Origin of the sequence: Amycolatopsis sp. NPDC089917, assembly GCF_040684635.1 — a bacterium.
Classification (GTDB): domain Bacteria; phylum Actinomycetota; class Actinomycetes; order Mycobacteriales; family Pseudonocardiaceae; genus Amycolatopsis.
The window spans coordinates 1-55,596 of record NZ_JBFBGL010000053.1 but is presented as its reverse complement, the minus strand read 5'-3'; the positions used below and the strand labels follow the sequence as shown (position 1 = coordinate 55,596).

Sequence of the window (55,596 nt, the reverse complement as noted above, 5' to 3'; positions counted from 1 at the left end):
CCCGAACTGTTCGACGATCGTCACGAGGACGACGGACGGCGGGGGGAGGAACTCTTTACGGACCAGGCCGGCCTGGACGATCACTTCCCACAGGAGGAAGAAACCGGCCAGACCGGCCAGGGCACGGAGAAGTCGTGGCACCTTGACCTTTATCCAGCTTGAGGGGCGAGCATCGGGGCGGCGTCGAGCTTGGCCGTCAGCACACCGGTCTGCTGCAACAGGTCCGGCACGCGCTGCAGACGACGCGGGTCCAGGGTGGACCCGAACGTCGGCAGCGTGAGCAGCGACGCGGTTTCGGCGTCGACCTTGGCGTACTTGACGATCAGCGGCTCGATCTTGGAGCGGTCGGCCGAATCACGCACGGCCTTGCCCAGCGCGCGTTGGAACGCGGCCAGGGTCTTGGGGTTCTTGTCCACGAAGGACCCGAGCGCGCCGAAGCCCGCCAGGGGGAAGTCCTGCGTGGCGCCGGTCGCGATGTCGACGACCGGGGTCGCGCCGACGACCTTGGAGGCCTGGGTCAGGAACGGCTCGGGCAGGTAGCCCGCGTCGACCTGGCCCGAAGACAGCGCGGCGGCGATGTTCGGCAGCGCCATCGGCACCCACTGGACCTTGCTGGTGTCGACGCCGTGGTCCTTCATCACCGAGACGGTCAGCAGGTGGGACGCGGTGTTCTTGTCGGTGATCGCGATCTTCTTGCCCGCGAGGTCGTTGATCGTCTTGACCGACGAGGTCGGCACCGTGACCACCGCGTTGCTCTTGGGGCTCGCCGAGACGGCGTCGGCGACGAGCCGGATGTCGGCCGCGCCCTTGCTCTTCGCGACGAAGAACGGCATGTAGGTGGAGAAGGCGATGTCGACCTCGCCACCGATCATCTTGGTCATCGACTGCTGGCCACTGGGCGCGTCGACCGCTTCGACCTCCAGGCCTTCGGCCTTGAAGTACCCGCCTTCCTGCGCCAGCCGCAGCGGCGCGAGGTCGACGACCGGCAGCACGGCCACCTTGATCTTCGGCTTCTCCAGCGCGCCGTCACCGCCGGACGCCTTGGACGTGTCCTCACCGCCGAGGGCGCCGCAGGCGCCCAACGTGGCCAGCATGAGCGCGCTCAGGGCGACGCCGATGGCACCCCGGCCTCTACGTGCACCACTCCTGCTCATGGCGTTTCGAAACAAAGCCAGCTCCTCGGAAACAATGAATCACCGTTGGGGTTTTTTCATCCGTGTCGTGGCTTCATTTCGCCAGGCACGCGGTCACCTTAGAGATTTGCCCACCTGCTCACAATGGGTGTCGTGAGCGGGTGATCATTTTAGGCCATTCGCCCGATCTCATGATCACCCGCTTGGACAACATTACTTTCAGTGATCGAATTCCGCGTGCAACGGCTATTCGGAGTAACCGCGGTTCGTCAGCTCGTGGCCTGGGCCGCGATCATCGGGCCGACGTCGATCTTGGTCGGGATGGCGCCCATCTGCAGGAGCAGGTCCGGCACCCGCTGGATGCGGCGGGGGTCCAAGGTGGACTGGAACGTCAGCAGCGTGGTCAGCGCGGCGGTGTCCTGGTCGATCTTGGCGTACTTGACCAGCAGCGGCTCGATCTTGGAGCGGTCCGCCGCGTCGCGGGTGGCCTTCTGCATGGCGCGCTGGAAGGCGGCCACGGTCTTCGGGTTCTCCGAGACGAACTTGCCGAGCGAGCCGTAGCCCGCGGTGGGGAAGTCCTGGGTGGCGCCGGTGGCGGTGTCCACGACCGGGACGGTGCCCGCCTGCTTCGCGGTCTGCGTGATGAACGGCTCGGTCAGGAAGCCGGCGTCGATGTCGCCGTTCTTGAGCGCGGCGCCGATGTTCGGCAGCTGGATCGGCACCCACTGGACCTTGCTGGCGTCGACGCCGTGGTCCTTCATGACCGATTTGGACAGCGTGTCGGACACGGTGTTCGGCGCGGTGATGCCGATCTTCTTGCCCGCCAGGTCGGCGACGCTCTTCACCGACGACGTCGGCAGCGTGACCAGCATCGTGCTCTTCGGACCGGCGGAGGAGGCGTCCGCGACCAGCTTGATGTCGGCGGTGTTCTTGCTCATCGCGATGAAGAACGGCGTGTAGCTCGCGTACGCGATGTCGACCTCGCCGCCGATCAGCTTGGTCAGCGAGATCTGGCCGGTGCCGGCTTCGATCGCCTCGACGTCGAGGCCTTCGTTCTTGAAGTAGCCGCCGTCTTGGGCGAGACGCAGGGGCGCGAGGTCGATGGTCGACATCACGGCGACCTTGATCTTCGACTTCTCGAGGTTCCCGGAGCCGCCGGAGGAGGACGACTCGTCCCCGCCGAGCAGGCCGCAGCCACCGACCGACGTCGTGACGACGGCCGCCATCGCGAGCGCGATGGCCCCGCGCCGTCCCAAGCGGGCGCTCAAGGCCTTCTTCGAAAGCAAGTGGTGCTCCTGATCGAGGGAAGGTCACGTGATGACGTGGCCTGATGTGGAATTCGGAAGTGACTCTTTGTCTGAGCCACGGGCCCACTGTAGAGAACGGACAACGCGCTCACAATGGGTGGTCATCCCATGATCCCAAGTGGTAACGATCACCCGAACAGGCTGTTTGTCAGAAGTGAACACAACTCGGCGTGTTCGCGACGGGGACTTGTTGACGATTGAGCGCGGACAGGTCAAGACCCGTCCGGTGTCTTCTTGGAGGTCTTGTCCAAAGGGTTACATCTGGGCCTACCGTTCGCTACCCTCATGCACCGGTAGTGAGGTGTGGACCACTGATGTAGTGAAAGAGAGTGCCTTGGATGGCCGAACGCTCTGGACCTTTCCCGAGGTGCAAGGCACTCTGTGTTGACCACGTCGAACACGTCCGTGCTTCACTGGTGCGCGCCCGCGCACTGGCGGGTTAGGCCGAACAGACCAATGACGCCAGGCGGGAATTCGGCCAAGTGCACTTGAGAGACTGCGTCAAAGACGACTTCCTCATTCGTCGGAGTGGGTACCCGCGTCCTGCGTCGGCCTGCCCGATGGCAGGTGAGTGCGGGTAGTGGTCTCCGACAACCGACCCAGACAGCAGCAGTACGGCCAGTACGAGAACGGCATGTCCAAAATGGGCTTTCCCGGCCCGGATGAAGATGATGGTGGTGCGGCGGTGCCGAACGAAGACACCGCGGGGGTGGGAGGGGCCCCTGCGCGGGAAACCGGAGACGGTCCTGGCGGGAAGGCCGGGTCGTTCCTGGGCCTGCGTAACTGGCGTCTGCGATCCAAGCTCGCGGCCGTCCTGATCATTCCGACGCTGACCGCGCTCGCGCTCGGCACGCTGCGGGTGATCGACGACAGCGGCGAGGCCGCCCGGTTCCAGGACACGGCCGACCAGGTCGCGTTCGCCGACAAGATCACCCTCGTGGTCCACGAGCTGCAGAGCGAACGCGCGCTCGCGGTCGCCCGGATCGCCTCCCAGGACGGGTCGCGCCAGACCGGGCTCGACGCGCAGATCGCCAAGGTCGATCGCGCCGTCGACGACCTGCGGGCCTCGGCGAACCAGATCAACCCGGACGACCAGGACACGAGGGACCGCTACTCGCGTGGTCTGCAGCGGCTCGACGCCCTGCGCCCGCTGCGCGGCGCGATGAACACCTCGCTGCTGGGCGACGCCCCGGTCCTGATCGCCTACTCCGGCATCCTCGACTCGCTGGTCCAGCTCGGCCGCGAGGTGACCACCGCGGTGGCGAACCGCGACGTGCTCCGGCTCGGCGTCACCGTGCAGGCCATCAGTGAGAGCAAGGAGTTCATCGCCCGCGGTGACGCGGCGCTGCTGATCGCCTCCTTCCGCTCCTCGTTCCCCGGCGACCTGTTCGACCAGGCCCGTTCGGCGGTCGCGAGCGGCGACGCCTCGACGGCGGCCTTCCTCGCGAACGCCAGCCCCGAGCAGCGGCAGCTCTACTCGGACACCTTCTCCGGTCCCGAGGTCGACGACCGCCGCCGGATCACCACGATGGCGTTCTCGCTGTACCAGCAGAACCAGACGCCGTCGATCGACAACGTCGCGCTCGGCAACGACAGCCGGGTCGCGCTGGACAAGCTGCGCGCGGTCGAGACCAACCTGCTCGGCCAGCTGCGCGCCCAGGCCGACGAACTGGCCACCCAGGCGATCAACTCCGCCTGGATCGGTGGCGCGATCGTGCTGCTGGCCCTGCTCGCGGCGCTGTTCCTGATGCTCGTCATCGCCCGCCTGATGCTGCGCCCGCTGCGGGTGCTGCGGAAGACGGCGCTCGACGTCGCGTACACACGGCTGCCGGAAACCGTGCAAGCGATCCTGGACGACCCGGACCCCGTCAACGCCTCGAAGCGGTCGGTCGAGCCGGTGCCCGTCACTTCGCGTGACGAGATCGGTGAAGTGGCGCGTTCGTTCGACGTCGTCCACGAACAGGCCGTCAAGATGGCCGCCGAACAGGCCCTCCTGCGCGAGAACGTCAACGGCATCTTCGTGAACCTGTCCCGCCGGTCGCAGCGGCTGGTGGAACGCCAGCTGGGCGTCATCGACCGGCTGGAGGCCGACGAGCAGGACCCGGACCACTTGGCCAGCCTGTTCGAACTCGACCACCTCGCCACGCGGCTGCGCCGCAACGGTGAAAGCCTCCTGGTGCTCTCGGGCGCCGGTCTCGCGAAGTCGGTGCCCAAGCCGGTGCCCGCCGCCGACGTCATCGGCGCCGCGGTCTCGGAGATCGAGCAGTACGCCCGGATCGAGATCGGGATCGTCCCCGAGGTCGCCGTCCAGGGCCTGACGATCCACGACCTCGTGCACGTGCTCGCGGAGCTGCTGGACAACGCCACCTACTTCTCCGAGCCGGAGACGAAGGTGACCGTCCGCGCGGTGATCACCCGCAAGAAGGCGCTCGCCATCCAGGTCACCGACCACGGTGTCGGCATGACCGACGAGCGGCTCGCCGAAGTCAACCAGCGACTGGCCGACCCGCCGGACCTGGACGTCTCGGTGACCCGGCGGATGGGCCTGTACGTGGTCGCGCGCCTGGCGCGCCGCCACGGCATCGAGGTCCGGCTCCGGGAGAACGAGGACATCGAGGGCGGCGTGATCGCGCGGGTCGTCGTGCCCGCCGAGCTGCTCACGCAGATGCGGCCCGGCGCGCGGAACACCCCGCCGCCGCCGAACCGCTCGGAAACGTCGATGCCGTCGATCCCGTCGGTGTCGGAGATGTCGAGCTCGCTGCCGAGCGTCCCCGCCTCCGACCGCGGCCTGGAGATGACCCCGCCGCCGCCGTCGAAGCCCCCGGCGCCGCAGCCGGTCGCGCAGCAGGGCGGGCTCGTCCCGCTCGACCAGCCGATCAGCCTCGACGACCTGGTCGCGGGCAAGAACGCGGCGGGGCCGTTCCTCAGCCCCGCGGCCCCCGCCGAGGAGACCCCGGCGTGGCCGACGGCCGACGACCATCCGCCGTCGAACGGCGACGGCGCCTCCAGCGGTACGGACACCCAGTTCGCGCCGCTCGTGCTGCCGAAGCGGGAGCCGAAGTACGTCCCGGTGACCCCGCCCGAGCCGCAGCGGCGGCCCGAGGAGCCCGAGGACGCCGGCAAGTCGGCGCTCGAGGACGACGTGCCCACCCGGCGGCTGCCGATCTACCAGTCGGTGCTCTCGCGCTGGTTCAGCGAAGGCGACGAGGCCGGGGCCGACACCCCGACCACCTACACCGAGCCGGTCGAGTCCGACGTGCCCGAGCAGGCCCGCAACGGTGGCGCCGAGGCTGCGGATCCCGTCGTCGAGGAAGCCCCCGAAGAGGCATTGCCCACTCGGACCCCGCAGAGTGTTCCGCCGGAGACGGTGCTCCAGGACAATGGCTGGCGCAGCGCGTCGGACGACGGCTGGCAGGCGGCACAGGTCCTGTACGAAGATCGGAACGACGAGATCACCCCGGCGGGCCTGCCCAAACGGGTGCCGAACCAGTACCTCGTCCCCGGTTCGATCGGCGGGAACGAGCCGAAGAAGGAAGACTCGTTCGCCGACAAGACTTCCGGAATGCCGGGAACGGGTGCCATCGCCCGCTCGGCGACGGCGGCCCGTAGCCGGATGGCAAGCTTCCAACAGGGCTACAAGTCGGGACGGCACGCGTTGAAGGAACGCCCGCTCGATGCGCTGGATGACAATGGCGTTCCGGTGAGTGGCAGGGGTGCGGGTTCCCCTGCCGATGACAGCAGTAAGGAGTGACAGTGACACGGGCGGGTGCGATGCAGCCGGGTGGTCCGGCGCAGCCTGGCGGCCAGGCGCAGGGTAAAGGACACGCGAGCAGCTTTGCCTGGCTGATCACGGATTTCGTGCACCGGGTCCCGGGCGCGGCGCATGCCGTGGTGGTGTCGGCGGACGGTTTGCTGCTGGCCTCCTCGAAGGGGCTTCCCAAGGACAGGGCCGATCAGCTGGCCGCGGTCGCGTCGGGGCTCACCAGCCTCGCGCGCGGTGCGGCCAAGGTGTTCGAGGGCGGCACGGTCGCGCAGACGGTGGTCGAGATGGCCAATGGCTTCCTCTTCCTGATGTCGGTGTCCGACGGGTCCTGCCTGGCGGTCCTCGGGTCGCCGGAGAGTGACATCGGCCTGGTCGTCTACGAGATGACCTTGCTGGTGGAACGGGTGGGGCAACAGCTGACACCGGAGATGCGCGCGCAGCTGCAGGGCGCGTCGGTCCGCCGCTGAGCGACCGGGAACCGAGGAGAATGCCGTGGACGACGGGCGCTTGAGGGGCGATGGCCGGCTCGGTGACGACTTCAACGGCGGGTGGTCGGAACGTGACGACGGCCGGGAGGACTGGACGTCCTTCCGGGACCGGGTCGACCGCGAATGGCGCTCGCGCCGGGCACAGGGGTCGGACAGCGACCCCGTGTCCCCGGACGAGGCCTCCCGCTGGCTGACCGATTCGAACGCGGGACAGGGACCCGCCGATTTCAGCGTCTCGGACTACCGGGAACGTCTCCTCGGCGGCCCCGGGGCGGAACTGTTCGGTGGTGGCAGTGGTCCGCTCTACGACTCGGGCGAGTTCGCCAGATTCTCCTTCGACAAGGAGGAGGAACGGAGGGCGGCGGCGGCCGCCGCCGATCCGCTCGCCGCGGCCTTGCCGCAGCAGGCGCAGAACGAGTTCGTCGACGAGCAGTACACCACCGACGTCGAATCCTCCGGCCTGGTCCGGCCGTACTTCCGTACGCGAGGCCGGACCAAGCCGACGTACGACCTTGCCATCGAGGCGTTGATCTCGACCAGCGAACAGGGACGGGTGCTCGACCGGGTACGCGTCCCCGAACACCGGTCGATCTGCGACCTTTGCCTGGACACCCGGTCCGTCGCCGAAGTCGCGGCGCTGCTGCGCCTGCCGCTCGGCGTGGTCCGGGTGCTGATCGGAGACGTGGCCGGCCTCGGCCTGGTCCTGGTGCACACTGCCAGCCAGAACGTGGGTGACCGGCCCAGTATCGAGTTCATGGAGAGGGTGCTCAGTGGGCTTCGGAGAATTTGACTCCGACGCGAATGCGCCGCAGGTGACCGGACCGACTTCGTCGGCCAAGATCGTGGTCGCTGGCGGATTCGGCTCGGGGAAGACCACGCTGGTCGGGGCGGTATCGGAGATCGATCCGCTGACCACCGAGGCCATGATGACCGAGGCCAGTACCGGCGTCGACGACAATTCGGCCACCCCGAACAAGTCGACGACGACCGTGGCCATGGACTTCGGCCGGATTTCGCTGGACTCGGACCTGGTGCTGTACGTGTTCGGCACGCCGGGCCAGCACCGGTTCTGGTTCATGTGGGACGACCTCGCGGTCGGCGCCATCGGTGCCGTCGTGCTGGTCGACACGCGGCGGCTCGCCGACGCGTTCCCGTCGATCGACTTCTTCGAGAACCGGAAGCTGCCGTACGTCGTGGCGATCAACTGCTTCGACCGGCTGCTGCACCACCAGATCGAGGACGTCCGGCACGCGCTGACGATCTCACCGTCCGTGCCGATCATGGCGTGTGACGCTCGGGAACGTGAGTCCGCCAAGCAGGTGTTGATCTCGGTCGTGCAGCACGCCATCGCACACGATTCGGCGTTGCGCGCAGGCTAAAAGGGACGAAAGCCCGGAGCGGATGCGGCCGTTGGAGTGAACTCGGCAGGCTTCACCCGCTTCGGGGAGTGGTGCCACCTGCCGGATTGAACGCGGGGCGATCCCTTTCACGCGATCCGGTGCCGGTAGTGCCCGATCGGGTGGCCGCGGTGTCGGTGACCTGCGTGGACGCCGATTCACGCCTGGTCGCACCAGGCCACCACGGGGTGACCCACGAATGCGTGGTTCGCCATGTGTCGACGCGGTGAGCGGCTGGACGTTCACGTTCGGTTAACACGCGCGGCCGGGTGGCGGGCTCGACACGATCGACGGGACGAATACGCTGGGTGGAGGCGTCTTCGGGCTCGGCCGTGCCGGATCGGTGCTGGTCCGTGCTGGTTATCGGAGGACGCCCGGACCACGCCGCCCAGGTGGTCTTGACGCAGCGAGGAGGGACTTGTGACGGCATCCGGGCAGCAGAGCTCGTTCGGCTGGCTCATCACGGATTTCGCGCGCCGGGTTCCCGGTGCGGCGCACGCCGTGCTGGTCTCCGCGGACGGGCTTCTCCTCGCGCCGTCGGACGGGCTGCCGCAGGAGCGCGCCGAACAGCTGTCCGCGGTCGCCTCCGGTCTCATCAGTCTCACCGCCGGCGCGGCGCGCTGCTTCGACGCGGGCGGGGTCAACCAGACCGTCGTCGAGATGGAACGCGGGTACCTCTTCCTCATGTCGGTCGCCGACGGCTCTTCGCTGGCCGTCCTGGCGGCGCCGACCTGTGACATCGGCACCGTGGCCTACGAGATGACCCTGCTCGTCGAGCGGGTCGGGCAGCAGATCACCCCCGAGCTGCGGGCGCAGCTGCAGGGCGGCGTACGTGGGTAGCCGCCGATGAAGATCACCGGATTCACCGAACCGGACCCCTCCGGCTGGGACTCCCTCTACCAAGGCACCGAACGCGAGGCTTTCGATTCGCCGAGCCGGTTCGAGCTGAGCTCGATCAGCACGGTCATGCCGCGGCGCCCGGCCAGGCCGCCGGAGCCACCGCCTCTGCCCGCGTCGATGCCCTCGCCGATCCGCCAGTCGCCTCCGCCCGCCAGGACGGAAAGCGCGCCTGCTTCGGTCTACCTGCCCACTTCAGGCTCCCGGGTCCGGCCCTACACGCGCACCGGCGGGCGCACCCGCACCGCGCACGACCTGGCGCTGGAGGCGCTGGTTTCGACCAGCGAGGACGGCCGCCGGTATCGCGGCGTGCGGACCATGGAACACCGGCAGATCTGCGACCTCTGCCTGGACACCCGGTCGATCGCGGAGATCGCCGCGCACCTGCGCCTGCCGCTGGGCGTCGTGAAGGTGCTCGTCGGCGACATGGCGGACGCGGGCCTCGTGCTGATCCACCAGACCGAGCTGATCCTCGGCGATTCCTCTTCACGCGCCTTCATGGAACGGGTACTTCAAGGCCTTCGCGCCCTCTGACCCCTCGCGTTTCGTCCTCTAAATGCGCTTCTGTGCTCTCGGCGGTGTCCCCAACGCCACTTTTGAGACGTTGAGCGTCCCCAAAGTGGCATTGGGGACATCAAGCCTCGGTGCACCGAAGACATCCAGTTGCATGCAGTGACATAAAATCACGCTATGTCATCAAATGAAACGGCTGGCGACCCGCGCGTTCGGTGACAAGTCCTTCAAAGAGTCCGACGTGGACGGGTTCTCGGAGCAGGAGGCCGCGGACATCGTCGCCGGCGCGATCAAGGCGGGGAAGGACGGGCGCCTCGGCTACCGTCGGTTGATCGAGGATCGCGTGTACGAGATAGCCGTCGAGACGGAGTGCTAGTGGCATGCGTAAGGCCAGGGTCCCGGTCTGCCCCGGGTGCACCTGGCCTTGCGACTCGCGTGACGTCCGCGACGTCACGCTCCTATGCACAGTTCAGACCAGTCGTCGCCGCAAAGCACGCCACCGCGAGGTCAGTCTTCGACGAGGGCGGCCGAGGTGATCCGGTGCAGCGGGTACCGCTCGTTGTCGGTCCCTTCGAGGACCCCGCCGCCGACCCGCATCGGCCGCACCACTCGCTGGCTCGCCGTCCCGCGTGAGTCGACGAACCCGATCCACACCTCGCGGCGCTCCATGGTCGCCTGGGACAGCAGCGCCAGCGTCGCGGACGTGTCCCCGGCGCCGCCTCCCTGCGGCGCGCGTACCGTCTCGCCGCGGCGACGCGCCGAAGCGGCGTCACCGGCCCGGACGTGCGCGACGATCTTGCCGACCTGCTCGTCTGTCAGTCCGGCAGGCTCTCCGGGCGCCCGACGCGCGGCACGCGCCTTCGCGGGCAGGCGACGTCCGGACGGCCTGATGTCCATGACGCGTCCGTCGGGGCCTTCGGCGGCCGGGGCGAACCCGGCGGCGCGAAGGGCGTCGAGGACTTCGGCGAGCGGGTACGCGCTGATGAGCACTGTCGGCGCGATCATGCGCAGCCCGTACTCGGTCGCGACAGGGCTGCCCATGACCTCCGCGAGCAGTGACGCGTCGTCACAGCGCAGGAACGACTCGGCGGCCCCGCCGCGCAGCCGCCCGTGCCGCCGGGCGACGTCGTCGATCAGGTAGCTCAGCGACTGCGGCACCGGCGTCGCCGACTTCGTCGTGAACAGCTGGTGCAGTTCGCCCGCGGTCCGACCGGTGTCGAGCGCGCGCCGCACGGACGTCTCAGTGATCCGGTAGACGGTCGCGTGCCCGGCCGATTCGATGTCGGCGACGGCGGTCATCTCGGCCGCGAGCTCGGCTTCCAGCGGTCCCGGCGCGACCACCGTCAGGTCGGCCTGCACCAGGACGTGGTCCACCGGACGCGGCAGCGCGTCGAGCATCGCCTCGACCGCGCCGGGGCGGTCCTCGGCCAGCAGTGCCCGCGTCGCCGTGGTCAGCCCGCCGAGCCCGAGCAGGCCGAGCGCGGCCCCCTCGGCCATCGTCCAGCGCACGGTCTCGTCCCGCAGCCGCCCGCCTCGCCGCGGCGCGCGCCAGGCGAGCGCGGCGACCAGCTCGTCGGTGCTCTTCACCCCGGCGCCTTCGGGCAGCGCGGCCAGGGCGAGCAGGATCCGCCGTCGCGACGTGGGCGCCAGCGGACGGCGCAGTTCCTCCGAAAGCGGCGCGATCGGCTTGTCCTTCGCGTCCCGTCCGCCGGCGAGACCGGGCAGCCGGGGCAGTTCGAGCCAGGCTTGCGCGACGGTCATCCAGCGCTGCGCGGTCGGCGACGCGAGCCACGAATCCGTGAGCGTCGTCGGCACCCATTCCGGTGAAGTCGCTTCGCTGTCGGCCACCAGCCCGGCGCCGACGGCGATCTCCGCCAGCAGGGTCACCCGCGTCTCGCCGACGTCGAGATCCTTGGCGAGCTTCTTCAGTTCGCGGACCCCGAGCCCGCCGGACTTCAGCACCGGCGGCGGCGTCTCCGACCACGAACGGAGCATGCTTTCGGTCTGGCGCAAGAACTCCATCGCCTCGCCCGCCGCCGTCGAGTCCACTGTGGACTGCTGATGCGGATGGACGGGGAGTTCCGGTTCGCGCAGCGAGGCCGGGTCGAACACCGACCCGCCGCGCAGGGCGATCCCGATCTCACGCGGCAGCTCGACGGTCTGATCGTCCCGGCGCAGCAACAGCCCGCGGGCGAGCAGGCGCTGGACCGGGTTCTGCGCCCGCTCCAGCGGGACGTCGGCCGCCGCGTCGCGGGTGCGGCCGATCGGCGGTCCGGCGGCCAGGGTCGTCAAGAGGGCACGTTCGTCCTCGCCGACCTCCGCTAGCGCGGCCTTGATGTCCGTTCCGGCGAGCGAGGGCGAAGACGACCCCAGTCCGGCAGGGAACGGGCCGAGCGCGTCGCGGGCCGACGGCGGGACGCGCAGCGCGTCGTCTTCACCCCAGACCAGCGCGCGCGTGCGCAGCAGCGCCAGCGCCTCGCCGATCCCGGTGCCCGTGAGCCGCGCGACCTCGGCCGCGGCGACCGGATCGGTGTCCGCTCCGGCGAGCAGCAGGGCGTCGAGCACGGCGAGCGTGAAGGTGTCGAGGTCTTCGCAGGCGCGCGCGACGGAGCCCGGCGTGCCGGCCCGGGTGGCGAGCACGATGGTGTCGGACGGGGGTGGCGTGGACAGGTCGCGACGCGTGCGCAGCAGTGCGGCGAGGGCGTCGTCGGACTCCTGGCGCAGCCAGTCCGCCAGGGAGGGCGCGGGCATAGAGGACCAGGATACCGGGCGGGTGGAGGCCCGGCAGCCACGTTCGGGCAGACTGTCCCCTGAGAACGGCTTGACCATGCTCGGGAGGACGTTGTGGCGAAGGGCGAGAACAAGAAGCGCGCGGGGATCGACCCGACGTGGCCCGGTGAGGACGGGGAGCACCCCGTCACCGAGCTCGCATCGGATCGGCAGGGCGCCCTGTCCCCGTTCGGCGACGTGACCTTCCCGCTCGAAGCGGTGCCCTACGTGCACCCCGAGACCGAGATCAACCGGTAGAAAGCCGAGGGCGCGCCGCGCCCGAACAGGCGCTCTCGCGTGCCCCTTTCGGGCCGAAGGCCCACGGAAATCCGATGAAGGGGCACCCTCTTCCGAGTGGTGAGGCAGGTTCGGGCTGCCCCTTCGGCGGGTTCCCGTGAGCGCGCGAGTTACTCGCCAGTCACCCCCTGCGAGGGTTCGTGGCGGTCGTCACGGGAGTAGGTTTTCGATCGACCTATTCGAGCGTTCCTCAGCGGGGGTAGTGCCATGCCGGTTCCCGGTCCCGGATATTCGATCACCGTCCGGGTGGAGGCCCCCGCGTCGTCCACCGCGGCGGGTGACCTGACCACGGCCGTCGGCCGGGTCGGCGGCGTGCTGACCGCGTTCGACGTCGTCGAATCGCACCCCGACTCGATCGTCGTCGACATCAGTGCCAACGCCCTGTCGGAAAACCACGCGCAGGACATCACGCAGACCCTGGACTCGATGCCGGGCGTCCGCGTCCGCAAGGTCTCCGACCGGACGTTCCTGATCCACCTCGGCGGCAAGATCGAGGTCAGCCCCAAGGTCGCGCTCCGCAACCGTGACGATCTCTCCCGCGCGTACACGCCGGGTGTCGCCCGCGTCTGCCAGGCGATCGCGGCGAACCCCGAGGACGCGCGCCGCCTGACCATCAAGCGCAACACGGTCGCCGTGCTCACCGACGGTTCCGCGGTCCTGGGACTGGGCAACATCGGCCCGGCCGCCGCGCTCCCGGTGATGGAGGGCAAGGCGGCCCTGTTCAAGAAGTTCGCCGACGTCGACGCTTGGCCGGTCTGCCTGGACACCCAGGACACCGAAGAGATCATCATGATCGCGAAGGCGCTCGCGCCGGTCTACGCGGGCATCAACCTCGAGGACATCGCCGCGCCGCGCTGCTTCGAGATCGAGAAGCGCCTGCGTGAGCAGCTCGACATCCCGGTGTTCCACGACGACCAGCACGGCACGGCGATCGTCGTGGTCGCCGCGCTGCGCAACGCCCTGCGCGTGGTCGGGAAGAACATCGAAGACTGCAAGATCGTCGTCAGCGGCGTCGGCGCGGCGGGTTCGGCGATCATCCGCCTGCTGCTGCGCAAGAACCCGGGCGACATCGTGGCCGCCGACATCAACGGCATCGTGCACTCCGCGCGCGGCAACCTCGACGACAACCTGACCTGGATCGCCGAGCACACCAACAAGGATCAGCAGGCGGGCACGCTGCACGAGGCGCTCGTCGGCGCCGACGTGTTCATCGGGGTCTCCGCGCCGAACCTGTTCGGGGCCGAGCAGGTCGCGACCATGAAGTCCGACGCCGTCGTGTTCGCGCTGGCCAACCCCGACCCGGAGATCGACCCGCTGGAAGCGGGCAAGCACGCCGCCGTGGTCGCCACCGGCCGCAGCGACTTCCCGAACCAGATCAACAACGTCCTCGCGTTCCCCGGCGTGTTCCGCGGGCTGCTCGACGCGCAGGCGCACCACATCGACGACTCGATGCTGCTCGCGGCCGCCGACGCCATCGCGGACGTCGTGGACAACGGCAAGCTGAACGCCTCGTTCATCGTGCCGAGCGTCTTCGACAACGCTGTCGCCCCGGCCGTCGCCGAGGCCGTGAAGAAGGCTGTGAAATCTGCCGAGCGCTGACGAAAACCCGCCGAAGGGGCGTCGTCCTGCTCCCACCTCCCGGTGGGAGCGGAGGGCGCCCCTTCATCGTGTTTCCGTGGGCCTTTGGCCCAAAAGAGGGCGCTCGGCGGTGAAGTCTCCGTCGGGCGCTGAGCGCCCTTTGGGAGACCTCGCATCGGGGCGCGATAGCAAAGGTCCCTTGCTCCATTCGGCGGCAGTCGTCATCACTGAGGCCGATCTCCTGGCCGACTCCAGGGTGACGACTCCGCACACGCCCCGCTCCTAGGCTCGATTTCGACCAAGAAGTCGATCATGACGGGGGTTGGGGATGAATCGCTCTGTCCTGAGCAGGATCGGGACACTCACGGCCGCGGCGGCCACGGTGGCGGTACTCGTACCGGCCACGGCGTCCGCCGCGGTTTCGCCGGTGAAGTGGGGGCCGTGTCCGGAGGACGTGGCCGCGCCAGGGCTGACGTGCGCCACCTTGAAGGTCCCGCTCGACTACCGGAACCCGGGCGGGAAGACCATCGACGTCGCCGTTTCGAAGCTCGCGAGCACCAAGCCCGCGAAGCGGCGCGGCATCATGCTGACGAACCCGGGCGGCCCCGGCGGTCCGGGACTGTCCATGCCCGCCGGGCTGCGGTCCGCGGGCATGCCGTCGAGTGTGCTCGACGCGTACGACATCATCGGGTTCGATCCGCGCGGGATCGGGCGCAGTACGCCGGTCACCTGCGATCTCACACCCGAACAGCAGGTCAGCAACGTCCCGCCGTACGCGCGCGATTCCGCGGAGGTGGCGGAACGGGCGAAGTCCGTCGAGAGCATCGCGAAGCAGTGCGGTGCTTCGAAGACCGCCGCGAACCTGCCGTACATCACCTCGGCCAACACGGCTCGCGACATGGACCGCATCCGCGAAGCCCTTGGCGAGAAGAAGCTCTCGTACTACGGCGTCTCGTACGGCAGCTACCTCGGCGCCGTGTACTCGACGCTGTTCCCGCAGAACACCGATCGCGTCGTGCTCGACAGCGTGACCGGACCGGGTGGGCTCGACCCGACAGGATCGCGTCGGCTGGCGGAGGGCTTCCAGGACCGCTTCCCGGACTTCGCGAAGTGGGCCGCGGCACGGCACGCGAGCTACGGCCTCGGCCGCACCCCGCAGCAGGTGACGGCGAAGTTCTACGAACTCGCCGACAAACTCGACACCGGCGTCGTTCCGGGTGTGGACGGCGCGGCCTTCCGGGCGGGCACGTTCGGTTCGCTGTACTCGACCAGCTCCTTCCCGGTGCTGGCGCAGCAGTGGCAGACGCTCGACACCGAAGGCGTCCTGAAGCAGTCCGCGCAGACCCAGCAGTTCGACCTGGCGCAGCTGCTGTCCGCGCAGCTGCACGTGGTGTGCAACGACGTGAACTGGCCGGAGAAGGTCGAGACCTACCAGCGCAACGTCGAGAAGGACCGGGTGAAGTACCCGATGTTCGGCGCGGCCGCGGCGAACATCTGGGCGTGCGCCTACTGGCCGTCCGAGCCGATCGAACCGCAGGTGCGGATCGGTGACCGGGGTCCGTCGAACATCCTGATGGTGCAGAACCTGCGTGACCCGGCGACACCGCTCGGCGGGGCCATCCAGATGCGGCGCGCGCTCGGTGACCGGACGCGGATGGTGTCGGTCGACGACGGCGGGCACGGGGTCTGGCTGGGCTCGGAGAACGCTTGCGGCAACAACGCCGTCAACCGTTTCCTCGTGGACGGCAAGCGTCCCGCGCACGATACGGCCTGCGCCGCGGACAACGGCGGGTACTTCGGCTCGATGTCGCCGGAGCGGCGCCAGGAACGGGAGAAGGCGCTCGACGAGGTTCGCTCGAAGCAGCGCATGTTCTGAGGACTAGCCTCCTTGGCGTGAGTGAACTCAGCCACGTCGACCATACGGGCGCCGCCCGTATGGTCGACGTTTCCGGCAAGACGCCCACCGCCCGCACCGCGCTGGCGGGCGGCACCGTGCACACCACGGCCGAGGTGCTCGGCCTGCTGGCCACGGACGGGCTCCCCAAGGGCGACGCCCTCGCGACCGCCCGGATCGCGGGCATCATGGGCGCGAAGAAGGTTCCCGAGCTGATCCCGCTCTGCCACCAGATCGCGCTGTCCGGGGTGAAGGTCGAGTTCGCCCTCGACGAGACCGCCGTCCACATCACCGCGACGGCGAAGACGAACGACCGCACCGGCGTCGAGATGGAGGCGCTGACCGCCGTCGCCGTAGCCGGGTTGACCCTGCACGACATGATCAAGGCCATCGATCCCGCCGCGACCCTCGACGACGTCCGGCTGATCCGCAAGGACGGCGGCAAGACCGGGACCTGGGAGCGGCCGTGAACCGGGTCGCGAGGGTGATCGTGGCGTCGAACCGCGCAGCGAAGGGCGTCTACGAGGACACGACCGGCCCGGTCATCACGGCCTGGCTCGCCGAACGGGGCTGGGACGTGCCGGAACCCGTGGTCGTCGAGGACGGGGAACCGGTCGGCGAGGCCCTGCGGGACGCCGTCGCGGCCCGGGTCCAGGTGATCGTGACCACCGGCGGCACCGGCATTTCGCCGACGGACCGCACCCCGGACGTCACGCGCGCCGTCCTCGACTACGAACTCCCCGGCGTCGCGGACGCGATCCGGGCCGCTGGGCTGCCCAAGGTGCCCACGGCCGTGCTTTCGCGCGGGGTCGCCGGCGTCGCCGGACGGACCCTGGTGGTGAACCTGCCCGGCTCACGCGGCGGCGTGAAGGACGGCCTGGGCGTACTGGACGGGATCCTCGACCACGCCGTCGACCAGCTGGCGGGCGGCGACCACCCACGGGAGGCACAGCAGTGAGCGTTCGGGTCGCACGGACCGCGGTGGTCGACGAGCCGCTTTCGGTCGAGGAACACGCCCGGCTGGTGGACGACGCGGCCGCGGGAGCCGTCGTCACCTTCGGCGGGGTCGTGCGGGACCACGACGGCGGGCGGTCGGTGGAACGGCTCGCCTACGAAGGCCACCCCAGCGCCGTCGACGTGCTCGCTGAGGTCGTCGCGGACCTCTCGGGGAAGTGGGAGGGCGTGCGGGCGGTCGCGGTGAGCCATCGGCTGGGCGCGCTGGCCATCGGGGACGTCGCGCTGGCGTGCGCCGTGGCGGCCGAGCACCGGGGCCAGGCCTTCGCCGCCTGCTCGGAACTGGTCGACGAGGTCAAGGCGCGGCTGCCGGTGTGGAAGCACCAGCACTTCACCGACGGCAGCGACGAGTGGGTCAATTCGCCGTAGCGAGCCCGCGGACCGCTTCGGGGTCGTGAGCGGCGATTCGGGTTAGAACCCGAATCGCCACTCACGACCACCTGGACCCACGCCCTGCCGCCGCGCGTGCTCCGGACACGACAAAGCCCCACCGCCGGGGGAATGTCGCGGTGGGGCCTTGTCAGCCGTGACGTGGCCACGCGGGAATCCCGCCGGGCATCACGACTTACTGGTGCTCAAGAGCTCACTTGGTGGCGAGCTTCTGGCCGACGACGATGAAGTCGGCGTTCGACACGTACTGCTTGTTCAGGTCCTGCAGCTTCTGGAAGCCACCCTGGACGTTGAACTTGGAAGCGATCTTGGACAGCGTGTCGCCCGCCACGACGGTGTAGTCACCGGCCGGGTTGGAGTTCGCGACATTGGCGGCCGGCGCCTGGACCGGAGCCTGCTGCTTCTGGACCGGAGCGGTCGACTTCTTCGGGGTCACCTTCTTGGTGGCCTTCGGGGCGCTCGACTTGGCCTTGGCGGGGCTGGCGGAGCCGCCCTTCTTGCCACAGTTCGGCCACGCGCCGATGCCCTGGCCCTGGAGGACCCGCTCGGCGACGGCGATCTGCTGCTCGCGGGAGGCGCTGTGCGCGCTGCCGGAGCCACCGTAGGCGCGCCAGGTGCTCTGCGAGAACTGCAGACCGCCGTAGTAGCCGTTACCGGTGTTGGTGTTCCAGTTGCCGCTGCTCTCGCACTGCGCGATGGCGTCCCAGTTGGTCGCCGACGCGGGGGTCGCGGCGATCGCGAGGGGAGCGCCGACCGCGACGCCCGCGATGGCGACGCGAGCGATGTGACGGGTGGCGGCGGACATCTTGCGGTGCTTGCCTCGGTACGACATGTGAGTAAATCTCGCTCCCTGCGCCTACGAGCCTGTGCTGAGGGAAAGACCCGTGGGTCCTGGCCGGCCGTCTCAGGCCGGCTGACTTCGCCTGACGCACGCCGCGTCGGCTCGGTCCCCTCGTCCCTGTCCGGAAATGCTTTCGCTCGGGGTTGGGTCCGGGAATCCGTTGGACAGGGCTCGGCGCTACGGGTTCCCGGTGTTGCGTGGTCGGTCGGGGCCAACCGAAAAGCGACGGTACGTAACGAACGAGCCCAACGGAAATTATTCGAGCTGTGACCTACATCACGGTAACAGCACGCAACCCGGGGCGATTCGGCTGTTCGCCCTGGTCAGGGCGTCGTTACCGGACCGTTTCCTGGCCGAGATAATTCACGGATCGTGAGGCTTGGATCACGTGGATTAAGGAGTGACTGGCCCATTCGTGCGCCTTCGCGCGCGAATGGGCCGCGCACTTTAGCGAGACCTCAAGAAGTTCGCCAGCCCTGGCAAGTCATCCGTATTCAGGTGGTCGACCCCGGCGGCGACCAACTCTTTCCACAACGCGTCGCGCCCTGGTCCGGCGGCATCCGGCGTGGCCCAGAAACGGACCCGCTGACCCGCCGCGTGGGCGTCTTTGACCAGTTTGTGTAGTTTCGCCCGCTCGTCGGCGGGGAAGAGGCCCGTGCCGGTCCAGGTGAACAGTCCGGTCCAGGAGTCGGACACCAGCGGAGTGGCCCTCGGGTCCGAGCCGATGCCGAGGTCGTTCTCGTCCTTGATGCGGCCGTCGTAGAAGGCGAGCCGGAACTTCTGCCCGAGCATCACGTCCTTGGGCCGCCCGCCGGAGAGCACCGCCGTGACGGCCCGCTTCCGGACGTGCCCGAACGCGTACAGAGAGAAGAGGAAGGAGTAGCGGGGGTTGTACAGCCGCTTCTCCAGGGCCGCGTAGGTGCTGTTCGCGTCCCCCTTGACGTCGATCAGCAACTGGAACTCCGCTTTTTGCCGGTAGACGCCCACGCCGTGGTTGGCCAGGACGCGCTGGCGCAGCGGCTCCAGGTAGAGCGACTCCAGGGTGCGGTCCGGGCGGGTGTCCGCGAGGTCGTGCGCGACCAGCAGCTGCCCGTCCACGAGGTAGATGTCGGCCTCGACACTGGTGAAGCCCTGATCGAGCGCGTCCTGGAGCGGACGGGCGTGCTCGTAGTCGTTGTGACTGTGCGCCTGCGGCAGCGGCCGAACGCCGCGTTCGTGGGCGGAGGCGGGGACTGTCGCCAGGCTCGTGGCGGCGACCGCCGCGAGCAGCGCGGCGAGGATACGGCGGGGAGTGATCACTGGCGCATCCTCGGCGGCTTCGGCGACCGGATGGTGAATTTCGGGCGGACGGTGGGTCAGAGGCCCCGGAACGCCTCACCGGGGGAGCAAGGGACCTTTGCTATCGCTTGGGGTCGTTTCCGCAGGTCAAGTGCGGGTCAGCCGCCGGCGAACGGGGGCAGGACGTCCAGTTCGGAAGCGTCGCTCAGCGGCCGTGTGAGATCCCGCACCGCGACGCCGTCCAGAAGATAGGAGACCGCGTCGAGCAGCTTCGCCAGCTTCTCCGGGTGGAGTTCGCGCAGGTGGGCGACGGCGTCGGCGACGCGGGCGCCGTCCGGCAGGGTCACCTTCTCCTCGTCGAAGCCCACGGCCGCGCGGGCCGACGCGAAGTACCGCACCACGATGGTCACCATGTCAGCCGCCGATCGCGCTCATGGGCCGGATCGGCTGCGCGAAGCCGGCCTCGTTGATCTCGTGCCCGGCGAGCTTGCCCCACATGGTCGCCCGCCACGCGTCCGCCACCTCTTCTTCGCGCGCGCCCGCGCGCACGAGGGCGCGCAGGTCGGTCTCGTCGTTGCTGAACAGGCACGAACGCACCGCGCCGTCGGCGGTCAGCCTCGTCCGCTCGCAGGCGCCGCAGAACGGCCGCGTCACCGACGCGATCACGCCGACGTCGCCGGGGCCGCCGTCGACCAGCCAGCGTTCGGCGGGCGCCCCGCCCCGCGCGGCGGGGAACGGTGACAGCGTGAACTCCTCGCCGAGCATGCCGAGGATCTCCTCGGCGGTGATCATGTCGCGCCGGTTCCAGCCGTGCTGCGCGTCCAGCGGCATCTGCTCGATGAACCGCAGGTGGTAGCCCTCGGCGAGACAGAACTTCAGCAGCGGCACGGCCTGGTCCTCGTTCAGCCCGCGCATCAGCACCGCGTTGACCTTCACCGGGTCCAGCCCCGCGTCGCGCGCGGCGGCCATCCCGGCCAGTACGTGCGACAGCCTGTCGCGACGCGTGATCGTCTCGAACAGCGCGCGGTCGACGGTGTCCAGCGAGACGTTGATCCGGTCCAGGCCCGCGTCGGCGAGCGGTTTCGCGCGCTTCGCGAGCCCGATCCCGTTGGTGGTCATGGAAAGCCGCGGCCGCGGTTCGAGCGACGCGATCCGCTCGACGATCTTCTCCAGCCCTTGGCGCAGCAGCGGTTCGCCGCCGGTGAGCCGGATGTCGGTGATCCCGAGCCGTTCGACGGCGATCCGCAGCAGGAGCACGAGTTCGTCGTCGGTCAGCACGTCCGCGCTCGGCATCCACTCCAGCCCTTCGGCGGGCATGCAGTAGGTGCAGCGCAGATTGCACTTGTCGGTGAGCGACACCCGGAGGTCGGTCGCCACGCGGCCGAAGGTGTCGATCAGGGCGGGGTTGTCCGGCCTGGGCACGCTGGGGCGGCCCCGTGTACCGGGGACACGGGGAAACCCGAGATCGACTGCTGTCATTGTCACCAGACTAACCCCGAACCGGGCGAAAGCCGACCGTCTAGAATACCTTTCGCAGCGAATCGGTTTCTTCCCGAAGGGTTTTCCGGATGGCGAAATATCCGCTTTCGGCGGAGGAATTGGCCAGGTTCGCCCATCTCGGCAGGGAAGGCAGCACGCTGACCGTTCTCCGGCACGCCAGGATCGCCGAGCGGATGGGGCTGTCGGCCACCGATCACAAGGTGCTCGAACTCGCCGGCCAGGCGCCGGGACCGTTGACAGCGGGCAGGATCGCCGAACTCACCGGGTTGTCGACCGGGGCTGTGACCGGCGTCATGGACAGGCTGGAGAAGGCGGGGCTCGCCCGCCGCGTCCGCGACACCGCCGACCGCCGGAAAGTCCTGATAGAGGTCGTTCCCGGGGCCTTGGAGCGCCACGCGCCGCTCTTCGAATCCGCCTACACGAACATGAAGGCGGTCCTTGAGGAGTTCTCTCCCGAGGAACGGAAAGTGCTGGAACGTTTTCAGAGCGCGGTGCTCGATGGCCTCCGCGGCGAACTGCCCGGCAATTCCTCACGTCCGTAGCTTTTCCGCATCTGCGGAGATAGCCTTCCGGTCATGCCGCAATTTCGGTTGTCTGAGGCCGCTCGTCTGCTCGGCGTCAGCGACGACACCGTCCGCCGCTGGGTGCGCGCGGGCCAGTTGACCGCGTTCGACGACTCCGCGGGCCGCAAGGTCGTCGACGGAGCCGAACTCGCCGCGTTCGCCAAGGCGCAGGCCGAACAGCCCGAGGATCCGTCGAACGTCGGCCGCTCCGCGCGCAACCGGTTCGTCGGCCTGGTCACCGAGGTCGTCGCGGACAAGGTGATGGCGCAGGTCGAACTGCAATGCGGCCCGCATCGCGTGGTCTCCCTGATGAGCGCCGAAGCCGTCCGTGAACTCGGGCTGCGGCCCGGGGTGCTCGCGGTCGCCGTCGTCAAGGCGACCACCGTCGTGATCGAAACCCCGGAAGGAAGCCGATGAGGAGACTCGTTCCTGCCCTGCTCGCGCTGGCACTGGCCGCGACGGCCTGTGGTTCCGAGGAGCCCGCCGCCCAGCAGGCGGAGGCCAAGACGCTGACCGTGTTCGCGGCGGCGTCGCTGACCGAGTCCTTCGGGGCACTGGGCAAGCAGTTCGAGGCACAGCACGCCGGGGTGACGGTGAAGTTCAGCTTCGAGGGCTCCTCGGCTCTGGTCCAGAAGCTGACCCAGGGCGCGAAAGCGGACGTGTTCGCCTCCGCCGATCAGGCCAATATGGACAAGGCCACCAAGGGCGAGGTGATCGACGGGCAGCCGTCGGTGTTCGCCACCAACCGGCTCGCCATCGCGGTCGGCAAGGGCAACCCCAAGGGCATCAAGGGGTTCGCGGATCTCGCGAAGGACGGGCTGACCGTGGTCGTCTGCGCGCCGCAGGTGCCGTGCGGGTCGGCGACCAAGAAGGTCCAGCAGTCGTCCGGGGTCACGCTCAAGCCCGCGAGCGAGGAGCAGGACGTCAAGTCCGTGCTCGCGAAGGTGCAGTCGGGCGACGCCGACGCCGGGCTCGTCTACGTCACCGACGCGACGTCCGCGGCCGCGAAGGTGGACAAAGTGGACTTCCCCGAGGCGGCGGGCGCGATCAACAACTACCCGATCGCGGTGGTGAAGGACGCTCCGCAGGCAGCGCTCGCGAAGCAGTTCACCGACTTCGTCCTCGGCGCCGAAGGCAAGAAGGAACTGGCGAAGGTCGGTTTTGGCGCCCCCTGATCCCGCAAGTACCGCATTCAGAGGGCGAAACGCGAGGGGCGGGGTTCCCTGGGTGCTCTGGCCGCCGGCGATCTGCGCGCTGGCGCTGGTGGTGCTGCCGGTCGTCGGCCTGCTGGTGCGCTCGGACCTGAGCCGCTTCCCGAGCCTCATCACCTCGACGTCCTCGCTGAACGCGCTCAAGCTCTCCCTGATCACCGCCGGACTGTCCACTGTGGCCTGCGTGCTGCTCGGCGTCCCGCTCGCCGTGGTGCTCGCGCGGTCGGGGGCACGCGGCGTCCGCGTGCTGCGCGCGGTGGTGCTGCTGCCGCTGGTCCTGCCGCCGGTGGTCGGCGGTCTGGCGCTGCTGTACCTGCTGGGCCGCAAGGGTTTCCTGGGTGTCCTGGTGACCGCTCTGACCGGTGAGCAGGTGCCGTTCACCACGGCCGCGGTGGTCATCGCGCAGACGTTCGTCGCGATGCCGTTCCTCGTCGTCAGCCTCGAAGGCGCCCTCCGCGGTGCCGGTGACCGGTACGAACGGGTCGCGTCGACGCTGGGTGCGAAGCCGTGGACGGTGTTCCGCCGGGTGACGCTGCCGCTGCTGCTGCCCGCGCTCGGTTCGGGCATCGTCCTGAGCTTCGCGCGGGCGCTGGGCGAGTTCGGTGCCACGATCACCTTCGCCGGCAGCCTGGAAGGCGTCACCCGGACGCTGCCGCTGGAGGTCTACACCCAGGCCGAGGTCGACGTCGACAGCGCCGTGGCGCTCGCGTTGCTGCTCATCCTGGTCGCCGTCGCGGTGATCGCGCTCGCCAGGCCGCGCGCGCTCGAAGGAGTCCGGTCGTGACCCTTTCGGCGGAGATCGCCCTCCGGCGCGGCGAGTTCGCCCTGGACGTGGAGTTCGAAGTCCCCGACGGCGGCGTGCTCGCCCTGCTCGGGCCGAACGGCTCGGGGAAGTCCAGCGTGCTCGGGTGCCTGGCCGGCCTGCTCCGGCCCGACCGCGCACGGATCACTTTGGACGATCGAAGCCTGGCGGCTCTGCCGCCGCACGCGCGCGGTATCGGCCTGCTCTCCCAGGACGCCCTGCTCTTCCCGCATCTGTCCGCTTTGGACAACGTCGCCTTCGCGCCGCGCTCGACCGGCGCCGGCCGTGCCGAGGCGAAGCGGCGCGCACGGGAATGGCTGACCGAAGTGGACGCGCTCGACCTGGCCGGACGGCGTCCCGCGCAACTCTCCGGAGGGCAGGCTCAGCGGGTCGCGATCGCGCGGGCACTGGCCGCCGAGCCGGGGCTGTTGCTGCTCGACGAGCCCTTCGCCGCCCTCGACATCGACGCGGCGCCCGCCATCCGCGGCCTGCTCAGGAGGGTGCTCCGCTCCGGGCCGCCGACCGTCCTGGTCACCCACGACCCGCTCGACGCGCTGGCGCTGGCCGATCACGTCGCCGTTCTCGACGGCGGCCGGATCGTCGAACGCGGCGAGACCCGCAAGGTCCTCTCCGCGCCGCGCACGGCGTTCACCGCGCGGATCGCCGGGCTCAACCTGGTGCCCGGAACCGCCGTCGATGGAGGTTTGCGCACGTCAGGCGGGCTGTCGCTGGCCGGGATCCCGGCGGACGACGTCGTCGGCGGAGAAGCGGCGGTCGCGGTGTTCCCGCCCAGCGCCGTCGCCGTGTACCTGCGGGACGGCGAGCACCGGGGGAGCCCGCGCAACACGGTCGAGGGATTCGTCGACGCGCTCGAACCCCACGGACCGGTGATCCGCGTGCGGTCGCGCGGTGACGACTGGGCGGCGGGCCTCGCCGCCGACCTCACCCCCGCCGCGGTCGCGGAACTGGCGCTCGAACCAGGGACACCGGTCAATCTTTCGGTCAAGGCGGCCTCTGTGGCTGTTCACGCCGTCGCGGATCACTAAGCTCGACACCATGAACGAGCGCCGTTGGACCTACCTCAGCGACATGGATGGCGTGCTGGTGCAGGAGGAGCATCTCGTGCCCGGCGCGGACGAGTTCCTCAAGGAGCTGCGCGCCAACGACATCGGCTTCCTGGTGCTGACCAACAACTCGATCTACACCCCGCGTGACCTGCGGGCGAGGCTCGAGCGGACCGGTCTCGACATCCCCGAGGAAGCCATCTGGACCTCGGCGCTGGCGACCGCGAAGTTCCTCGCGTCGCAGCGGCCGAACGGCTCGGCGTTCGTCATCGGCGAGGCCGGGCTCACCACGGCGCTGCACGAGGTCGGCTACGTGCTGACCGAACGCGACCCGGACTACGTCGTGCTCGGCGAGACGCGGACGTACAGCTTCAGCGCGATAACCCGCGCGATCAGGCTGATCGAGGGCGGCGCGAAGTTCATCGCCACCAACCCCGACGCCACCGGCCCGAGCATGGAGGGCTCCATGCCCGCCACCGGTTCGGTCGCCGCGCTGATCGAGAAGGCGACCGGCCGTTCGCCGTACTACGTCGGCAAGCCGAACCCGCTGATGATGCGGTCCGCGCTGCGGCGGCTCGGCGCGCATTCGGAGTCGACGCTGATGATCGGCGACCGGATGGACACCGACGTCCACTCGGGAATCGAGGCCGGATTGCAGACGATCCTGGTGCTGACCGGCATCTCCAGCAGGGAGAGCGCCGAGCACTACCCGTACCGGCCGACGATGATCATCGACTCGATCGCGGATCTGGTCGGGCGGACCGGTGACCCGTTCGGCGAAGGCTGAGGGGCACAGCCGTATGCGGAGGGCTTATCGTCAGAAGATGCACGACGATCAGCCCGCGCCCCCGACCTACGTGGTCGGTGACGTGCACGGACACCGGGACGAGCTGGCCGAGGCGCTCCGGGAGAAGGGGCTGCTCGACTCCGACGACGACTGGGCCGGTGGTGAAGCGACCCTCTGGTTCCTCGGCGACTTCGTCGACCGGGGGCCCGACGGCGTCGGCGTCATCGACTTGGTGATGCGGCTGGAGCGGCAGGCGGCCACGGCGGGTGGGCACTGCGGGACGCTGCTGGGCAACCACGAGATCCTGCTGCTCGGGATGTACCACTTCGGTGACACGGAGGTGCCGTCCGACTTCGGGCCGCGCAGCTTCGCCCGCAGCTGGGAGATCAACGGCGGCCTGCTCGAAGACCAGGACAGGCTCACCCCGCAGCACATCGAATGGCTGACCTCGCGCCCGATGCTGACGCTGGCCGCGGACCACCTGCTGATGCATTCGGACACGCTCGAGTACCTCGGCTGGGGCGAGGACATCGACGGGATCAACGCGCGCGGCCGCGAGATCCTCGAAGGCAGCGACATCGAGGCCTGGTGGGACGTGTGGCGGCGGATGACCACGCGCTACGCCTTCCGCGGGCCGGAAGGCACCGACGTCGCGCAGCAGCTCATGGACCGGCTCGGCGGCGAGCGGATCGTGCACGGGCACAGCGTCATCGCCGACCAGCTCGGGATCCACCCCGCGCAGATCGAGGGGCCGTACCTCTACGCGGGCGGGAAGGCGCTGGGGATCGACGGCGGGTTGTTCGTCGGCGGGCCCTGCCTGATCATCCCGCTGCCGTGGGAGCCCGAAGACTGAGCCTCAGGGGTCGTGAGTGTTTGGCCCAAGTACGTGAAGGGGGCCTTCACGTACCGCAGGGGGCGAGCGAGGGACGGCTGTGAAGGGATGTCGCACCGGTTACGCGAAACCGCCCAAGCGTAGGTACCTGAGACGCCCTTGGCTCTGGCCATCCTTACCACTCACGAGCGGCAGGCCTTACGGCAATTCGACGATCTCCTTGCCCAGCGGCATCAGCGAGACCGGGATCATCTTGAAGTTCGCCACGCCCAGCGGGATCCCGATGATCGTGACGCACAGCGCGACCCCGGTCAGCACGTGCCCGATCGCGAGCCAGAGCCCGGCGAAGAGGAACCAGATGACGTTGCCGATCGTCGACGCGGCCCCGGCGTCACGCCGGTCCACCACGGTGCGGCCGAACGGCCAGAGCGCGTAGGCCGCGATCCGGAACGACGCCAGCCCGAACGGGATGGTGACGATCAGGATGCAGCAGATGACGCCGGCGACGATGTAGCCGAGTGCCATCCACAGGCCGCACAGCACGAGCCAGATGACGTTCAGGATCAGGCGCATCAGACGTGCAACTCCCCACTGGCCACGGTGACCGCCTGCCCCGAAAGCAGGACGCGGTCACCTTCGAGATTCATCCGGACGATGCCGCCGCGCGCCGAGGCCTGCTCGCCGACGAGCTCGGTCCGGCCGAGGCGGGCGGCCCAGTACGGCGCGAGGACGCAGTGCGCGGACCCGGTGACCGGGTCTTCGTCGACGCCGACGCCCGGCGCGAAGAACCGGGTGACGAAGTCGATCCCTTCGACGTCGCCCGGAGCGGTGACCATCAGCCGTCCGTTCCAGTGCGGGCGCAGCGCGGCCAGGTCCGGTGCGAGCGAGCGCACCACGGCGGCGTCGTCCACCACCGCGAACAGGTTCTGGAGGCTCCGTCCGACGTATTCGAACTCAAGGCCCGGCAGGATCGAGGACAGGTCGTCGTCCGACTCGCGGGGCGGGTCCGACGGAAAGTCCATCGACACCCAGCCGTCTTCGGCGCGGCAGCGCAACTCGCCGCTTCTCGTCGTGAAGGTCTGCTCGCCGCCCAGGACGTGCGTGGTCGCCAGCGTCGCGTGCCCGCACAGGTCGACCTCGGTCTCCGGCGTGAACCAGCGAAGCGACTTCGGGCCTTCGACACTGTCGACCTCGACGAAGGCCGTCTCGGCGTGCTTCAACTCGGCCGCGACGGACTGCATCCAGCCCGCGTCGCCCGGCGAGTCCAGCAGCACGACACCGGCGGAGTTGCCGGCGAAGGCCTCGGAGGTGAAGGCATCGACGATGTAGAGGCGCATGTCTTCGACGATATCGGGCACGGCCTGCCCCGGCCTCCGGGTTTCCCCCGAGGTGGCGCGGGTCTCCACTTGCAGGTGGCCGAGGTCACTCCGCGTTCTTAGACTCGACGAGTCGTCACCGCCGAACGCAGGAGTCTCCATGCCCGACGCCCCCGCAGTACCAAGTTACGCATCGGGAATCTCGGACACCCCGCTGCTGGGGGACACCATCGGCGACAACTTCGATCGGACCGTCGCCGCCTTCGGCGACCGTGACGCGCTCGTCGACCGCGCGGCCGGGAAGCGCTGGACCTACGGCGAACTCGCCGCCGAGGTGGACGCGCTCGCCCTGGGCCTGCTGGACCTCGGGATCGCCAAGGGCGACCGCGTCGGCATCTGGTCGCCGAACCGGTGGGAGTGGACCTGCGTCCAGTACGCGACCGCGAAGATCGGCGCGATCCTGGTCAACATCAACCCGGCGTACCGCTCGCACGAACTCGAATACGTGCTGAAGCAGGCCGGGATCAAGCTCATCGTGGCCGCGGAGTCGTTCAAGACCTCGGACTACGCGGGCATGATCGCCGAAGCGGGGCCGAAATGCCCGGCGCTGGAACACGTCGTGCTGCTCGAAAGCGCCGAGTGGACGTCGCTGCTGGAGAACGGACGCGGCGCGGACCCGGCGCGGCTAGCGAAACGCCAGGGCGAGCTGTCCGCGGACGACCCGATCAACATCCAGTACACCTCCGGCACCACGGGCTTCCCCAAGGGCGCCACGCTGTCCCACCACAACATCCTCAACAACGGCTACTTCGTCGGCGAGCTGTGCAACTACACCGAAGCCGACAAGGTGTGCATCCCCGTGCCCTTCTATCACTGCTTCGGCATGGTGATGGGCAATCTCGCGGCGACGACGCACGGCGCGTGCATGGTCATCCCGGCGCCCGCGTTCGAGCCGAAGGCCACGCTCGAAGCCGTCGCGGCCGAGAAATGCACGTCCCTGTACGGGGTTCCGACGATGTTCATCGCCGAACTGGCCGACCCGGACTTCGCCTCGCACGACCTTTCCTCGCTGCGCACCGGGATCATGGCGGGCTCGCCCTGCCCGGTCGAGGTGATGAAGCAGGTCATCGACCGGATGGGCATGGCGGAGGTGTCGATCTGCTACGGCATGACCGAGACGTCGCCGGTGTCCACGCAGACGCGCGCGGACGATTCGGTGGAGCGGCGGGTGTCGACGGTCGGGCGGGTCGGGCCGCATCTGGAGGTCAAGGTCGTCGATCCGGAGACCGGGCTGACCGTGCCCCGCGGCGAGCCGGGCGAACTCTGCACCCGCGGCTATTCGGTGATGCTCGGGTACTGGGAGCAGGCCGACAAGACGGCCGAGGCGATCGACGCCGCGCGGTGGATGCACACCGGCGACCTCGCGATCATGGACGACGACGGGTACGTCAACATCACCGGCCGGATCAAGGACATGGTCATCCGCGGCGGCGAGAACCTGTACCCGCGCGAGATCGAGGAGTTCCTCTACACCCACCCCGACATCCTCGACGCGCAGGTCATCGGCGTCCCGGACGAGAAGTACGGCGAGGAACTGATGGCGTGGGTCCGCATGCGCGAGGGCGCGGCGAGCCTGACGGCCGAAGCGGTGCGGGAGTTCTGCGAGGGGAAGCTGGCGCGCTACAAGATCCCGCGCTACGTCCACGTCGTCGAGGAGTTCCCGATGACGGTGACCGGCAAGGTGCGGAAGGTCGAGATGCGGGAGCGGTCGATCAGCATCCTCGGGCTGGAAGCGGCGGCCGCCACGAAGCACGCCTGACCGACGCTTCGGAGGCCTGTCCGCGCCGGATGGGCCTCCGGCGCGGTGTGATCGTTCACGGCTTTCGCATGCATGAGGCCCCGTCACGACGGGCAGCCTGTGATCAGGACGGTGACAGCGTCCCGAACGGAAATCCCACAACCGTAAGGAAACGGGGAATTCTCATGCGTACGATCCGTCGCACCATCGCCGCTTCGGCACTGGCGCTGCCGCTGATGATCGGAGCCGCGGGCGTCGCCTCGGCGGACAGCTTCGGCAGCACCGAGGTCCAGGCCGGACCGGACGGCGCAGCGACGCACAGCGTGCAGTCCGACACCCATCGCGGATCGAGTTCGTTCCACGAGAACTCGTCCGCCGCCGGGCCGGACGGTGCCGGGTCCAGTGAGACCCACTCCAGCACCGGTGGCGGCCACGACCAGGGCGTCCTGAGCGGCACCCTCGGCGCGATCGGGCTCTGAGCGTAGGGAGCCGAAGGGCCCTTTCAGCCCAAGTTGACACTTCGGGGCAACCTGTCACATCTCCGGGGCGTGTCCTCTACGCGGCGACTCCGAACCGCCGCGAAGGGGAGAAAGCATGTCACTCAAGCGAAGCAGAAGAGTTCTCGCCCTGGGGGTTTCCCTGGCGGCCCTGCCGCTGCTCGTGCCGGGAGCGGCCGCGGCGGCTCCCGCGGCGGCGCCGGTCGATCTCGGCACCTTGCCGGGCGACACGTTCAGCCAGGTCCTCGCGATCAACGGCGCCGGTGTCATGGTCGGTTCGTCGACACCGTACGAGCCGCAGATCAAGGATCACGCGGCGAAATGGGACGCGCGGGGCGGGATCACCGCGCTGCCCACCCTCGGCGGGGAACAGGGCAAGGCCGTCGACATCAACGACCGGGGGGTCGCGGTCGGCTGGGCGCACAAGGACGCCGCGTGGAACCAGGCGGCGGTCAAGTGGGCGCCGGACAACACGGTCACCGCGCTGCCGTACCTGGCGGGCGGCGACTACGCGGCCGCGAACGCGATCACCGAGCGCGGGGTCGTCGTCGGTGCCGCGAGGGCGGCGGACGGGACGATCCACGCCGTGCGCTGGAACCCGGACGGCGGGGTCGTGGATCTCGGCGGGCTGCCGGGCGGCAGGTACAGCGACGCGCGGTGGATCACCGAGGACGGCCGGACGATCGGCGGGACGGCGTCCGACGCCGAGGGCCGCAACCACGTCGTGCGCTGGAACCTGGCCGGGGCGATCACGGACCTCTCGCCGGGCAATCCCGACAGCACCGGGACGGATATGAATGAGTCCGGGGTGATCGTCGGAAGCGCCGCGGACGCCGGCGGGAACCAGAAACCCGTGCGGTGGGAGCGCGACGGGCGGATGACCTGGCTCGGCTGGCCGGAGCGGGATCCGGCCTGGGCGAACGCGGTCAACGACTCCGGAGTGGTCGCCGGCGGCGGCTATCTGGTCTTCGGGACGGAAAGCCCGGTCAAGTGGAATCGGGCGGGAGCGCGGACGACGCTTTCGGCGGAGCGCGGCATGGGCAACGACGTCGATCGCGGCGGGACCGTCGTGGGACTGGAGAACAGCATCGCGACCAAGTGGGACGCCCGCGGCACGCGAACGGTCCTCGGCGCGTTGCCGGGCGGCGACTACAGCACCGCGACCCGCGTCGGGGCGAACGGGACGATCATCGGTATGTCCTACAACGAGAACCGCCGCTGGCACGCGGTCTACTGGCCCGCCAAGTAGGGGGCTGAAGGGCGCTTCCCCCGCATGCGATGCGGGGAAAGCGCCCTTCAGCTCAGGCAGCCGAGTTGGCGGCGACCTCGGCGATCGCCTTCGCGTCCTCCTCGCCGAAGGTCTCTTCGAGGTTCTCCGGCGAGTAGTCGAGGTCGATCTGCTCCACCGGCATCCCGCGCGCGGACTCGATCGCGCCCAGGCGCCGCTGCGCCCGGTCCGCCGCGTACTGGATGATCTCCTGCGGATCGTTGTCGAACGGGATCTCCTCGAACTGGTCCTGCACCCACTGGATCATGTTCAGCGCGTGGGGAAGCAGTTCGCCCATCCGCTGCTGCACCGCGTCCCACAGCGAGTCGTCCGCGGCGACGTGGCGGCGGCAGGTGAAGGTGCCCCAGGCCATGTGACGGCGTTCGTCGTCGCCGATGCGGCGGATCAGCTCCTGCATGCCCGGCAGGATGTCGTGCTGCGTGCAGATCAGCTGCCACGTGTAGTACCCGGTCAGCGCGAGACTGCCTTCGATGACGTGGTTGTAGGTGACGCTCGCGCGGATCTGGTTGAGCGGACTGGGATCCGCCTCCAGCGCGCGCAGCGAATTCGGCAGCTCTTCGTAGAAAAGCTTGCGGTAGTGCGGATTCTCCGCGACGTAGGGATGCAGGTCCGTGGTCAGCCCGACGGCGTCCATCCAGCGGCGGAACACCTCGGTGTGCTTCGCCTCCTCGAAACAGAACTGCGTCAGGTACATCTCGTCGCCGAAACGGCCGGTCGCGGACATCGCCCGCATGAACGGCTGGATGTCTTCGGTGACCGCCTCCTCGCCCGCGATGAACTGCGCCACCAGATACGTCGTCGACCGCTGCTGTTCCGGGTTGAGCGTGTCCCAGCCCTCGCGTTCACGGGAGAAGTCGATGTCGGCGGGGTTCCAGAACTTCTTGTTGCCCTTGGCGAACAGCCGCAGCGGGAACGAATCCCAGTTCAGCCCGCCCTCGCGCAACGAGGAAAAACCGGTCCGCAGCTCGGGAAGCGTGTCGGTCACGAGGTCTCCTTCGAATCGGTGATCAGCGCCCGGATGGACGGCGCCAGCACGGCGACGACCGAGGCCGCCGCCTCGTCGGCCGAATGCGTCGGCATGACGAGGTGGGACAGGGAAAGCCGCACGACGGTCTCCGCCAGCAGCGCGGCGGATTCCGGGGACAGCGACGGCTCGAACTCGCGATACTGCCCGGCCGCGACCTCGGTGGCCGCGGCCAGGATCGGTTCGCCCTTGGTGGTGAGCAGGGGCAGGAGGTCTTCGCCCGCTCCGGTGCCCAACGCGGCGGCGACCAGGCGGTTCTCCCCGGCGTGTTCGATCGTGTAGACGACGGCCTCGCGGATGCCGTCGAGCAGGTGCCGCGCGTCCTGGACGCGCAGCCGGATGCCTTCCAGGAACTCCGACGTCGTCCGGAGGACCACGGCCTCGGCGAGCGAGGCCTTGTTGCCGAATTCGTTGTAGACGGTCTGCCTGCTCACCCCGGCGCGCGCGGCGACGTCCGCCATCCGCAGCGCCGTGTAGCCGTGTTCGGTGAGCAGCTCGGTGGCCGCGTCGAGCAGCGCCTCCCGCAGGGAGGCCTTGGTCCGATCGGAGAAGTTCGTGATCTCGCCCACAATCCCAGCTTGACACAGATCGCGTCTATGTCAAAGGCGTTGACGGAAACCCGGCCCGTGTAAATCAGGCGGTGGCGGCGGCTACCGTGACCTGGTGGGCATCACCGTGGGGTTCGACCTCGACATGACACTGATCGATCCGCGGCCGGGCATGGTCGCGGTGATGAACGCGCTCGGCGAGGAATCCGGCCTGCCACTGGACGGCGAGTTCTTCGCGGCCAACCTCGGCCCGCCCCTCGACGACAGCCTGCGCGGCTTCGGGGCGCCGGAGGAGCGCATCCCCGAGCTGGTGACGCGGTTCCGCGCGATGTACCCGGAGACGGTCGTCCCGGTGACGGTCGCGCTGCCCGGCGCGGCGGAGGCCCTGCACGCGGTCCGCGAGGCGGGCGGGCGCACCGTCGTCGTCACCGGGAAGTACGGGCCCAACGCGAAACTCCACTTGGACGCCCTCGGCATGGAGGTCGACGTCCTGGTCGGAGAGCTCTGGTCGACGCAGAAGGCCGCCGCGCTCACCGAGCACGGCGCCCAGGTCTACGTCGGCGACCACCTCGGCGACGTCCGCGGCGCGCTGGCGGCCGGCGCGGTGCCCGTCGGGGTCACGACGGGCCCGTGCACCAAGAACGAGCTGCTCGCCGAGGGAGCCGACGTGGTGTTCGACTCGCTGACCGAGTTCCCCGGCTGGTTCAGCTCTTTCGGCGGGCTTCGCGCACCAGGGCGATCAAGCCGAGAGCCAGACCCAGCGGGGTGACGACGCCCGCCGCGGCGGACAGCCAGACCGGCAGGTTCTCCAGCCCGGCGGCGAACATGACGAAAACCGCTGTGACGGCGATCATGCCGAGCGCGAAAAGGCCGATGCCCACGCGCATGAGGATCGGTTTACGCGGCTTTTCGGGGACGGCCACAGCGGCCTCCTTAACTGCGGTCTCCATGAACCAGAGGGTATCCGCCGGTATCCGCTTCTCCACAGGGCATGTGTCGAGATACGCTTATGGGACGCGCGCCCTGGGTACGCCCCCGGGCGCGTTCGTCGTGAGCGGGACAGCGAAGGAATGGTGAGGAAAGTGCCGACCGGCAAGGTCAAGTGGTACGACGCGGAGAAGGGTTTCGGTTTCGTCACCCAGGATGGGGGCGCCGACGTCTACATCCGCAAAGCCGCGCTGCCGCAGGGCGTCGAAGGGCTCAAGGCGGGCCAGCGCCTCGAGTTCGGTGTCGCCGACGGCCGCCGCGGCCCCCAAGCACTCTCCGTCCGGCTGCTGGATCCGCCGCCCTCGGTCGCCGAGGCGCGCCGCCGTCCCGCCGAGGAGCTCCACGGGCTCATCGAGGACATGATCAAGCTGCTCGAACTCAAGGTGCAGCCGGACCTGCGGCGCAACCGCTACCCGGACCGCAAGCACACCAAGCAGATCGCCGAGATCATGCGCGCCGTCGCCCGGGACCTCGATCCCTGATCGGCCGCGCTCTCGTGAGTGTCATGAAAGGGGCTTTCAGGACAAAATTTGTCCTGAAAGCCCCTTTCATGACATCGGGCTCAGACGGCCGGTGCCTCGACCTGCAGCGACCAGATCGCCGTGGTGATCGCCTCCGCGTCCTCCGGACGCCCGGTCTGGCTGATCACCGAAGCCTGCGCGACCTCGACGACGAGGATCTGGTCGTCGGGTTTCGGCGTCGTCACGGTGTAGGCGAACCGGTCCAGCGACGTGATGATGTCCTGCTTGAGCTCCTGCGGCTCGCCTTGGGCGTTCACGTACTGCACCGTGACCTTCCACGGCGTTTCCGCGATCGCGCTCGGCACCGAGATCTGCACCGGCTTCCCCGGCCGGATGCGCAGCTTGCCTGCGGAGTCGGGCCGGGTGGTGCACTGGGCGCTCTTGATGTCGCACGACGCCAGCGGGGCGACGTTCACCGTCTTCCCGTCGGCGAAGAAGGTCACCTCTTCGGGGCCGGGGGCCGAGCAACCGGCCACCACGAAACCACCCGCCGCGAGCAGGGCCAAAATACGAAGTCGCCGCATACGGTGCAGATTACGAGCCCGGCCGCCACCGGGAGTCACCGGCCTCCGAGGGGATCGGCGGGATCGGCGAGTCGCTGGTCGGCTGCGGGCGCAGCGGCCGGTCGCCGCCGAGCCCCGGGACCAGCGAGGTGCCGCGCCGGACCATGAACGTCTGCGTGAACCCGACGGCCAGCAGGATCGACACCACCAGGAACCCGATCCAGTACGTCGGCGGCAACAGCAGGCCGACGGCGCCGCCGAGGCACCAGCACATCTGCAGCACGGTCTCGGACCGGCCGAACGCCGACGCGCGGGACTCCTCCGGGAGGTCTTCCTGGATGACGGCGTCGAGGCTGATCTTCGCCAGCGCGCTCGCGGTCGCGCCGACGAGCGCGACGATCGCCGCCGTCGCCAGTCCGGCCGCCACGGTCGCGATGACCGACATGCCGAGACAGGCCCCGACGCAGGCCAGGATCACCTGGTCCGGTTTGCCGAAGTGCAGCCGCGAACCCAGCGCGTTCCCGAGGAACCCGCCCGCCCCGGCCGCGGCGCCGATGACGCCGAGCAGCAGCAGCTGGTTGAACGGGCTCTGCCCGCTGCCCTCGGTCTGCGCCTTCACCGCGAACGCGGAGAACATCATCAGGAACCCGGTGAGCACCCGGACGGAACCGTTGCCCCACAGCGAGACGACGATGTGCCGTCCCATCGGCTGGCGCTGCTTCTTGACCCGCCGTTCCGGATGTGCGGACAGCGACGCCGGGACCTCGCCCTCGGTGACCTCGACCCAGGACGGGATCCGCATCGACTGCACCGCGGCCGCGACGCAGATCGCCATGGTGAACCACAGCGCGCCCTGCGAACCCCACAACGCGTTGAAACCGCTGGCCAGCGCGCCGAACACACCGGCAGCGACCAGGCCGAACACGGTGAGCCGGGCGTTCGTCTTCGACAGCGTGATCTCGGGTGGCAGCACCCGCGGGGTCACCGCCGACTTGAGCACGGTGAACGACTTCGACAGCACCATCATGCCCAGCGCCGCCGGGTACAGGAGCCAGTCGTCGAAGTGCAGCGCCATCACGACGGCCATCAGCGCCTGCCCCGCCGAGGCCACGCACATCGCAAGCCTGCGGCCGCGCTGGATCTTGTCCAGCGCCGGGCCGATCACCGGTGCGACCAGCGCGAACGGGGCGATCGTGATGAGCAGGTAGAGCGCGACCTTGCCCTTGCTCTCGCCGCTGGTGGCGGCGAAGAACAGCGTGTTGGCCAGCGCGATCGCCATCGCTGCGTCGCTGGCGTAGTTCAGCATCACGGCGTACGTCAGCGAGGTCAGCCCCGACTTGTCGGCGCCGTCCGCCTTCGTCGCGCGCTGGAACGCGTCGACGGCCTGCCCGGTGAGCTGACGGCTGCGCATCGCCGCGACCCGGGTGACCGTGATCTTCTTCGGCATCTTCGGCAGGGACCCGGCCCGCGGCGGGACCGCGGTCGTCGGGTGCTCTTGGACCGGCTCCTGCGTTTCCCGCGGTTCGCCCGCGTAACCACCGGTGTCGTAGTGCTCGTACTCGCCGCTGCCGGGCGGGTGGTCGTCGTAGAACCCGCCCGGACGACGCCGGACGGGTTCGGTCTGCCGCTGCGAGGGATCCGGATACGGCCGCGCTCCCCGGGGAGGGGTGTGCGGTGGCCGGGGTGGCGGCGGCTGGTGTCCCATCGGGATCGCGCCGGTGCGCGCCTCGTCGGCGGTCGGCCCGGCCGGATGCGGCTGGTAGCGGGGCTGGGGGCGGGCCGCGGGTGGCACCGGCTGCTGGTCGACCCGGGTCGGCGGCGGCGCGGACCAGCTGCGTGCCTGGGGAGCGCCGGGCTCCGGTGTCCACTTGCGCTTGCTCTTGCGGCCACGCTCCTTGCCCGACCGGCCGGAACGCGTGCCGTCGGGTCCAGAGTTCGAGCCGAAGATTCCCACCAGTCAATCCTGCCTTACTCGGGGGTCGCTTCGCGCGTTCACCACTGCTTTCTAGGTGTTCGGGACGAACTTCACCCGGAACATCCTCGGCCAGAGCTTGCCGGTGATCACGAATTCGTCGGTCCCGGGGACCGCCGCGATGCCGTTGAGGACGTCGGCGGACCCCCGCTCTTCGGCCGTGAGGAGCCCCGAGGCGTCGATTTCGCCGGTGACCCGCCCGGAGGCGGCGTCGATCCGCAGGATCCGGTCGGTCTGCCACACGTTCGCGTACACCGAGTCCCCGACGCATTCCAGCTCGTTCAGCTGGTCGCGCCCGACGTCGACACCGCCCGTCGGCGCGAAGGACACGGGATCGCGGAAGGTCAGCTTCGACGAGCCGTCGCTCATCACCAGCCTGCCGTTTTGGTGGCAGAGACCCCAGCCTTCGCCGGTGTAGGTGACGCGCCTGCGCTCGGCGAGGGTCTTGGCGTCGCGTTCGATCGCGACGCCGTCCTGCCAGGTGATCTGCCAGACCGTCGGCCCGAGCACGGTGATGCCCTCGCCGAACAGCCCCGGCAGTTCTTGCCGGACCGTCGGCGCCGCGCCCGCGGGCCCGGCCCGCAGCGACGACTTCCCGACCAGACCGGTCCCCTCGTACAGCGTCTCGCCGGAGAACTCCAGGCCCTGGGTGAAGGCGGCCGGGTCGTGGGGCAGCGCCGAGAGCACCCGCACCTTGAGTTTCTCCGGCGCGGGCGGCGCGGCGTCGCTCACCGGCGCGGCGGCGCAGCCCCCGAGGACGGCGGCCAGCAGGAGCGATGTGGTCATCAGCGTGCGCACGCGGACAGCCTGACACGGACCGCGATATCGCGTGCGGCAGAATGGGGGCATGACCCTGCTGTTGACCCTGGACGACGGCTCTATCCAGCGCAAACTCGCCGAGGCGGTCGATCTGGCCCGCGCGGCGGTGCTGGAGGACGCCGGTGCCGAACAGGTCGGCGGGCACGTCGGCGTGGACCGGGAGGACGCGGTTTCCGCGAGTCACCTGTTCGAGGCGATCGTGACGGGTTATCGCGGTTGGCGCTGGTCGGTGACGGTCGCGCTCGCCGGTGAGGACGAGCCGATCACCGTCAGCGAGGTCGTGCTCATCCCGGGTCCGGACGCGCGTGTCGCGCCGGCGTGGGTGCCGTGGGACCGCCGCGTCCAGGCGGGCGACCTCGGCGTCGGCGACATCTTCCCGGTGGAGAAGGACGACCCCCGGCTCGCCCCGGCGTACCTGGAGTCCGACGACCCCGCGGTCGAAGCGGTCGCCAAGGAGACCGGTCTCGGCCGGGTCCACGTGCTGTCCCGGCACGGCAGGCTCGACGCCGCCGCCCGCTGGCACGGCGGTGAGTTCGGCCCGCGGTCCGACATGGCGCGCAGCGCGCCGGACGTGTGCGGGAGCTGCGGGTTCTTCGTGTCGCTCGCGGGGTCGCTCAGCGCGGCCTTCGGCGCGTGCACCAACGACATCTCCCCGGCGGACGGCCACGTCGTCGACGTCGGGTACGGCTGCGGCGCGCACTCCGAGATCGAGGTCGAGGTGACCTCGTCGGTGCCGGTGGCGGAACTGGTCTACGACGACTCGCTGATGGACTTCGAGCCCGCGCCCGAGGCGCCCGCCGAGCCGGAGCCCGAGCCCGCCGAGGCCACGGTCGTCGACGAGTCCGAGGCCCCGGTGGCCGAGGTCCCCGAGACCGCCGAGGTCCAGCCGGAGGTCGAGCCCGAGGCAGCCGAGCCCGAGACCGACACCGAGACCGTCGTCGCGGCGCAGGCCGAGGCCGAAAGCGCCAGTGAGCACTGACCCGTTCGGCACCGAGCGGTTACGTGCCGCCGTCCTGCGCGCGTGGGCGGATTCGCCGACGCGGTTCACCGAGGACACGAACACCGAGAACGATCTGCGCGTCGGTGGTTACCGGGACAGGCTGTTCGTCGAGCTCGCGCAGAACGCCGCCGACGCCGCGCTGGCCGCGGGTGAGCGCGGCAGGCTCCGGGTGTCCGTTGTGGACGGTGAACTGAGGTTCGCCAACACGGGCGCGCCGCTGGACGCCCGCGGGGTCGAATCCCTTGCCTCCCTTCGCGCTTCCGGCAAGGGCGAAGAGACCGTCGGCCGGTTCGGCGTCGGGTTCGCCGCCGTGCTCACGGTTTCCGCCGAACCGCGGATCGTCTCGGCGACCGGCGGGGTCGCGTTCTCCGCCGAACGCACGCGCGCCGAGGCCGGCCGCGCCGGCGACGTTCCCGTGCTCCGGCTTCCGTGGCCGGTCCAGGACGGCGAACCCCCGGTGCCCGAAGGCTTCACCACCGAGGTCCGGCTTCCGCTGCGCGAGGGCGTCGACGTCGCCGCGCTGCTGGCGGATCTGAAGAACGACATCGGCGATCTCCTGCTCGCGCTGTCCTGGCTGGAAAGCATCGAGGTCGAAGGCGGTGTTCGGCGTCGCGCCGACGTCAGGGACGGCGTCGTCGAACTTTCGTCGCCGGACGGTTCCGCCGAGCGCTGGCAGGTCCATCGCGGCGACGTCGTGTGGGCCGTCCCGCTGGACGCGTCCGGTTCGCCGAGGCCGCTCGGGGACGACGTCCTGCACGCTCCGACGCCCACCGACGACGAGCTCTCCCTGCCCGCGAGGCTGATCGCGACGTTGCCGATCGAGCCGTCCCGGCGTCGCGCGTTGCCGGGTCCGGACCTGACGGCGGCGCTGAAGAACGCCGCGCGCGAGTACGTCTCTCTTGTTTGTTCCTTGCCCGCCGAGGAACGGCTGACGCTCGTCCCCGGGGCGACCTTCCCGCGTTCCACCGTGGACGGAACGCTGCGGGAAGCCATCCTGGAGAACCTGGCCGAGCTGCCCTGGCTCCCGGCGCAGGAAGGCGACGACCTTCCCGGTCGCCGGGCGCGGGTGCTCTCGGTCGATGTGCCGGGTTTCGCGCCACTGCTGGCGGATATCGTGCCTGGCCTGATCTCACTGTCCGGTGTGGACCTTCGCGCCGTCGGCGCGCAGTCGCTCACGCCCGCCGAGGCCATCGAACTGCTCACCGGCGCCCAGCGCGAACCGGCGTGGTGGCGCTCGCTCTACGACGTCCTTCTCCCGGCGCTCGAAGCGCACGACCTCACCAAGGACGACCTCGGTGCCCTGCCGGTGCCGATGTCGGACGGCCGCACCCTGCCCGGTGTGCGTGACGCGTTGCTCGTCGGCGGTTCGGCGGAACTGCTCGAACTTCTGTCCGATGTGGACATCATCGGCCTGCGGCTGGTGCATCCGGCCGCGGCGCATCCGTTGCTGGAACGCTTGGGCGCCAAGCATGCCGAGGCTGGTGACCTGCTCGAAGCCGACGCGCTGAGCGCCGCCGTCGAGCGCAGCGCCGAAGACGTCCGGTCCGGTTTGGACGGTATGGCCCTCGCGGGCGCGGTCCTCCGCCTGATCGCCGAAGTCGGCGACGAAGCCCCCGAATGGGCGGGCGCGCTGGCTCTGCCGAGCGAGGACGGCTGGCGGCGCGCGGACGAACTCGTCCTGCCGACGTCGCCGCTGGGCGACATCTTCGACCCCGAGGTGTTCGAGGAAGACGGCGCCTTGTCCGTGCTGGACGAGGAATTCGCCGAGGACTGGCCGGTCGCCACGCTCGTCGCGGTCGGCGTCCTCGATTCGTTCGCGATCATCACCGACGACGAACCGCTGGAGCCCGAGCACGGGCTGCCCGACGAGCACGACTGGTGGGATTCGCGGGAGCGTCCGCCGTCACGGGTGCTCGCCGTGCGCGATCTCGACCTCGTCGGCGACGACGCCTGGCCGGAGGCGCTGCGGTTGCTCGCGGCCCGGCCCGAAACCTGGCGCGCCCTCACCGAACCCGGCGGGCACACCGGCTGGTGGCTCGCGCGATACGCGCTGCTGGACGGGCACGTGCCGCTCGATTGGCGCATGCCGGAAGCAGCGGCGCTGACCGGGCTCTACGACGTCGTCCCGGATTCGGGGCTGAGCAAGGAGATCCTGCTCGCCGCCGGAGTCCGGACGGAGCTGGGAACGGACGCCGAAGACGTCGAAGATCTCTTGGACCGGCTGGGCGATCCCGAGCGCAAGGTGAGCCCGGGGCTCGCGTCCCGCGCGCACGCGGCGCTCGCGGAGTACACAGTGGACGTCGCGGCGCCGGATCGGGTCCGGGCCGCGGACGGTTCGGCCGTCGACGCCCGCGACGCCGTCGTGCTCGACGTGCCGTGGTTCGCCGCCGTGCTGACTCCGGAGCGGATGGTCGTCGCGGCGAGCGGTGCCGTCGCGCTGGCGGAGCTGCTGGACCTGCCGGTGGCGAGCGGTCTCGACGCCAAGGTCACCGAGGACGGCGAGTACGTGCCGTGGACCGAGCTGTCCGCGTTGCGGCTGGCCGCCGATCAGCTGGGCGTCGAACTGCCCGAGGGCGGTGTGCTGCTGCACGAGGCGCTGACGGTGACTTTCGAGGACGCGGAGCACGAAGTCGCGTGGTGGTCCGACGGCAGGCTGCACGCCGCCGACACCCCGGAGGGCCTGGGACGCGCCTTCGCCTGGGCCACGGACCGCTGGGCCGACCGGCACGTCCTCACCGCGCTGCTCGAAGACCCCTCACCCTCGGCGCTCCTCAACTGACGCAAACAGGTGACTAATTGCGGGAACCCAGGGGCGCTGAACGCGGGAACTCGTTGAGAGGTAAGGCAAAGGTGTCGTGTTGACGCACTCGTCCGCGCTCCGGCTTTCGGTGTCGCGAAAGCCACTTTCGAGACATCAGACGTCCCGAAAGTGGCTTTCGCGACATCCCCACGAGGCCACCTACCCCTGGCGGCGGGCACCTCGCAGGACGAAGCGCGGGAACCCAGAGGCGCTGAACGCGGGAGCCCAGAGGCGCTGAACGCGGGAGCCCAGAGGCGCTGAACGCGGGAGCCCAGAGGCGCTGAGCGCGGGAGCCCAGAGGCGCTGAGCGCGGGAACCCAGAGGCGCTGAGCGCTCTTAGAGCCTTTGGGCGCTCTTCGAGCCGCGCCGGGCGGCGGCGCGCTGCCACGCGATGATCGCGAGGCCGATGAAGCCGAGCACGAGGCCGGAGAACGCCGTCTGCACCCAGATGCCGTCGGTCACAAAGAACAGGACCACTGTCGCGACGGCCCAGAGCGCGGTACCTACGATTACGACCGGCGTCAGGTCGGTCAGCCGCTTCGGCAGCTCCGGCGTTGGCCGCAATGAACCGTTTACTTCCCCGGAATTGATCGATTCGCCCACGTGGGGAAGGGTACCCGGCAACGGGCGAAGGGTGGTACGCGATGGCGGAGCAGCGCACCCGGTCCACACTGGACCGGTTCTTCAAGATCAGCGAGCGCGGCTCGACACCGGGGCGGGAGATCCGCGGCGGCATCGTCACGTTCTTCACGATGGCCTACATCGTCGTCCTCAACCCGTTGATCATCGGCAGCTTCGCCGCCGACGACGCGGGCGCGCACAAGGACGTCCTCGGCAACATCCTCCCCGTGCCGCAGGTCGCCGCGGTGACCGCGCTGGTCGCCGGGGTGCTGACCATCATCATGGGGCTGGTCGCGAACTACCCGTTCGCCATCGCCACCGGCCTCGGCATCAACAGCCTGATCGCGGTCACCTTCGCCTCCCAGATGACCTGGCCCGAGGCGATGGGTCTGGTGATGATCGAGGGCCTGGTCATCGTCCTGCTGGTCTTCGCCGGGATCCGGACCGCGGTGTTCAACGCCGTGCCCGCCCCGCTCAAATCGGCGATCGCCGTCGGCATCGGCCTGTTCATCTGCCTGATCGGCCTGGTCGACGCCGGCTTCGTCCGCCGCGTCCCGGATGAGGCGAAGACGACCGTGCCGGTGGGGCTCGGCATCGACGGCTCGATCGCGTCGTGGCCGACGCTGGTGTTCGTCGTCGGCCTGCTGGTCACCGGCATCCTGGTCGCGAAGAAGGTCAAGGGCGCGATCCTGATCGGTGTCCTCGCCTCGACCGTGCTGGCGATCGTCGTCGAAGCGATCACCAAGGTCGGTCCGTCGAAGGGCGTGAACCCGCTGGGCTGGAACCTCGGTTACCCGGCGCTGCCGGATCAGGTCCTCGGCCTGCCGGACCTCTCGCTGGTCGGTGAAGTCTCCTTCGGCGCCTGGACGCGGCTGCCGATCATCACCGTCGTGCTGCTGGTGTTCACCCTGGTGCTGGCGGACTTCTTCGACACCATGGGCTCGATGACCGGGCTGGCCAAGGAGGGCGGTCTCCTCCCGGAGGACGGCAAGCTCCCCAACGTCGGCAAGGCCCTGTTCGTCGACGGCACCGCCGCGGTGGCCGGCGGCTTCGCGTCGTCGAGTTCGAACACCGTCTTCGTCGAGTCCGCGTCCGGGATCGCGGAGGGCGCCAGGACCGGGCTCGCGAACGTCGTCACCGGCGTGCTCTTCATCGCCGCGATGTTCCTGACCCCGCTGTATCAGGTGGTCCCGGTCGAGGCCGCCGCTCCGGCGCTGGTCGTCGTCGGCGCGCTGATGATGAGCCAGGTCAAGGAGATCGACTTCGCCGACTTCACCGTCGCGCTGCCCGCGTTCCTGACGATCGTGGTCATGCCGTTCACCTACTCGATCGCGAACGGCATCGGCGCCGGTTTCGTCAGCTACGTCGTGCTCCGCGCGGTCTCCGGCCGGGCGAAGGGCATCCACCCGCTGATGTGGGCCATCGCCGCCATGTTCGTGGCCTATTTCGCGGTCGGTCCCATTCAGGCGGCGTTCAACTGACCGGCGGTTATGTCACCCGTGGGCGATCTCACGGGCTGAGGATCCGATCGTGAGGTATGCTAACTATATGTCCGGAGACACGCACGAGCGCTCACTGGCGAGCCGCCTGCGTCTCGCGGTGGTGCGGCTCAATCGACGACTCAGGGCCCAGCGTGCCGGTGACGGCATCTCGCTGACCCAGGTGTCCGCGTTGTCGACGCTGCACAAATGCGGTGCGCTGACCCCTGGCCAGCTCGCCGCGAAGGAAGGCGTCCAGCCGCCCTCGATGACGAGGGTGATCGCCGCGCTCGAGGAGATGGGTTACGTCGAGCGCAGGCCGCATCCGACGGACGGCCGTCAGGCCATCGTCGAGTTGTCCGATCGCGGCCGGGCTTACGTGATCGAGCAGATCACCGCGCGGGAGATCTGGCTGGACAAGCAATTGGCGGAGTTGAGCGCCGAAGAACGTGAAGTGCTCTCTCGTGCCTCCGAGATCATCGACAGGATGGCGGGGAACTAACAGCGGTGACGACCACGGGTAACGAAACAGAGTGTCCTTCCAAGACCACCGTTACCCGGAATCCCGCTCCACCGCCGCCACCTCCCGTGCGCGAGAAGCCGCGCGGGAGCATGTTCTCCTCGCTGAAGGTCCGCAACTACCGGCTGTTCTTCACCGGCCAGGTCATCTCGAACATCGGCACCTGGATGCAGCGCATCGCGCAGGACTGGCTGGTGTTCACCCTCAGTGGCAACGACCCGATCGCGCTCGGCATCGCGGTCGCCCTGCAGTTCGCGCCCACGCTGTTCCTCTCGCTGTGGGCCGGGGTGCTGGCCGACCGCGTCGACAAGCGGCGGCTGCTGATCGGCATCCAGATCGCCGTGCTGGCGCAGGCGGTCGTCCTCGGCGCGCTCGACCTGAGCGGGATCGCGGCGCTCTGGCACGTCTACCTGCTCTGCTTCACACTGGGCTGTACGGCTTCGCTGGAAGTGCCGGCGCGGCAGTCGTTCGTCGCCGAGATGGTCGGCCGGGACAAGGTCACCAACGCCGTCGCGCTCAACTCCTCGATCTTCAACATGGCCCGCATCGTCGGCCCGGCCATCGCGGGGTTCGCGATCACCTGGGTCGGCACCGGCTGGCTGTTCATGGCGAACGCGGTGAGCACGGGCGCCGTCATCACCGCGCTGGTGATGATGAACCCGGACAAGCTCTTCCGCGGTCCGGCCATCCCGCGCGAGAAGGGGCAGCTCGTCGAAGGGCTGCGGTACGTCCGGCGGCGCAGTGACCTGATGACCGTGATGGTGCTGGTGTTCTTCGTGAGCACGTTCGGCATCACGTACTTCACCTCGCTGCCGATCGTCGCCGCGAACGTCTTCCACACCAACGCCGACGGCTACGGCCTGCTGTCGACGCTGGTCGCCGTCGGCACGTTCACCGGCGCGCTGATGTCGGCCCGCCGTAACACCCGCGGCGGTCCCCGCGTGCGGCTGCTGCTGATCTCGGCGTTCCTGCTCGGCGCGTTCGAGGTGATCACCGCGTTCATGCCGACGTACCTGACCTTCGGCCTCGCGCTGATCCCGCTCGGCTACGCCACGATCACCTTCCTCAACACGGCGAACGCGCTGGTGCAGACCGCGGTCAGCCCGGAGATGCGCGGCCGAGTGATGGGCCTGTACGTGCTGGTGCTGATCGGCGGCAACCCGATCGGCGGGCCGATGACCGGCTGGATGGCCGACGCCTTCGGGGGCCGCTCGCCGTTCTACATCGGCGGCGCGATCTCGGCGCTCGCCGCGATAGCCTGTGCTGTCGTGTTGATCCGGCGCGGTGGGGTGAGCCTGCCGGTGCGGCGGTTCGGGAACGGGCTGCGCGTGCTGAAGAGGGAGCGAGTGTGAACAGACTCGGCGTCGAACCGTCGGTGACCCGGTGGAACGACGGTGAGGCCCGGTTCCTGGACTGGACGATCGACGGCGTCGCGCTGCGCGACATGGATCCCACACAGCACCAGACGCCGTTGTTCCTGGACGACGACAGGTGGCGCGAAACCGCCGTCGCGACCCTGTCACGGCTGCTGGGTGACCTGCCCGGCGACTTCGACGACGGCCGGGTCGCGTTGCTGTTCTGCCCGATGTGCGGTGATCTCGGCTGCGGCGGCTACAGCGTCGAGGTCGTCCTCGGTGACGACGTGGTCGAGTGGCGGGCGTACGGCTGGCAGTACGACTACGAGCCTTTCGACTCCGCTCAGGAGTTCGCCTTCGCCGTGGCCCGGTTCGACCGGAAGGCGTACGAGACGCTGCTTCGCGACCTCCTGTCGAACTACCGCGCTTAGCGGCCGAGCAGCGGCGGAACCATCTTTTCGGCGAGAGCCGGGAGATCGCCGGGGCCCTTGAACTTCAGCGTCTGCCCGTCCGGATCGCCGGTGAGCCGCACGAACACGCCGCGTCCGTCGACCTGGGCGGGCAGCCCGGCGATGGTCGTGGTCGGCTTGACGGTCGACGACAGCTCGCTGTAATCCGCTGTCACGCCGTTCAGTTCGCAGGAGGCGAAGAACGTCGGTTTCGCTTTGTCCGCGGGGACGCCGAGCGCGCGGCCGAGCTCTCCGCACAGCAGCCAGGACATCACGGGAAGCGGTTTGTCCTTGAGCGCCCCGGCTTCGACCTGTTGCGGCGGGATCTCGCCGTCTTCGCCGATTTTCGGCAACTGCGGCCCGGGCGGCGTCGCGCCCGCGATCAGTGCCTCGGCGAGTGCCTTCGCCTTGCCCTCCGCCTCGGGAGCCTTGACGGTCCGGCCGCGGACGGAGACGTTCAATACCGGCGACGCGCCGTTGTGCGGCGCGACCTCGACCAGTTCGACGCCCAGACTGGTGCCGCCCAGGTCGGTGGCGATGACCGCGAGCTTGCCCGCGACGGTCGTCCTGGTCGGCACGCCGCGGCTCGTGTTCTCGGGCAGCGCGGGGACCATCTGGGCGGTGACGTCGAGCTGCGCGGTGACCGCGTGACACGATCCGCCCGCCTCCAGGAGCGTGCGGCCGCCGAGGATCTCCTCCCAGCGCTGCTGCGGGATCGCCTGGCACAGCACCTGGGCGCCGGTCTCGCTCGTCAGCGCGGCCACCATCTCGCCCGTCGGCATCGAGACCGGACGGAGCGCGTTCTCCGGCTTGGACGGCCAGACGTCCGGCAGCTCGGCTTCCGAACCGGAGTCGCCCCGGTTCAGCAGGGTGATCGCGACGAAGATGCCCACGCCGAACAGCAACAGGACACTGGTCAGCGCGCAGCCCGCCCAGATCCACATCGGACGGTCGGTCCGGCGCGCGATGGCGCGGTAGTCGTTCGGGGTGGCCACGGGGTGAAGCTAGCCCGTCGGGGGCCCGCTGTCCGGCGAAACGCCAACTCGATGGGTGGATCCGGCAGGTAGACTTCGGTCAGCGCTGGTTAGTGGCTTGAGCCATGAGCGGCACAGTGTTCCGCAGCGTTCCCGGAGTGCCCAGGTGGGCGAAGTGGTCGGCGCACACCGTCGCCCTGGTGAATCTCCCCGTCCGGCGTCTGGCGGCTCGGGCTGGCCGTGGGGATCCGTTCGGCCTGGCACAGTCCGAATTGGACGCCCTGAAGACGCCCGGCTGGGGATCGCTCTACCTGGTGTTCCTCGCCGTGTTCTCCGAAGCCGTCGCTTTCCTGGCTCTCGGTCTCGTCCAGCCGTGGGGCGAGACCTGGCCACGCTGGATCCCCTTCGTGGGCGGCAAACCCGTCTCCGCCCGCAAGGTCGTGATCACGCCCTCGCTCGGGGTGCCGGCGACGACGGTCTACGCCGGGCTGTTCGTCTACACGACGCTCAACGCCGACATGGCGGGCGACTGGCTGATCGCCGGCGCCGCGCCCGCGTGTCGTCCATCTGAATCAGGACGCTCAACGTCCCGAATCCTCCAGTCACTCGGACGGGTGAGATCGGGGTCTCTCAGGCGAACCCCTTGCCCGAGTAGATGAGGTTAGGCTAACCTCATACATGTCCGCTTCGTGGTGGGAGCGGCAGTCAGTTCGGGAACGGACGAAGCCCCGCAACCGGGTTACCCCCGGCGGCGGGGCTTCGTTCATTCCGGGGGTTCATGGTCGATGAACGGCGCCGATCCGGTCAAGGCCGTTCCGGCACTCGGGTGAGTCCGATCCCGAACTCCTTCCGGTAGGCGTCCAGGATCTCTTGATCACTCGAAAGCCTGATCTCCTCGCGGACGCCGTGGGTCGTGACGATCAGCTTGTCACCCGCCAGCGTGACGCGGCCGTGTTTGCCCGGCAGCGAGCAGGTCGGTCCCTGGGTGAAAGGCGAGTCCGGCGAGGTCGCCTGCCAGAAGGCCGTCGGGACGAACTCGTCCAGCGCCCGCGGCCGCCGCTCGATCCGATACTGGGGCTCGCCGTCCAGGAGGACGTCGATGTCGCCATGGGGCGCGTCGAGGAACAGGAACTCGCCGTCCGGGTCGGCCTGCGGCTCGGTGGCGGACAGACGCAGCGGGAACCGGCTGAACCGGCCGAAGCCGACGTCGGCCAGCCAGGGTTCGTCCAGCTCGACGTGGACGAGCGCGTGGTCGAACGGCCGGCCGAGGGTGCCGTCCTTCCGGAACACCTTCGCCGACCTCAGCTCGGCGTCGAAACCCAGTTCCCGCAGCAGCGCGGCGAAGAGCCCGTTGAGCTCGTAGCAGAACCCGCCACGGCGACGTCGGACGATCTTGTCGAACAGCGCGTCGGCGTCCAGGACGATCGGTTCGCCGAGGTGGATGCTCAGATTCTCGAACGGGACCACCGCGAGGTGACGTTCCTGCAGCACCCGCAACGCGGCGACGTCCGCGGCGGCGGGGCGGTCCAGCCCGAGGCGATCGAGGTAAGCGGCGACGTCCATGCGACCACCTTCACACCTCGACTTCGCTGGAGGTCAAGCACTGAAAAGGGGCCCTCCTTCGAAGGAGGGCCCCGATTCGTGGCGAGAGGTCAGCCGAGCAGCAGGCCGTTGCCACCGGCGACGGCGTTGTCGAACCGCTTGGAGATCTCGGCCCAGTTGAAGATGTTCCAGAGAGCCTCGACGTACTTCGGCTTCACGTTCTTGTAGTCCAGGTAGAACGCGTGCTCCCAGACGTCGACCAGCAGGATCGGCGTGGTCGGCAGGACCAGGTTGTTGTGGTGGTCGCGCAGCTGCTGGGTGATCAGCGTCTTGCCGATCGGGTCCCAGGAGAGGGCGGCCCAGCCGTTGCCCTGGATGGTGGTGGCGACCGCGGTGAACTGCGCCTTGAACTTGTCGAAGGAGCCGAACGCCTCGTCGATCGCGGCGGCGAGCTCACCGGTCGGCTTGTCGCCGCCTTCCGGGGAGAGGATCTTCCACCACACGACGTGGTTGGCGTGCCCGGCGAGGTGGAACGCCAGCGTGGTCTGGAGGCCGACGATGTCACCGAAGTTGCCGGCCTCGCGGGCCTCGGCGATCTTGTCGAGCGTGTCGTTCGCGCCCTTGACGTAGGTCGCGTGGTGCTTGCTGTGGTGCAGCTCGTTGATCTCGCCCGAGATGTGCGGCGCCAGAGCGCTGTAGTCATAGTCGAGATCGGGGAGCACGTAGCGGGCCATCGGCCCTCCTTCTGTCTTCGACACAAGATTCCAAGGACGAACTTAGTCGTCTTCACCCGTTTGCGGCGACCGGGGGCGCCGCGATTCTCCCCAGGTGGAACGACCCGTTCTTACTGGCAGTACCCGGTCGGGCCACTGCCTGAAACCCACCCTGCTAGCTCCAGTTAGCTGGAGGTCAAGGCGATGTGACGGCGGTCATCGAAGGAGGGCCGGTGACTCTCCGCGTCAGGAGAAGGAGACCGGGATGAAGACGTCCGAGTTCCGGTCGTTCGAGGCGAAGTGATCGCGGCGCGAGATGATCGCGCACGTCACCGAGGGGTTGGAGCAGTCGAGGCCGCTGTTGACCTCGGCGATCCGGATCTGCGTCGTGAAGGTGCCGTTCGAGGCGATCGGCGAGGAGCCGCCGGGGAAGTTGGTCACCCAGGCGGACGGGCCGACACCGGTGCCGCCCTGGCCGTCGCCGCCCGCGCAGGGGCTCGGTTTGGTGCCGTAGCTGTAGTCCTCGGGCACGGCGCACAGCGCGACGTAGTAGCCCTCCGCGGAGTTGAACCCGCTGCCCGTGACGGTGATGGTCTCGCCGGCCGCGGCGAGACCGGTGGCGTTGGAGGCGGAGAGGGTCTTGCCGTTGTGGGTCGCACTGCCCGGCGCGGCCGAGGCGGGGGCGGCGAGCGCGGTGACGGCCGCGGTCGCGGCGGTCGTGACCAGTGCGGCGCGGAGCAGGACCGATCTCTTCGACATGGGAAGTTCCCTTCGATCACAAGGAGGTCACAGCCTTAGGCAAGGCTTACCTATCTATCGGTAAATATGGTTAGCCTTGCCTAATGTTGTCAAGGGGGTTGCTGCCCGCGGTCGCTCTGCTCCTCGCCATCGTTGTCAGCGGCTGCTCGTCGCCACCTCTGGCGACCACGAAAGCGGCCGGAACCGGTGCCGATCCGCGACCGCTTTCGCAGGTCACGCCCCTGCCGGAGCCGAAAACCCACGCCGGTCCGAGCACCGCGAGGCTCGCACAGGCGGACATCACCGGAGAGAAACCGGCGATCCGGCACCTCCCGGCGTCGGTCACCGATCACCAGGGCACGCCGGTCACGGTGACCGACACCAGCCGGATCCTCGCCTTCGACATGTCCGGCACCCTCGCCGCGACCGTGTTCGGTCTCGGCCTCGGCGGCAACGTCGTCGGCCGGGACGTCTCCACCGGTTTTCCGTCGGCCAGGAACCTGCCGCTGGTCACCGTGAACGGCCACCGGCTCAACGCCGAGGCGATCCTGGCGCTGCGCCCGACCGTGGTGATCACCGACACGACGCTGGGCCCTTGGGACGTCGTGCTCCAGTTGCGCGCGTCCGGGGTGCCCGTGGTCGTCGTCGACGCGAAGCGCTCGATGGACAACGTCGGCGACATCGTCCGCCAGGTCGCCGCCGCGCTGGGCGTTTCCGAAGCGGGCGAAAGCCTCGCGACCAGGCTCGCGGCCGACGTCGACGCCAAGAAGGCGGAGATCGCGAAGCTCGCTCCCGCCGATCCGGCCCGCAAACTTCGCGTCGTCTTCCTGTACATGCGCGGGCAGGCGGGCGTGTATCACCTGTTCGGCAAGGGATCCGGCGCCGATTCGCTGATCGGCGCGCTCGGCGCTGTCGACGTCGCCACCGAAGCGGGGATCGAGGGCATGCGCCCGGTCAACCCGGAGGCGCTGGCCAAGGCCAGGCCCGACGTGATCCTCATGATGACCAAGGGGCTCGAGTCCGTCGGCGGGGTCGACGGCGCGCTCCAGGTGCCCGGGGTGGCGCAGACACCCGCCGGGCAGCATCGCCGCGTCGTCGACATGGCGGACTCGCAGATCCTGAGCTTCGGGCCGCTCACCGCCGGGGTGCTCGACGCGCTGGCGCGGGCCCTCTACGCGCCGGGCGACGCCGGATGAACCGCGGCGTCAAGGTGACCGCGGTGTTCGCCGTGCTCATCGCCGGTGTCGTCGCGATTTCGCTCGTCTCGGCGGGCAGCGGGCAGTTCGGCATCCCGCTGTCGCGGGTCTTCGATTCCGTGCTGCACCGGATCGGGCTCGCGGAAACACGGCTCGACCCGTTCGCCGAGGGCGCGCTGTGGCAGGTCCGGTTCCCCCGCGTGGTGATGACGTTGCTGGTCGGCGGGGTGCTCGGGGTCTGCGGCGCGGTGATGCAGGGCGTGTACGGCAACCCGCTCGCCGAACCGGCCGTGGTCGGCGTCTCGTCCGGCGCGGCCGTCGGCGCGAGTCTGTCCATTGTGGCCGGTTGGACGTTCCTCGGTGCTTTCACCACCCCGGCCTTGGGGTTCGCCGGCGGGCTCGTCACGACGCTGCTGGTCTACGCGCTTTCGCGGTCGCGCGGGCGCTCCGAGGTGGTCACGCTGATCCTGACCGGTGTCGCGGTCAACGCCGTCACGATGGCGATCATCTCGTTCCTGATGTTCTCCGCCGACCAGGCCGCCCGCGAGCAGATCGTGTTCTGGCAGCTGGGTTCCCTGGCCGGTTCGCGCTGGCCGTACGTCGTGACCGTGCTGCCGCCGGCCGCCGTCGGGGTCGCGGTGTCGATCGCGCTGTCCCGGAAACTCGACCTCCTCGCGCTCGGGGAGCGGCAGGCCCGGCATCTCGGTGTGGACGTCGAGAAGCTGCGGCTCGGCGCGGTCGTGATCGTCGCGCTGATGGCGGCGGCGGCCGTCTCGTACTCGGGGATCATCGGATTCGTCGGGCTGATCGTGCCGCACGGGCTGCGGATGCTGCTCGGTCCCGGGCATCGCGTGCTGATCCCGGCGAGCCTCTTCGGCGGCGCGCTGCTGCTCGCCGCGGCGGATCTCGGCGCCAGAACCCTGTTCACCTACGCGGATCTGCCGATCGGCATGCTGACCGCGCTCGTCGGCGGGCCGTTCTTCTTCTGGCTCCTGCTGCGCACCCGGCGGCGTTCGGGGGGCTGGGCATGAAGCTCTTCTCCCGGCGTGAAAACGCCTTGCCCCAGCCCGCGGAACGCGGTGCCGAACTCGACCGCGTCTCCTACTCGGTCGACGGGAAACCGCTGCTCCGTGACGTTTCGCTGCGGGTGCGCGCGGGCGAGGTCCTCGCGGTCGTCGGTCCGAACGGCGCGGGCAAGTCCACCACGCTCGGGCTCCTCGCCGGGGATCTCCGCCCGGATTCGGGACGTGTCCTCGTCGCCGGGAGGGAGCTGGGCGGCTGGAGCGGGATCGAACTCGCGCGGTTGCGCGCGGTCCTGCCGCAGCAGAACACCGTGACCTTCCCGTTCACCGTCGCCGACGTCGTGCGGATGGGCCGGACCCCTTGGGAAGGAACGGAAGCCGAGGACTTCGACGAGACCGAGATCGCGGCCGCGCTGAAGGCGACCGGGATGACCGGGTTCGCCGGACGCCGGTTCACCACGTTGTCCGGCGGAGAGCAGGCGAGGGCCGCGCTCTCGCGGGTGCTCGCCCAGCGGGCGGGAGTCCTGCTGCTCGACGAACCCACCGCCGCGCTGGATCTGCGCCACAGCGAAGAGATCCTCACCCTCGCTACGGCGCGTGCCGAGGCGGGGGACGCGGTGCTCGTCGTCCTGCACGACCTCGGCCTCGCCGCCGCGTACGCGGATCGGGTCGCGGTGCTGTCGGAAGGGGAACTCGCCGCCGAGGGCACGCCCGCCGAGGTGCTGACCGAGACGTTGCTCAGCGAGGTCTACCGGCATCCCGTGGAGGTCCTCACCCATCCCCGTACCGGGAAACCGATCGTCCTGCCCCACCGAGCGGCCGAGGAGCGCCGATGAAACAGCTGATGAGAGTGGCCGTCGCAGCCGGGCTGCTCGTGCTCGCCGCACCCGTGCCCGCCGCCGCGGCGGGTGCGGCCGTGACCTTCTCACCCGGTTCCGCGGACCCGGACTACGCGACCTCCTTACAGGTCAAGGGAACCGGCTTCCAGTCCGTGCCGAAGGGGTACGGCGGGATCTACCTGCTGTTCGGCTGGGTCGCCGACGGCGCCTGGCAACCGAGCCAGGGCGGGGCGGCCGGCGAGACGTATCGGTACGTCAAAGACAAGGAAGCCAAGGACAACAACGGTTTCCAGCGTTTTCTGGCCTTCCCCGGCAGCGACACCGCGTCCGCGGCCAACGGCGAGCTCGCCGCGAACGGGACGTGGTCGGCGAAACTGGTGATTCCCGGCGCACGGTTCAAGGCAGCCGACCGGACCGGGAAGGTCGTCGACGTCGACTGCCTGAAGGTCCGATGCGGACTGATCACGGTCGGCGCGCACGGCGTGGTCAACGCCACCAACGAGACCTTCACCCCGGTGACGTTCGCGGTGCCCAAGGCGCCCACGACCCAGGCCGCCGCGCCGCCACCCCCTCCTCCGGCTTCGTCGGCGCCGCCGCCTTCCTCCGGCGCGGCGCCGGCGTCCTCTTCGGCGCCACCTTCGTCCACAGTGGAATCACCGACGGCCGTGCCGGTTCCGAAACCGGCCGCGCAGAGCGGGGAATCCGGTTCGTGGTGGTGGATCGCCGTCGTGGCGGGCGTGGTGCTGATCGCCGCGCTCGCCGTCCCCCTGATCCGGGCCCGCAAGCGGACCCGAAACGCGGAAGGTGAATGAAGTGTCCTTGCGAAGATGGGGCGCCGCGCTCGCGGGTGCGGCGCTGGTCGCCGGAATCGCCGCCACTCCGGCGATCGCCGCCGACCCGTTCACGCCGAAGGTGACCGTGACGCCGAGCGCCGGACTCGATCCGGCGGGCACGAAGATCGTCGTCAAGGGCACCGGATTCGACCCGGCCGCCAACGACGGCAAGGGCTTCGGCCTGCGCGTGGGCCCGGCGAAAGCCGACGTCCGCGACCGCGCCGGTAAGGACTTCCAGGTCAGCCGCCTGATCAAGAAGGGGGCCGTCGGCACCCAGATCCCGGTGGACGACGACGGGAACTGGGAGTACGCGGTCACGGTCAAGGCCGAGTACGTCGCGAGCGGCACGACCTACAGCGCTAAGACGCAGCCGTTCAGCGTCTTCGTCTTCGGCTGGGACACCCCGGCGCTCACCTGGGACAGCACGACCCCGGTGAAGTTCACCGGGATCGGCGATCCGGATCCGGGACCGGGGGACACCGCGGCCGGTCTCGGCTGGGGCGTGAGGCAGTCCTGGCGGAGCTACATCACCCGGGGCGGCACGGTGACGCCGTCGAACGGGGCGACGCTGGACCCCTCGGCGCCGAACGCCGAGCCGTTCCCGTACCACTGGAAGTACGGATCGTCCACGTGGGACTCCGGCAAGGGCACGGCCTCCTACACCGGTCAGGTCACTTACACGTTCGAAGCGCATACGATCTGGGACTTCACCATCGCCGATCCCCGGATCGCCATCGCCGGTGACGGCACCGGGAGGCTCACCGCCAAGATCGGGTATTCCTTCTACGGGACCAAGACCGCGCCCCAGAAGGTGCGGCCGCCGTCCGACGTCGTGTTCGCCGACCTCACGCTGAAGGCGCCACAGCAGGTGGGGGACGGCGTCGTCGTCGACATCGAGTCGGCGAAACTGACCAAGGAGGGCGCCGAGGCGTTCGCCGACTTCTACAAGGAGGGCGACGCCCTCGACACGGGCCGGATCGCCTTCCCCGGCAAGAGCGGCCCGGCACCCACTTCCACTCAGCCCACCAGTTCGGTGCCCACGAGTTCGATGCCGACCTCGGCTCCGACCTCGACGACGTCCTCGGCGTGTGTGCTGACCCCGGATTCCGCGAAGCAGGGAAACCTGCTGTGGGGCTTCAAACAGAGCTTCCGCCGCTACGTCGCGACCGGCTCGGGCACGTCGATCACCGCTTCGGACGGTGTCGAGGTCACCGATATCGACAAGATCGACGGGACGGGGCCGCCGAGCGGGGCCTACCGGTGGGGCTTCGACAGCGCGCGGTACAAGTCGGCGAGCGAGTTCACGACGCAGTTCCGGGGCAAGGTGACCTTCGCCTATCCGAGTCACTCGTTCGAATTGTCGATCGGACGGCCGAAGGTGGTCGTGGCGCAGGGGAAGGGCACGCTCTACGCCGACGTCGAGCTGAAGACGACCAGCGGGGCGCCGTCGCCTCCCATCAACCAGCCGGGTGTCGAGCTCGCGTCGCTCGACCTTTCGGCGGCGAAGACCACCGAGGGCGCGGGAGTGCTGAGCGTCGCCGGGGTCAAGGTCACCCTGGGCAACGCTGAGGCGTTCGCGAAGTTCTACAAGGTCGGCGAGGTGCTCGACGAGGCCGCGGTGACGCTCGGTGCCTCGTGCGCGAACCTGCCGGGTGGTTCCGGGCCCGGTACGGGTCCTGGTGCGGGCTCGGGCTCCGGCTCCGACGACCTGGTGCCCGATGTGAAGTACCGGCCGGACTCGGCGCTGGCTTCCACCGGTGTCGAGAGCGGCGTCTGGCTGCTCGGGGGACTGGTGCTGCTGGGCGCCGGACTGCTTCTGGTGCTGGTGGTGCGTCGCCGGACCGCGTGATGTCGGTGGTCAGCGGGATGTCATGAAAGGGTCGTTCAGGACGAAAAACGTCCTGAACGACCCATTCATGACACTT

General features: G+C 69.4%; 56 protein-coding genes and 1 pseudogene (1 of these 57 only partly in view). 36 read left to right on the top strand and 21 right to left on the bottom strand.

What is annotated here, in order from left to right; all coding sequences use genetic code 11:
- The 3 genes from AB0N89_RS30810 to AB0N89_RS30800 form a co-directional block, all read right to left on the bottom strand.
- Positions 1-141, bottom strand: the 5' portion of a protein-coding gene (locus AB0N89_RS30810; protein WP_364211610.1) for an ABC transporter permease. 630 nt of this gene lie to the left of the window's left edge; the window shows 141 of its 771 coding nt (coding positions 1-141); its start codon is at positions 139-141; its stop codon lies off the left edge, out of view.
- 8 nt (positions 142-149) lie between these two features.
- On the bottom strand, positions 150-1,094 hold the full coding sequence (locus AB0N89_RS30805) for an ABC transporter substrate-binding protein (RefSeq protein WP_364211625.1): 945 nt from the start codon (positions 1,092-1,094) through the stop codon (positions 150-152).
- A gap of 308 nt (positions 1,095-1,402) precedes the next feature.
- Positions 1,403-2,419 carry an ABC transporter substrate-binding protein gene (locus AB0N89_RS30800; RefSeq protein ID WP_364211607.1) on the bottom strand — a complete coding sequence of 339 codons (1,017 nt, stop codon included), beginning with the start codon at positions 2,417-2,419 and terminating at the stop codon, positions 1,403-1,405.
- A gap of 655 nt (positions 2,420-3,074) precedes the next feature.
- Here AB0N89_RS30800 and AB0N89_RS30795 point away from each other — a divergent pair.
- The 7 genes from AB0N89_RS30795 (at position 3,075) to AB0N89_RS30765 (ending at position 9,874) form a co-directional block, all read left to right on the top strand.
- Positions 3,075-6,191 carry a nitrate- and nitrite sensing domain-containing protein gene (locus AB0N89_RS30795; protein WP_364211622.1) on the top strand — a complete coding sequence of 1,039 codons (3,117 nt, stop codon included), beginning with the start codon at positions 3,075-3,077 and terminating at the stop codon, positions 6,189-6,191.
- A gap of 20 nt (positions 6,192-6,211) precedes the next feature.
- Positions 6,212-6,670 carry a roadblock/LC7 domain-containing protein gene (locus AB0N89_RS30790; protein ID WP_364211619.1) on the top strand — a complete coding sequence of 153 codons (459 nt, stop codon included), beginning with the start codon at positions 6,212-6,214 and terminating at the stop codon, positions 6,668-6,670.
- Between the two features lie 25 nt (positions 6,671-6,695).
- The gene (locus AB0N89_RS30785) at positions 6,696-7,481 is read left to right on the top strand and encodes a DUF742 domain-containing protein (RefSeq protein ID WP_364211604.1); all 786 of its coding nucleotides are present in this window, start codon (positions 6,696-6,698) and stop codon (positions 7,479-7,481) included.
- Positions 7,462-8,070, top strand: a complete 609-nt coding sequence (locus tag AB0N89_RS30780) for an ATP/GTP-binding protein (RefSeq protein WP_007033392.1) — start codon at positions 7,462-7,464, stop codon at positions 8,068-8,070. Before AB0N89_RS30785 ends, AB0N89_RS30780 begins: the two co-directional genes overlap by 20 nt.
- Before the next feature lie 438 nt (positions 8,071-8,508).
- The gene (locus AB0N89_RS30775; protein ID WP_005156190.1) at positions 8,509-8,928 is read left to right on the top strand and encodes a roadblock/LC7 domain-containing protein; all 420 of its coding nucleotides are present in this window, start codon (positions 8,509-8,511) and stop codon (positions 8,926-8,928) included.
- Positions 8,929-8,934: 6 nt separating this feature from the next.
- Positions 8,935-9,519: a DUF742 domain-containing protein gene (locus AB0N89_RS30770; protein WP_364211599.1), complete on the top strand. Its 585-nt coding sequence runs from the start codon at positions 8,935-8,937 to the stop codon at positions 9,517-9,519.
- A 166-nt stretch (positions 9,520-9,685) separates the two neighbouring features.
- A complete protein-coding gene (locus tag AB0N89_RS30765; RefSeq protein ID WP_364211596.1) occupies positions 9,686-9,874 on the top strand; it encodes a hypothetical protein in 189 nt (62 codons plus the stop codon).
- A 131-nt stretch (positions 9,875-10,005) separates the two neighbouring features.
- On the opposite strand, the gene AB0N89_RS30760 is transcribed toward AB0N89_RS30765, so the two are convergent.
- Positions 10,006-12,249 (bottom strand): helicase-associated domain-containing protein, encoded by a 2,244-nt coding sequence (locus tag AB0N89_RS30760; RefSeq protein WP_364211593.1) that lies wholly within the window; start codon positions 12,247-12,249, stop codon positions 10,006-10,008.
- Positions 12,250-12,342: 93 nt separating this feature from the next.
- On the opposite strand from AB0N89_RS30760, the gene AB0N89_RS30755 reads away from it, so the two are divergent.
- From AB0N89_RS30755 to AB0N89_RS30735, 5 genes and pseudogenes are all read left to right on the top strand, one after another.
- Positions 12,343-12,525, top strand: coding sequence for a hypothetical protein (locus AB0N89_RS30755; RefSeq protein WP_005156172.1), 183 nt, complete (start codon positions 12,343-12,345; stop codon positions 12,523-12,525).
- Positions 12,526-12,771: 246 nt separating this feature from the next.
- Positions 12,772-14,163 (top strand): NAD-dependent malic enzyme, encoded by a 1,392-nt coding sequence (locus AB0N89_RS30750; protein WP_364211589.1) that lies wholly within the window; start codon positions 12,772-12,774, stop codon positions 14,161-14,163.
- A gap of 307 nt (positions 14,164-14,470) precedes the next feature.
- Positions 14,471-16,018 (top strand): alpha/beta hydrolase, encoded by a 1,548-nt coding sequence (locus AB0N89_RS30745; RefSeq protein ID WP_364211586.1) that lies wholly within the window; start codon positions 14,471-14,473, stop codon positions 16,016-16,018.
- Positions 16,019-16,035: 17 nt separating this feature from the next.
- Positions 16,036-16,506 (top strand): cyclic pyranopterin monophosphate synthase MoaC, encoded by a 471-nt coding sequence (gene moaC / locus AB0N89_RS30740; protein ID WP_364211584.1) that lies wholly within the window; start codon positions 16,036-16,038, stop codon positions 16,504-16,506.
- Positions 16,503-17,419, top strand: a pseudogene (locus AB0N89_RS30735) (molybdenum cofactor biosynthesis protein MoaE). The gene moaC and the pseudogene AB0N89_RS30735 overlap by 4 nt, the downstream one beginning before the upstream one ends.
- A 214-nt stretch (positions 17,420-17,633) precedes the next feature.
- Here AB0N89_RS30735 and AB0N89_RS30730 read toward each other — a convergent pair.
- The 4 genes from AB0N89_RS30730 to moaA all read right to left on the bottom strand — a co-directional run bounded on the left by AB0N89_RS30730 (position 17,634) and on the right by moaA (position 21,038).
- Complete coding sequence (locus AB0N89_RS30730) at positions 17,634-18,272, bottom strand: transglycosylase family protein (RefSeq protein ID WP_364211581.1); 639 nt, start codon at positions 18,270-18,272, stop codon at positions 17,634-17,636.
- A 456-nt stretch (positions 18,273-18,728) separates the two neighbouring features.
- Positions 18,729-19,580 (bottom strand): phosphatidylinositol-specific phospholipase C/glycerophosphodiester phosphodiesterase family protein, encoded by an 852-nt coding sequence (locus AB0N89_RS30725; protein ID WP_364211578.1) that lies wholly within the window; start codon positions 19,578-19,580, stop codon positions 18,729-18,731.
- Positions 19,581-19,717: 137 nt separating this feature from the next.
- Positions 19,718-19,972 (bottom strand): MoaD/ThiS family protein, encoded by a 255-nt coding sequence (locus AB0N89_RS30720; RefSeq protein WP_364211575.1) that lies wholly within the window; start codon positions 19,970-19,972, stop codon positions 19,718-19,720.
- Between the two features lies 1 nt (position 19,973).
- A complete protein-coding gene (gene moaA / locus AB0N89_RS30715) occupies positions 19,974-21,038 on the bottom strand; it encodes a GTP 3',8-cyclase MoaA (protein ID WP_364211572.1) in 1,065 nt (354 codons plus the stop codon).
- An 89-nt stretch (positions 21,039-21,127) separates the two neighbouring features.
- Here moaA and AB0N89_RS30710 point away from each other — a divergent pair, with 89 nt between their 5' ends.
- The 7 genes from AB0N89_RS30710 to AB0N89_RS30680 are packed head-to-tail and all read left to right on the top strand — an operon-like array spanning position 21,128 to position 26,339.
- Positions 21,128-21,601: a MarR family transcriptional regulator gene (locus AB0N89_RS30710; protein ID WP_364211569.1), complete on the top strand. Its 474-nt coding sequence runs from the start codon at positions 21,128-21,130 to the stop codon at positions 21,599-21,601.
- 33 nt (positions 21,602-21,634) lie between these two features.
- Complete coding sequence (locus AB0N89_RS30705) at positions 21,635-22,039, top strand: helix-turn-helix transcriptional regulator (protein WP_364211566.1); 405 nt, start codon at positions 21,635-21,637, stop codon at positions 22,037-22,039.
- Positions 22,036-22,797, top strand: a complete 762-nt coding sequence (modA, locus tag AB0N89_RS30700) for a molybdate ABC transporter substrate-binding protein (protein ID WP_364211563.1) — start codon at positions 22,036-22,038, stop codon at positions 22,795-22,797. Before AB0N89_RS30705 ends, modA begins: the two co-directional genes overlap by 4 nt.
- 52 nt (positions 22,798-22,849) lie before the next feature.
- Entirely contained in the window at positions 22,850-23,617 is a 768-nt protein-coding gene (locus tag AB0N89_RS30695) for an ABC transporter permease (RefSeq protein WP_364211560.1), read from the top strand.
- A complete protein-coding gene (locus AB0N89_RS30690; protein WP_364211557.1) occupies positions 23,614-24,681 on the top strand; it encodes an ATP-binding cassette domain-containing protein in 1,068 nt (355 codons plus the stop codon). The genes AB0N89_RS30695 and AB0N89_RS30690 overlap by 4 nt, the downstream gene beginning before the upstream one ends.
- A 10-nt stretch (positions 24,682-24,691) precedes the next feature.
- Entirely contained in the window at positions 24,692-25,486 is a 795-nt protein-coding gene (locus AB0N89_RS30685) for an HAD-IIA family hydrolase (RefSeq protein WP_005156128.1), read from the top strand.
- A 37-nt stretch (positions 25,487-25,523) separates the two neighbouring features.
- Positions 25,524-26,339: a metallophosphoesterase gene (locus tag AB0N89_RS30680; RefSeq protein ID WP_364211554.1), complete on the top strand. Its 816-nt coding sequence runs from the start codon at positions 25,524-25,526 to the stop codon at positions 26,337-26,339.
- Positions 26,340-26,516: 177 nt separating this feature from the next.
- Here AB0N89_RS30680 and AB0N89_RS30675 read toward each other — a convergent pair whose 3' ends face one another.
- Positions 26,517-26,891: a YccF domain-containing protein gene (locus AB0N89_RS30675; protein ID WP_364211551.1), complete on the bottom strand. Its 375-nt coding sequence runs from the start codon at positions 26,889-26,891 to the stop codon at positions 26,517-26,519.
- A complete protein-coding gene (locus AB0N89_RS30670; protein ID WP_364211548.1) occupies positions 26,891-27,655 on the bottom strand; it encodes a PhzF family phenazine biosynthesis protein in 765 nt (254 codons plus the stop codon). Before AB0N89_RS30670 ends, AB0N89_RS30675 begins: the two co-directional genes overlap by 1 nt.
- A gap of 139 nt (positions 27,656-27,794) precedes the next feature.
- Between AB0N89_RS30670 and AB0N89_RS30665 the strand changes: the two genes are divergently transcribed.
- The 3 genes from AB0N89_RS30665 to AB0N89_RS30655 all read left to right on the top strand — a co-directional run bounded on the left by AB0N89_RS30665 (position 27,795) and on the right by AB0N89_RS30655 (position 31,178).
- Positions 27,795-29,453, top strand: a complete 1,659-nt coding sequence (locus tag AB0N89_RS30665; RefSeq protein WP_364211545.1) for an AMP-binding protein — start codon at positions 27,795-27,797, stop codon at positions 29,451-29,453.
- Between the two features lie 164 nt (positions 29,454-29,617).
- Complete coding sequence (locus tag AB0N89_RS30660) at positions 29,618-29,911, top strand: hypothetical protein (RefSeq protein WP_364211542.1); 294 nt, start codon at positions 29,618-29,620, stop codon at positions 29,909-29,911.
- A 115-nt stretch (positions 29,912-30,026) separates the two neighbouring features.
- Positions 30,027-31,178, top strand: coding sequence for a hypothetical protein (locus AB0N89_RS30655; protein ID WP_364211539.1), 1,152 nt, complete (start codon positions 30,027-30,029; stop codon positions 31,176-31,178).
- 52 nt (positions 31,179-31,230) lie between these two features.
- On the opposite strand, the gene AB0N89_RS30650 is transcribed toward AB0N89_RS30655, so the two are convergent.
- Positions 31,231-32,202 carry a R2-like ligand-binding oxidase gene (locus AB0N89_RS30650; RefSeq protein ID WP_364211536.1) on the bottom strand — a complete coding sequence of 324 codons (972 nt, stop codon included), beginning with the start codon at positions 32,200-32,202 and terminating at the stop codon, positions 31,231-31,233.
- The gene (locus AB0N89_RS30645; RefSeq protein ID WP_364211533.1) at positions 32,199-32,810 is read right to left on the bottom strand and encodes a TetR family transcriptional regulator; all 612 of its coding nucleotides are present in this window, start codon (positions 32,808-32,810) and stop codon (positions 32,199-32,201) included. The genes AB0N89_RS30650 and AB0N89_RS30645 overlap by 4 nt, the downstream gene beginning before the upstream one ends.
- Positions 32,811-32,904: 94 nt before the next feature.
- On the opposite strand from AB0N89_RS30645, the gene AB0N89_RS30640 reads away from it, so the two are divergent.
- Entirely contained in the window at positions 32,905-33,558 is a 654-nt protein-coding gene (locus tag AB0N89_RS30640; protein ID WP_364211531.1) for an HAD family hydrolase, read from the top strand.
- Here AB0N89_RS30640 and AB0N89_RS30635 read toward each other — a convergent pair.
- Entirely contained in the window at positions 33,494-33,739 is a 246-nt protein-coding gene (locus tag AB0N89_RS30635) for a hypothetical protein (protein ID WP_077241208.1), read from the bottom strand. The two genes, AB0N89_RS30640 and AB0N89_RS30635, sit on opposite strands and share 65 nt — an antisense overlap.
- A gap of 132 nt (positions 33,740-33,871) precedes the next feature.
- On the opposite strand from AB0N89_RS30635, the gene AB0N89_RS30630 reads away from it, so the two are divergent.
- Entirely contained in the window at positions 33,872-34,258 is a 387-nt protein-coding gene (locus AB0N89_RS30630; protein WP_007033367.1) for a cold-shock protein, read from the top strand.
- 80 nt (positions 34,259-34,338) lie between these two features.
- On the opposite strand, the gene AB0N89_RS30625 is transcribed toward AB0N89_RS30630, so the two are convergent.
- From AB0N89_RS30625 to AB0N89_RS30615, 3 genes are read right to left on the bottom strand one after another with little or no spacing between them, the layout of a single operon-like run.
- Positions 34,339-34,821 (bottom strand): DUF2771 family protein, encoded by a 483-nt coding sequence (locus AB0N89_RS30625; RefSeq protein WP_364211527.1) that lies wholly within the window; start codon positions 34,819-34,821, stop codon positions 34,339-34,341.
- A 10-nt stretch (positions 34,822-34,831) separates the two neighbouring features.
- Positions 34,832-36,754: an MFS transporter gene (locus tag AB0N89_RS30620; protein WP_364211524.1), complete on the bottom strand. Its 1,923-nt coding sequence runs from the start codon at positions 36,752-36,754 to the stop codon at positions 34,832-34,834.
- A gap of 51 nt (positions 36,755-36,805) precedes the next feature.
- Complete coding sequence (locus AB0N89_RS30615) at positions 36,806-37,570, bottom strand: glutaminyl-peptide cyclotransferase (RefSeq protein WP_364211522.1); 765 nt, start codon at positions 37,568-37,570, stop codon at positions 36,806-36,808.
- A 49-nt stretch (positions 37,571-37,619) separates the two neighbouring features.
- Here AB0N89_RS30615 and AB0N89_RS30610 point away from each other — a divergent pair, with 49 nt between their 5' ends.
- Positions 37,620-38,570: a DUF3027 domain-containing protein gene (locus AB0N89_RS30610; protein ID WP_364211519.1), complete on the top strand. Its 951-nt coding sequence runs from the start codon at positions 37,620-37,622 to the stop codon at positions 38,568-38,570.
- Positions 38,560-41,370, top strand: coding sequence for a molecular chaperone Hsp90 (locus AB0N89_RS30605; protein ID WP_364211516.1), 2,811 nt, complete (start codon positions 38,560-38,562; stop codon positions 41,368-41,370). Before AB0N89_RS30610 ends, AB0N89_RS30605 begins: the two co-directional genes overlap by 11 nt.
- Positions 41,371-41,727: 357 nt before the next feature.
- Here AB0N89_RS30605 and AB0N89_RS30600 read toward each other — a convergent pair whose 3' ends face one another.
- Entirely contained in the window at positions 41,728-41,955 is a 228-nt protein-coding gene (locus AB0N89_RS30600) for a DUF2530 domain-containing protein (RefSeq protein WP_039917556.1), read from the bottom strand.
- Between the two features lie 80 nt (positions 41,956-42,035).
- On the opposite strand from AB0N89_RS30600, the gene AB0N89_RS30595 reads away from it, so the two are divergent.
- From AB0N89_RS30595 to AB0N89_RS30580, 4 genes are all read left to right on the top strand, one after another.
- Complete coding sequence (locus AB0N89_RS30595; protein ID WP_364211513.1) at positions 42,036-43,493, top strand: NCS2 family permease; 1,458 nt, start codon at positions 42,036-42,038, stop codon at positions 43,491-43,493.
- Between the two features lie 67 nt (positions 43,494-43,560).
- The gene (locus AB0N89_RS30590; protein ID WP_016337543.1) at positions 43,561-43,992 is read left to right on the top strand and encodes a MarR family transcriptional regulator; all 432 of its coding nucleotides are present in this window, start codon (positions 43,561-43,563) and stop codon (positions 43,990-43,992) included.
- Between the two features lie 110 nt (positions 43,993-44,102).
- Positions 44,103-45,362, top strand: a complete 1,260-nt coding sequence (locus AB0N89_RS30585) for an MFS transporter (RefSeq protein WP_364211510.1) — start codon at positions 44,103-44,105, stop codon at positions 45,360-45,362.
- Positions 45,359-45,796 (top strand): hypothetical protein, encoded by a 438-nt coding sequence (locus tag AB0N89_RS30580; RefSeq protein WP_364211507.1) that lies wholly within the window; start codon positions 45,359-45,361, stop codon positions 45,794-45,796. Before AB0N89_RS30585 ends, AB0N89_RS30580 begins: the two co-directional genes overlap by 4 nt.
- On the opposite strand, the gene AB0N89_RS30575 is transcribed toward AB0N89_RS30580, so the two are convergent.
- Positions 45,793-46,809 (bottom strand): hypothetical protein, encoded by a 1,017-nt coding sequence (locus AB0N89_RS30575; protein WP_364211504.1) that lies wholly within the window; start codon positions 46,807-46,809, stop codon positions 45,793-45,795. The genes AB0N89_RS30580 and AB0N89_RS30575 overlap by 4 nt on opposite strands.
- 104 nt (positions 46,810-46,913) lie before the next feature.
- On the opposite strand from AB0N89_RS30575, the gene AB0N89_RS30570 reads away from it, so the two are divergent.
- Positions 46,914-47,447, top strand: a complete 534-nt coding sequence (locus AB0N89_RS30570) for a hypothetical protein (RefSeq protein WP_364211501.1) — start codon at positions 46,914-46,916, stop codon at positions 47,445-47,447.
- Positions 47,448-47,592: 145 nt separating this feature from the next.
- On the opposite strand, the gene AB0N89_RS30565 is transcribed toward AB0N89_RS30570, so the two are convergent.
- The 3 genes from AB0N89_RS30565 to AB0N89_RS30555 form a co-directional block, all read right to left on the bottom strand.
- Positions 47,593-48,351 carry an arylamine N-acetyltransferase gene (locus AB0N89_RS30565; RefSeq protein ID WP_364211499.1) on the bottom strand — a complete coding sequence of 253 codons (759 nt, stop codon included), beginning with the start codon at positions 48,349-48,351 and terminating at the stop codon, positions 47,593-47,595.
- Positions 48,352-48,440: 89 nt separating this feature from the next.
- Complete coding sequence (locus AB0N89_RS30560) at positions 48,441-49,064, bottom strand: superoxide dismutase (protein WP_364211496.1); 624 nt, start codon at positions 49,062-49,064, stop codon at positions 48,441-48,443.
- A gap of 225 nt (positions 49,065-49,289) precedes the next feature.
- A complete protein-coding gene (locus AB0N89_RS30555; RefSeq protein ID WP_093933198.1) occupies positions 49,290-49,802 on the bottom strand; it encodes a hypothetical protein in 513 nt (170 codons plus the stop codon).
- An 83-nt stretch (positions 49,803-49,885) separates the two neighbouring features.
- Between AB0N89_RS30555 and AB0N89_RS30550 the strand changes: the two genes are divergently transcribed.
- From AB0N89_RS30550 to AB0N89_RS30530, 5 genes are read left to right on the top strand one after another with little or no spacing between them, the layout of a single operon-like run.
- Positions 49,886-50,977, top strand: coding sequence for an ABC transporter substrate-binding protein (locus AB0N89_RS30550; RefSeq protein ID WP_364211493.1), 1,092 nt, complete (start codon positions 49,886-49,888; stop codon positions 50,975-50,977).
- A complete protein-coding gene (locus AB0N89_RS30545) occupies positions 50,974-52,008 on the top strand; it encodes an iron ABC transporter permease (RefSeq protein WP_364211490.1) in 1,035 nt (344 codons plus the stop codon). Before AB0N89_RS30550 ends, AB0N89_RS30545 begins: the two co-directional genes overlap by 4 nt.
- Positions 52,005-52,835 (top strand): heme ABC transporter ATP-binding protein, encoded by an 831-nt coding sequence (locus AB0N89_RS30540; protein WP_364211487.1) that lies wholly within the window; start codon positions 52,005-52,007, stop codon positions 52,833-52,835. Before AB0N89_RS30545 ends, AB0N89_RS30540 begins: the two co-directional genes overlap by 4 nt.
- Complete coding sequence (locus AB0N89_RS30535) at positions 52,832-53,650, top strand: hypothetical protein (RefSeq protein ID WP_364211484.1); 819 nt, start codon at positions 52,832-52,834, stop codon at positions 53,648-53,650. Before AB0N89_RS30540 ends, AB0N89_RS30535 begins: the two co-directional genes overlap by 4 nt.
- Position 53,651: 1 nt before the next feature.
- Positions 53,652-55,520 (top strand): HtaA domain-containing protein, encoded by a 1,869-nt coding sequence (locus tag AB0N89_RS30530; RefSeq protein ID WP_364211481.1) that lies wholly within the window; start codon positions 53,652-53,654, stop codon positions 55,518-55,520.
- The last annotated feature ends 76 nt before the right edge of the window (positions 55,521-55,596 follow it).

Coding starts and splice junctions, on each gene's coding strand:
- AB0N89_RS30805 (WP_364211625.1), bottom strand. CDS start 1,094: ATGCTGGCCACGTTGGGCGCCTGCGGCGCCCTCGGCGGTGAGGACACG.
- AB0N89_RS30795 (WP_364211622.1), top strand. CDS start 3,075: ATGTCCAAAATGGGCTTTCCCGGCCCGGATGAAGATGATGGTGGTGCG.
- AB0N89_RS30790 (WP_364211619.1), top strand. CDS start 6,212: ATGCAGCCGGGTGGTCCGGCGCAGCCTGGCGGCCAGGCGCAGGGTAAA.
- AB0N89_RS30770 (WP_364211599.1), top strand. CDS start 8,935: ATGAAGATCACCGGATTCACCGAACCGGACCCCTCCGGCTGGGACTCC.
- AB0N89_RS30765 (WP_364211596.1), top strand. CDS start 9,686: ATGAAACGGCTGGCGACCCGCGCGTTCGGTGACAAGTCCTTCAAAGAG.
- AB0N89_RS30760 (WP_364211593.1), bottom strand. CDS start 12,249: ATGCCCGCGCCCTCCCTGGCGGACTGGCTGCGCCAGGAGTCCGACGAC.
- AB0N89_RS30750 (WP_364211589.1), top strand. CDS start 12,772: ATGCCGGTTCCCGGTCCCGGATATTCGATCACCGTCCGGGTGGAGGCC.
- AB0N89_RS30745 (WP_364211586.1), top strand. CDS start 14,471: ATGAATCGCTCTGTCCTGAGCAGGATCGGGACACTCACGGCCGCGGCG.
- AB0N89_RS30730 (WP_364211581.1), bottom strand. CDS start 18,272: ATGTCGTACCGAGGCAAGCACCGCAAGATGTCCGCCGCCACCCGTCAC.
- AB0N89_RS30720 (WP_364211575.1), bottom strand. CDS start 19,972: ATGGTGACCATCGTGGTGCGGTACTTCGCGTCGGCCCGCGCGGCCGTG.
- moaA (WP_364211572.1), bottom strand. CDS start 21,038: ATGACAGCAGTCGATCTCGGGTTTCCCCGTGTCCCCGGTACACGGGGC.
- AB0N89_RS30710 (WP_364211569.1), top strand. CDS start 21,128: ATGGCGAAATATCCGCTTTCGGCGGAGGAATTGGCCAGGTTCGCCCAT.
- AB0N89_RS30705 (WP_364211566.1), top strand. CDS start 21,635: ATGCCGCAATTTCGGTTGTCTGAGGCCGCTCGTCTGCTCGGCGTCAGC.
- modA (WP_364211563.1), top strand. CDS start 22,036: ATGAGGAGACTCGTTCCTGCCCTGCTCGCGCTGGCACTGGCCGCGACG.
- AB0N89_RS30685 (WP_005156128.1), top strand. CDS start 24,692: ATGAACGAGCGCCGTTGGACCTACCTCAGCGACATGGATGGCGTGCTG.
- AB0N89_RS30680 (WP_364211554.1), top strand. CDS start 25,524: ATGCACGACGATCAGCCCGCGCCCCCGACCTACGTGGTCGGTGACGTG.
- AB0N89_RS30675 (WP_364211551.1), bottom strand. CDS start 26,891: ATGCGCCTGATCCTGAACGTCATCTGGCTCGTGCTGTGCGGCCTGTGG.
- AB0N89_RS30670 (WP_364211548.1), bottom strand. CDS start 27,655: ATGCGCCTCTACATCGTCGATGCCTTCACCTCCGAGGCCTTCGCCGGC.
- AB0N89_RS30665 (WP_364211545.1), top strand. CDS start 27,795: ATGCCCGACGCCCCCGCAGTACCAAGTTACGCATCGGGAATCTCGGAC.
- AB0N89_RS30660 (WP_364211542.1), top strand. CDS start 29,618: ATGCGTACGATCCGTCGCACCATCGCCGCTTCGGCACTGGCGCTGCCG.
- AB0N89_RS30655 (WP_364211539.1), top strand. CDS start 30,027: ATGTCACTCAAGCGAAGCAGAAGAGTTCTCGCCCTGGGGGTTTCCCTG.
- AB0N89_RS30635 (WP_077241208.1), bottom strand. CDS start 33,739: ATGGAGACCGCAGTTAAGGAGGCCGCTGTGGCCGTCCCCGAAAAGCCG.
- AB0N89_RS30625 (WP_364211527.1), bottom strand. CDS start 34,821: ATGCGGCGACTTCGTATTTTGGCCCTGCTCGCGGCGGGTGGTTTCGTG.
- AB0N89_RS30610 (WP_364211519.1), top strand. CDS start 37,620: ATGACCCTGCTGTTGACCCTGGACGACGGCTCTATCCAGCGCAAACTC.
- AB0N89_RS30595 (WP_364211513.1), top strand. CDS start 42,036: ATGGCGGAGCAGCGCACCCGGTCCACACTGGACCGGTTCTTCAAGATC.
- AB0N89_RS30590 (WP_016337543.1), top strand. CDS start 43,561: ATGTCCGGAGACACGCACGAGCGCTCACTGGCGAGCCGCCTGCGTCTC.
- AB0N89_RS30585 (WP_364211510.1), top strand. CDS start 44,103: ATGTTCTCCTCGCTGAAGGTCCGCAACTACCGGCTGTTCTTCACCGGC.
- AB0N89_RS30570 (WP_364211501.1), top strand. CDS start 46,914: ATGAGCGGCACAGTGTTCCGCAGCGTTCCCGGAGTGCCCAGGTGGGCG.
- AB0N89_RS30565 (WP_364211499.1), bottom strand. CDS start 48,351: ATGGACGTCGCCGCTTACCTCGATCGCCTCGGGCTGGACCGCCCCGCC.
- AB0N89_RS30560 (WP_364211496.1), bottom strand. CDS start 49,064: ATGGCCCGCTACGTGCTCCCCGATCTCGACTATGACTACAGCGCTCTG.
- AB0N89_RS30555 (WP_093933198.1), bottom strand. CDS start 49,802: ATGTCGAAGAGATCGGTCCTGCTCCGCGCCGCACTGGTCACGACCGCC.
- AB0N89_RS30550 (WP_364211493.1), top strand. CDS start 49,886: ATGTTGTCAAGGGGGTTGCTGCCCGCGGTCGCTCTGCTCCTCGCCATC.
- AB0N89_RS30545 (WP_364211490.1), top strand. CDS start 50,974: ATGAACCGCGGCGTCAAGGTGACCGCGGTGTTCGCCGTGCTCATCGCC.
- AB0N89_RS30540 (WP_364211487.1), top strand. CDS start 52,005: ATGAAGCTCTTCTCCCGGCGTGAAAACGCCTTGCCCCAGCCCGCGGAA.
- AB0N89_RS30535 (WP_364211484.1), top strand. CDS start 52,832: ATGAAACAGCTGATGAGAGTGGCCGTCGCAGCCGGGCTGCTCGTGCTC.